Raw genomic sequence first — 57,671 nt, 5'->3', positions numbered from 1 at the left:
TGGATCGTTTCGATTGTGAAGGAAAGCGCGGTAAGTAGCGAGGTATTCGAATAAAAGCCTCACTAAGCGCCAGCAGAAAGTGAAGAGACGGTACATTTGAAGACATGTTTTGGTTGTTGTCTCTCGTCGGAGCATTCCTTGTAGGCGCGCTCTTGGTCTATTTGCTCGGCACGGTCTTTGGCCGTGGAGAGGCATTGCCTCCCGTGGCTGCAGGAGAAGCAAAGAAGCAACACTGGCGGGATCTCGAGAGCAAGCCCTTGACCGCCGAGGGCATTCGCGACACCGGCTTTTCGCTGGAAATTCGTGGCTACAATCAAGCTGAAGTCGACTTCTATATCGATCGCCTCGCCGGGCGTATCGAAGAGCTTGAGCAGCAGGTTGGTGCGCAGCATACAGATCAAGACGAAGCCACCGTCGATAACCCCGCAGAACCCCGCGAACAGGAGCGTTAAACAATGGCACCGATTCCGAATATCCCCCAAAGAGTGACCAATGTGACGATCGGCCCGCGCGCAGAGGGATCCGAAATTATCGAAGCGCAGGTGAAGGTGGCCGCCGGTTCCTCCGCGCCGGGTGAGGTCGAGCTTGATTCCACCGGCCAGTGGGTTGTAAGGGTGCCTGCCGACCCGACCCGTCCTCTCGACCTCAGCGATGGACGTGAGTTCCTGGAGGACGGATGGCGCGGAGCAGGCGCAAAGCTGGTGCGCCGTATTGGCAAGGTCGTAGATGGCCACCCTGTGCGGGCGAAGAAGCACATTGTGCAGGTACACCTTCCAGAGGAGTTCACTCCCGACAACGTCCGTTCCTTGGTGATCGGCCTAATTGTTGGCAACCACAGCTTTGTTACCACCAATAAGCGTAAGCCCGCCCGAGTGCGCGACGTACACCTAGTACTGCCGCAGGATTTTGAATCTTCCGGATTCGACACTGCGGATTATGTAGCTGCTGTGAAGGAAGGCAAGGCCCTGGGCAAGGCAACCTGCTTGTCGCGAGATCTGGCCAATGCCCCGGCCAACGTGAAGTCCCCGGAATGGCTCGCAACCCAGGCCAAGAAGGCGGTATCGGACATTGAAGGCGTCAAGGTTCGCCTGCGCGATGCCGCATGGCTGAAGGATAAGGGCTTTGGCGGAGTGCTGGCCGTCGGCAAGGGATCCTCCCGTCCGCCGATGTTAATCGAGTTGGTGTGGGATCCGGAGAAGGTCGACTTGCGCCGTCGTCGCCGCACCGTCGTGCTGGTTGGTAAGGGCGTGACCTTCGATACCGGTGGAATTAGCGTAAAGCCCGCTGCGGGAATGGATACCATGCGCACCGATATGACGGGCGGAGCCAGTGTCATTGCCGCGTTCCGCGCCCTGGCGGAGCAAAAGGTACCGCGAAAGATCGTGGCGCTGATTCCGACGGCGGAAAACATGATCGATGGAAATTCCTACCGCCCGGGCGATGTGGTGGAACACTATGGTGGCCTGACCTCCGAGGTGACGAACACCGACGCAGAGGGTCGCATGATTTTGGCCGATGCGATCAGTTATGGCGCGAAGAAATACAAGCCGGTAGCCGTGGTGACCGTCGCAACGCTGACGGGTGCAGCAAAGGTGGCCTTGGGGCTGCGCACCGGTGCGGTATTCGCCGACAACTGGGGTGCAGGCGTCAAACTTGCTCGTCGTGGTGCGACAGTAGGGGAGCACTGGTGGCCAATGCCGATGCAGGATTACTTGGAGGAGAACGTGAACTCCAAGATCGCAGATGTGCGTCAAACTCCCAAGGGGCCGGGTGCGACCACCGCGGCTATGTTCCTGCGTCGCTTTACCCGGGGTGTGCCGCTGATTCACCTGGACATTGCTGGACCCGGTCGCGCAGAATCTGCCTACGATGAGGTCACACCTGTAGGTACCGGTTTCGGCGCGCGCACTCTGGTGCAGTGGCTGATCCACTAACCCTTTGTTGAAATCGCTGCCCGATATATGTTTCGAGCTGTAGACGGTCTACCATAGGGTGGTCGTTTATTAGCTCCCCACAGCGTGCTTTGTAAGAGAAATCAGGAAGGAATCTGTTCGTGCTTGCAGATGTCATTGACCTCCTCGCCGATCCCGTAGACGGTTCCCGCTTGAGCGCTGGCGACGAAGAGTGGCGCACTCTAGTCTCTGAGTCCGGCCACAGCTACGACGTTGCAAGGCAGGGGTATGTGACCCTCGCGGGCGGCTCCGGACTGCGCTACTCCGGTGACGATGCGTCGATGATCGACGCCCGCGAAACCTTCCTGTCTGGCGGCCACTTCGCACCTTTCGTCGAGGCTGTGACCGCAAATGTTGAAAACGTTCTGGACGATGGCAATGTTGCCGCTGAGCACGCACCTTCCATCGTGGAGATCGGTGCCGGTACCGGCTACTACCTCGCCCACACGCTGGACACGGTCGAGCGTTCCCGCGGGGTGGGAATCGACGTTTCGACTGCTGCGGCTAAGCGGCTGGCCTCGTCGCATTCACGGGTAGGCGCCGTCGTCGCTGACGCCTGGTCGCGCCTGCCAATTCTTTCGGAAAGTGTTGACGCCATCATGGTTGTCTTCGCACCGCGTAATGCGGCAGAGTTCGCCCGTATCCTTACGCCGGAGGGACAGGTTGTAGTCCTCACCGCGGAGGTCGGCCACCTAGGTGAACTGCGTGAGCCGCTGGGCATTTTGGACGTTGAGGAGGGCAAGGTTGAGCGGATGATCAGCCAGGCTTCCGGTCACTTGGTTCCGGTAGGGGAGTCCGAGCATATCGAGTTCCCGATGGTTCTCGATCAGGCTTCCATCGCAGCACAGATCGGCATGAGCCCCTCGGCGCGTCACATCCACCCGGACGTTTTGAAGGAACGCATCGAAGCTCTGCCAGAGACCATGGAAGTTACCGCCCGTGCAGCGATTACACGCTTGGCAAAAGCCACCCGCTAGTCTTCTTCGTCGAAGATTCCTTCGGACACATCGCGATCTGCGATGAGAGCTTCTGCCATGTAGTGTTCCTGTTCTTCCGGGGTGGTCAGTCCTGCCTGCATGCGCATCAAATGGCGCCCCGCCGTTTGCATGGAGGAAATAACCTTCGCCCCGCCAGTGGCGCGTACGTCAATATCGGAAATCTGCGAGTGTGCCGGGATGGCGCTGGTCAAGGTGACAGCACCGCCGTCAGCGAATACTTCGCATACGGGGCCATCGAGAAATACCGTCAATGTATCCGAGTCCGCATCCTTTAGCGGAGCGGTGCGGGTGTCCACACCCAAGCGGGTAACGGAGACAGCGTCTTTGGTATAGCTGATAGTGGCAATCACCTGGCCGGAGTCATCAGTGACGTCGACGTCCACGCGACCTTCCTCGGCATCAAGCTGGGCCGACCAGATGAATGCGTAGTCCGAGAAAGTACGTACCGCCGTGGGCGCACCGACAACATCTTGGAAGAGCTCGCCGTTCACCAGCGTGAGATAACGCGGCGCGGAGAGACAATTTGCCCATTGTCCATCCAAGGACGGGTGAGCGCCGACCAGGCCAAACATCACCGGGGTGGTGTGGTCGATGACGCGCGGGCGGGTGAAGTCGTGTCCAAAGTCGATGACGGTATAGGGACTGATAACGCTAAACGAGGTGCCACTGAGGTTGCCAACCACGTAACCGGCAACCTCATCGGACTCTCCGGCACCGCCGGGGAAGGTGACGAAGAGGATATCGCGACGGGCGGAAGAGTCGGCGTCCACCATAGAAACAATGCGCGGGGCGAACGGGCGGCCGGGGCGCAAACCTGCCTCGCTCGGCAACTCGATTGGCCCCAGGACGCGCCAGTGCTGGCGGTCTGCGGAACGTAGAACAACAATCTGCGCGTCCTTGTCACCGGTCAACGAAAGAGCGACCATGAGCCAGCCTTCGTCGGGGAAAGCGGGATCCTCATGACGAATCACGCTGGGGGTCACCAGATTTTCTACAGGGAACGCCGAATCGTCGATGTCGATTGGGCCCAGGCGACGCACATGGGGATCCGGCAGGCTGGGATCGTCCGACACCTCAGTGGCCTCGAGCAGGTTCGGGATCTGCGCACGTTCAATGGTGAACGTACGTGGGCCGCGCTGGCCATGGGGAATCTCCGCGGCCAGAGCTTGCTCCACAGTGGCCTCGGAGGTGGCATGGGTGACGACGAAAAACAATTCGGCACCATGGTCGATAGGCACGGCGGCTCCGGCGAGCATATCGATTTCGGTGCCGTGGGAAGCAGCTTCCGCGCTGGCACTCTGTTCGCTTAGTCCCTGGTTCGGGACGATGACATCGTCACAGATGTCCCAGTCATAAGTTGCCTCAGAGGCTACCTGATGCGCCCAACGAGAGCCTTCGGAAGACCGCGGGCGGAACTGGTGGAACACATGCAGGGCGTTACCTGAGAACACGGCGCCTGCGGGTGCTTCCAGCACCCCCGTTTCTGCGGTGACGTGCAGTTCCGGGCGGTGCTTATGGGAGGAAGAATGCATGCCACCATTCATACCAGCGGATTGAATTTAAAGCAGGGACCTGTATACGTCGACGGTTTGCTCGGCGATGGTCGCCCAACTGAAGGTCGTAACGGCGCGCTGGCGCCCAGCCTCACCGAAGCTGCGTACCTTATCCCGATCTGCGACGAGAGCGTTTGTAGCATCGGCCAGGCCACGCTCAAAAGTCGCCGTATCGTTCTCGTCATAGTGGACTAGCGTTCCCGTCTCGCCGTCGACGACAACCTCCGGAATACCGCCAACGTCGGAGGCCACAACGGCGGTTCCACATGCCATGGCCTCTAGGTTCACAATGCCCAGTGGCTCGTAGATGGAAGGGCACAAAAATGCATCGGAGGCCGAGAGGATCTCCTGCAGATTCGGCTTTTCCATCATTTCCTTCACCCAGTACACGCCGTCGCGCTCAGCCTGCAGCTTTTCAACCAGTGCAGTGACCTCGGCTTCGATTTCCGGGGTATCAGGCGCGCCCGCGCACAGCACAACCTGGATCTCCGGATCGAGGTGCGCTACGGCCTTCAGCAGGTGAGGGACGCCCTTTTGACGCGTAATGCGTCCGACAAAGGAGACGATGGGGCGGTTGGGGTCGACGCCTAGTTCCGTGAGTACGGAACGGTTGCCAGCCTCCACTGCCGCTTCGAAGGTCGGGCGCGGCTGCCAAAGCTCGGAATCAATTCCATTCAGCACCACGTGGATGCGGTCTGGGTCGATAGCTGGGTAGGCGTCGAGGATGGATTCCTTCATCTTGGCAGACACGGCGATGACCGCATCTGCGTTTTCCATCGCATTCTTTTCCGACCAAGAGGAAACATCGTAACCGCCACCAAGCTGTTCGCGTTTCCACGGGCGATGTGGCTCCAGTGAGTGAGCCGTTGCCACGTGGGGAATACCGTGCAGAAGTCCACCAACGTGGCCGCCCAGTCCCGTGTACCAGGTGTGGGAGTGGACGACCTCGGCGTCGCCCAAAGAATCAGCCATACGCAAACCGGTGGAAAGAGTCTTGAGCGAACCATTGGCCTCAGCGAGCTCCGGGTCAACTCCGTGAACGTAGACATCCTGCTCTGTGCGTGGCCCACCCATGCAGTGCACATCGACGTGTTCGAGCTTCCGCATGTAACGAACCAACTCGGTGACGTGCACGCCGGCACCACCGTAAATCTCTGGGGGATATTCCTTTGTCAGCATGGCGATACGCATGCTTCCAGCCTAACCGGGCTAGGCGCTGTGTGTCCTGGTAAGAACGTCGACGATCATCCGGTTTAACGCATTAGGGGGGCACCGTTCCATATCAGATTGCCTGCTTGACAAGCAAAACTATTCCGAGGTCGCTAGGTTGGAAAGTGTGAAGAGCAGATCAAATGTCCTGTCCATTGTCCTTGCCGGTGGCGAGGGAAAGCGCTTGTATCCTTTCACCGCCGATCGCGCTAAGCCTGCCGTACCGTTCGGCGGCAACTATCGCCTGATCGACTTCGTGCTGTCTAACCTGGTCAACGCCGGTTACTACAAAATCTGTGTGCTGACCCAGTACAAGTCCCACTCCCTCGACCGCCACATCTCCCAGTCCTGGCAACTGTCCGGCCTGACAGGCCAGTACATCACTCCTGTTCCGGCTCAACAGCGCCTGGGCAAGCGTTGGTTCACCGGTTCTGCAGATGCCATTCTGCAGTCCCTAAACCTGGTGTACGACGAGCAGCCGGATTACATCATCGTTTTCGGTGCGGATCACGTCTACCGCATGGATCCGGAGCAGATGGTGCAGGAACACATCGCAAGTGGCGCCGGTGTGACGGTCGCTGGCCTACGGGTGCCACGCCACGAAGCTACCGCGTTCGGTGTGATCCAGGCGAGCGATGACAACAAGATCGAGCAGTTCCTCGAAAAGCCTGCCGAACCGCCGAGCGTTCCGGATGACCCAGAGGTTGCCTTTGCCTCCATGGGTAATTACGTGTTCACCGCACAGACCTTGATCGACGCGCTGAAGGAAGACTCCGAAGACGAGAACTCCAACCACGATATGGGCGGTGACATTATCCCGCGCCTGGTGGACCGTGGCGAGGCCTATGTATACGACTTCTCCAACAACTACGTTCCAGGAGAGACCGAGCGTGACAAGGGTTACTGGCGTGACGTCGGAACCGTTGATGCGTTCTACGAGGCGCACATGGATCTCATCAGCGTGCACCCGGTGTTTAACCTGTACAACCAGCAGTGGCCTATCCACACGGCTGAGACGGGCAACCTGCCGCCGGCGAAATTCGTCAAGGGCGGTATTGCTCAGTCTTCGATGGTCTCCGCGGGCTGCATCATCTCCGCGGGTACGGTGCGAAACTCCGTGCTGAGTGAGAACGTCGTCGTGGAGGAAGGTGCCTCTGTGGAAGGCTGCGTGATCATGCCAGGTGTGCGCATCGGTCGCGGTGCAGTGGTGCGTCACGCCATCCTGGACAAGAACGTGCAGGTCTCGGCAGGGGAGATTATCGGCGTGGATCGCGCCCGCGATCAGGATCGCTTTACGATCTCCAAGGGTGGCGTGGTCTGCATTGGCAAGAACGTAGTCGTCTAACAGACTTGCGTTCTTAGCCGAGCTTCTTTAGCTGATCTTCGTGATCAGCGTCGCACCCGCGCCCAAAGGAAGGCGAGAGACCTTGGCGTTTTCCAGCTCGCGGAAGAACTGATCTGCTTCGCGAGCCCGGGTGGTCTGGCGGTCGGTGCGGTTTTCATCACCCACCAGGCCGTCCATCAAAGAATCCAGAAGTACGAGGACACCACCAGTGCGAAGTGCCGGGAGCGTGGATTCCACAATCGCGGTGAACTCCTCTGTCGCGGCCTCTGCGACCGCCATGTCGTAACTATCGTTGGCTAGACGGCGGATTACATCCAGCGGAGCGCTGGGCAAGAAACGGAAGGTATTGGGGCGCTGACCGGCATTGGCGAAAGCTTGCTTGGCCAATTGTTGGTGTTGTACCTCCGGCTCGATGCACGTCAGGTGTCCTTCGGTCTGTGCGGCGTTAAGGCCCTTGAAAAGGTGCAGGCCAATTACGCCACTGGCTGGCGAAACGATAATGCCGGTGGGGGTGTGTCCCTGGGCAGCGGCGTTGGCGCCTGCGCGGGTGGCGATGAATTCCAAAAACTCAGCAGTCATCGCATCGGGGGTGAGCAGACCAAACTCCTGTGCCGCCTCGACAGCGGTGGTGGTCACCTCGTCCGGCTCGCTGGTCGCCCGAACGTACTCACGGATGGCCTCAATGGGGGAAGATGATGCAGCATTCACGCTTCACGACGATAGGTCAGGAAAGCGTCAATGTTGTGCTTGTTCTCGGCATGTCAGGCGCCGGCGTCAAAAATAGAAAAGCAAGTGAACAAGAGTGACCCGAGTGACGAACTTTCGTTCCACCCCCACAGGGGGTAAAATCCTCACAGGAAACTGCCAGGCGTGCAGCACAAGATTTTGAGGACAATCAGCCACAATATGGGCATGAACGCAGATCAAACCCCCGCCCCACGAACCACAGCAGTGTTCGATGCAGGTACCGGCGAACTTCCGGGCTGGGGGGAATTGGTCGCCGAGCACGCAGACAGCGTCTACCGGCTGGCTTATCACCTCGCAGGAAACCAACAGGACGCAGAAGACCTCACGCAGGATACGTTCATGCGAGTCTTTCGCAGCCTCAAGACCTACCAGCCGGGAACCTTTGAAGGATGGCTGCACCGCATCACCACTAACTTATTCCTGGATATGGTGCGCCGGCGTGCGAAGATTCGCATGGAAGCGCTGCCCGAGGATTATGACCGCATCGAGGGCGGCATTGACGACCCCGAAGCCACCTTTGAACTGAACAATCTGGATCCTGCGCTGGTAAAGGCGCTGGATCAGCTAGCGCCGGAGTACCGCGTAGCCGTCGTGCTCTGTGACGGGCTGGGGATGAGCTACGACGAAATCTCCCAGACCCTTGGCGTGAAGATGGGAACCGTGCGCTCCCGCATCCACCGCGCCCGCGCGCAACTTCGCGGTAACCTGGAACGTAACCATGGCGAACTGGTCTACACCGGCCAGGCCTAAAGGCTGAGAGACTAGTGTCGGTCTGAGACGTTTGGAACGGCGCTAAAGAAACAGACACCGTTGAAGTGGAAAGGCAGGTAAAGCACGTGACATCTTTCGTTGAAAACCTCACGGGGGAACTGTCCGTCGACCACCTGTCCACCGAGGCCATCGCTGCGCTTGTTGACGGGGAACTTTCCCGCCGTGCGGAACACCGAGCGAAAATCCACCTCGTCCACTGTGAAACGTGCAGGGCGGAGGTGCGTGCCCAGCGAAGTGCGTCCAACCGAATGCGCGAGCACACTTCGGACGTACACACCCCGGGCGGATTGATGGAAAAATTACAGCGCATTCCGGAAGAGTGCCGCGAGGATGATGCGCCGCATCGTTTCTCCGTGGATGGCTGTCGCCGCCCCGAAACGTTGGTTGATCGGCTGGATCTTTTGCTGCGTAAAATGCAGTTCCGCGGCAAGTAAAGTGAAATGCCCTGCAGTTTGAGTTAGGTTAGACAGGTGTTTTCCAATGTAGGTTGGGGCGAAGTCCTCGTACTTTTGATCGTCGCGTTGTTCCTCATTGGCCCGGAGCGATTGCCGGGTCTTATCAAGGAGGTTCGCGCGGTCTTGCTGGCGGTACGCAAGGCAGTATCGCAGGCAAAGGATCAACTAGACGGTGAGCTGGGGGAGGACTTTCGCGAGTTCTCCAAGCCTTTGCAGGAGCTGAACTCTGTACGCCAAATGGGTGCGAAGGGGTTCATAACCAAGACTTTGCTGGATGACGATGATAGCTTCCTGACCTCCTTCAACGAGACGAAGCAGGACGTCAAAGACACCGTCGATACGGTGCGCAAGCCAAATCTGCGTGAGACCCTGAAGTCTGGAAATAAGCCAGGTCAACCCGCCCCGGCTAGCGGCAGTGCTGATAACGATGGCGTGAGCGTGTCACAGCAGTCCGCGGCGGGGGAGTCCCGTTCTTCCCAATTGGACGATCCTGTGGCCAATGCTGCCCAGCAGCTGACTGGCAATGAAAAGCCCTCCGCACCCAGCAACGGGTGGGAGGACGTAACGTAGCCTGGCGCTCGGCCTATTTCTTTGTGACGCCGAGGTTCAGTGATTTACCGGCCAGCGAGCTACGACGCACAGCCAGCTGATCGGCGATTCCTCCGAATGCGATCGTGGCCGGAGAGTTCGGCTCCGAAAGCACAATGGGGTTACCGAGGTCGCCACCGATGCGCAGGTTAGGGTCCAGTGGAATTTGCCCCATCAGGGGTACCTTCGCCCCGGTGATCTGGGACAGGCGATCCGCAACGAACTGGCCGCCTCCGGAGCCAAAGACCTCCATGCGAGTGCCATCCGGCATATCCATCCAGCTCATGTTCTCGATCACGCCACCAATTCGCTGGCGAGTTTGCTGAGAGATGGAGCCCGCACGCTCTGCAACCTCGGCTGCTGCAGCCTGCGGGGTGGTGACGATCAACAATTCGGCGTTTGGCACAAGCTGCGCCACGGAGATCGCCACGTCGCCGGTTCCCGGCGGCAGGTCCAGCAGCAGAATGTCTAGGTCGCCCCAGAATACGTCTGCCAGGAACTGTTGGATAGCGCGGTGCAACATTGGGCCACGCCACACAACCGGCGAGTTGTCTCCAATAAAGTGACCAATGGAGATCAACTTCACGCCGTGTGCTTGCAGCGGCATGATCATCTCGTCCACCTGGTGCGGCTTGTCGGTGGAGCCCATCAAGCCGGGCACGGAGTGGCCATAAATATCGGCATCGATCACGCCGACCTTCAGCCCTCGCTTTTGCAGAGCAACGGCAAGGTTAACGGTGACGCTGGATTTGCCCACACCACCCTTGCCGGAGGCGATGGCGAACACGCGGGTGGTCGAGTCGGACTGGGCAAAAGGAATCACCGGATCTGCCGCGTCACCACGAACCATCTGGCGAATGTTGCGACGCTGTTCATCGCTCATAACGTCAGTGGTAACCGTGACGTTCTCCACACCGTCGACGGAAGCCACGGCCTCGCGGGTCTTTTCCGTCAGGTGGTTTTTCATCGGGCAGCCGGCGATCGTCAGGTAGATCTCCACCGCGACATCACTTCCGTTGATGTCGATGGACTTCACCATGCCGAGATCCGTGATCGTGCGGTTTAGTTCAGGGTCCTCTACGCGGGATAGCGCGCTGCGTACAGCGGATTCAGTGACTTGGGACATGATGGGATTAAGTCTATCGAACGACCGGCGAGACGCTAATTCCGGGCGGTTAATCGTCGCGCGCGTCGCCGCGAGCTTCCTCGTCTCGGCGGGTGTCGTCGATCTTGTCGTCAATGCGTTGCAGAATGTCGTGCAGCTCCTCGAGCTCACGGCGGAGATAATCACGGGTAACCGTCTCACCCACGGCAATGCGCACGCTGGCGACCTCACGGGCTAGGAATTCCGTATCGGCCTTGGTTTCAGCGGCACGGCGGCGATCCTCATCCAGGCTGACGCGGTCGCGGTCGTCCTGGCGGTTCTGTGCCAACAGGATCAGGGGCGCGGCGTAGGCGGCCTGGGTAGAGAAAGCGAGGTTGAGCAAGATGAATGGGTATGGATCCCAGTTCCACCACATGCCGCCCAGGTTCAGCAGGATCCAGGCGACAACGATGATCGTCTGATAAAAGAGGTACTTGCCGGTGCCCAGGAAGCGAGCAATCCTCTCAGCTACGCGACCGACACCGTCCCCGTCGAGATTGAACTTCTTTTTCTGGCGGGTGGCGTCGGTCGGAGTATCCAGATCCACGCGGGAGAAATTACGTGCCATATATGCCTAGACCTCCTTCAATTCCGAGGCTGCTTGGGATACCGGGGTAGACGGGGTTGCTGAAATGGCTGGAGATTCCACGCGCCAGTCTTCTTCGCGCCAATCCTCAGGCAACATGTGATCCAGCAGGTCATCCACGCTGACAGCGCCAAGGAGATGCTGATCGTGATCCAGCACCGGGCCACACACCAGGTTGTAGGTGGCAAAGTAGCGCGCCGCCGTTTCCTGGTTGTCATCTGCGAACAGCGCGGGTAACTCCAGATCTAAGATTCCACTGACAAGGGAGGACGGTGGTTCGCGGAGAAGCTTCTGTAGATGCACACAGCCTAGGTATTTGCCCGTCGGGGTCGCCTGGGGAGGTCGTACGACGAAGATCATGGAGGATAGGGACGTCGGCAGCTCTGGATTTCGCGCGTGGGCGAGAGCTTCTGCGACGGTGGCCTGGGGCGTCAAAATGATCGGTTCGGGCGTCATCAGTGCACCCACAGTTTCCGGCGAGAAATTCATGAGTCGCCGGACGGGCTCGGATTCCTCCGGATCCATCAGCTCCAGCAGCACGTCGGAAGTATCTCCCGGGAGTTCGGCCAGAATGTCGGCGGCATCGTCCGGATCCATTTCCTCCAGCACGTCGGCGGCACGCTCAATATTGAGATGCTCGAGGATTGCCGTTTGGTCGTCGTCGGGCATCTCCGCCAACACGTCCGCAAGGCGTTCGTCGTCGAGTTCTGCGGCGATTTTATTACGCCGAGCGTCATCCATGTCCACCAGGGCATTCGCCACGTCGGCGTTGCGCATCTGCTTGAAGGAGGCGATGAGCTCCGCATCCTGGTTGACCACACCCGTGCCAGAGGCGTGGAGTCCCTGGATGTGCTCGATCGGGATAATGTTAATGGACGTTTTACGCCCCAGACGGCTGCGCTGGGTGACCGCTAAGTTACGGATCTTCCATTCACGACGCCGACTACGGCTCAGCTCGACATCGGTAATCTCCACAACCTTCCCGTGAAGTTCCTCGTGCTCTGGATCGTCTGTGTGCACCTTTGAGCCGACGAGATCCTCGAAGATGGTGAGCTCGGCAGAGCGGGACTTAAAGGGGCGAAGGTTTACGGAACTGGAAGAAGTCGTGATGTCCGTCGCGGTGATCGCCGCAATGCGCAGCATGGGGAGGAAAATCTTGCGCTTATTCGCGATCTCCACCACGAGACCAAGTGCAGTCGCATTATCGCCGTGAATGGTGATGACAACATCGCGGACGCGGCCGACGGATTCGCCGTCTGGTCCCAGCACCACTAGGCCGGCCAATCGTCCTGCATACACGCGACTTGTACTCATGTTTACTTAGGGTACTTGATCGCCTCCACAAGGTAGAATGTGGCGAGTTGTATAGCTGCACGAAATGCAAAGGGACAAAATAAGATGCGAACGTTGGGGCGGCGAGACGTGGCGTCCATAATTGCGGCAATAACTTGCCTCGCTTCCTGTGGTGGCCTGACTGCTTGTGCTGAAGAAACCCCGGAGCCTTTTTTAGTGGGGATGCCCGAGCGAGCGGTGGGAAATTCGCCGATGCCCGAAAGGTACGCTGATGCTTTTGCTCGCTATCTGGTGCGGGAGCTCGATGATTTTGGGCGCAAGACCGAGCGCAAACCCATTCCCGCCGATCGTCGCATTCGACAGGTGAGATCTGGTGAAATCACCGTTTCCTACGGCTGTACGGGGGAGCTGCTGGAGCACTTAGATCGTAATCGAGCCATGGAGCTGCGACGCGAATACAAAAAGCAAAAGCAAAGCGCGCAGGCTGAGCTTTCGGAAGGCGCGACGGAAACTAAGAGTGCGGAAGAATGGAATAGCCTCGTCTACGATGAACTGCTCAGCGCATTGCCATCAGAGGTCGGGGCGACGCTGCCGGGACAGGCCACGCCGTGCCCAGGGGACTCATTGCCGCAAAATGCAGTCGTGATCTATTCGAAACACATTGCCGGTCGCAAAGTACGGGCGCAGCTCAATCACGTGGCAACAGCAACAACTATGGAGATGCTCGGAGGCTAAGCCGGAGGTTAAATAAGTAACAAAAAGCCCGCCGCTGTTGAACTGGCCCCCGAAAGTTGGACTGGTTTAATTCTAGGCGGTTAGGGCTTCAAGGGTCTGATTCCGATATTGCATCGGGGTCAGGCCCTTGAGTCGTTGTTGGACGCGTTCGGTGTTGTACCACCCGATGTACTCGTCAATCGCTTGGTTGAACTCTGCGACCGTGTCGAAGACTTCACCGTGGTACATCTCGGTTTTCAAGTGCCCGAAGAAGTTCTCCATGACCGCGTTGTCGTAACAGTTGGCTTTACGCGACATCGACTGAACACCACCGTTGTCACCGATCAGATCACGCCACGAGGCATGCTGGTACTGGAAGCCTTGGTCAGTGTGCATCATCCACCCGGGTTCAGGCGCACTCGCCGCGATCGCCTTGGACAAAGAATCGGTGGTCAACGCTGTCGACGGTGATGTAGCCACGGTGTGGGCGACGATTGAGCGGTCGAACAGGTCCATCACCGGCGACAAATACACTTTGCGGCCTTGGACCCTGAACTCGGTGACGTCGCTGACAAAGACGGTGTTTGGCTGATCCGGGGTGAACTTGCGGTCAAGTTTGTTGTCAGCGATGTGGCTGATCGTCCCGGTGTAGGAAACATAAGGTCTACGTTGGCGGATCTTGGCTCGAATGCCCATCTCACGCATGAGTTTGTAGACGAGTTTGTGGTTGACCACCCACCCCTGGTTACGCAGGTCAAGTAGCACTCGTCGATAGCCGTAGCGATGCTTGTTACGTTCAAAACTTGCCTGGATCGCGTCTTTGAGCTCGGCGTGCTTATCTGGCTGGCCGAGGCGTTTCTGGTGGTAGAAGAACGTCGACCGTGGGATACCTGCTGCCTCTAGGAGGTACTCCAAGCGGTGGTGCGACTTGAGGATGACAATCGCCTGGACTTTCAGGCGCGTCCCTGATTCCTCAAGTCCCGCAATTTTTTTAGATAAGCGTTTTCCGCTTCCAATCGCGCGATCCGGCGCCGCAGCTTCTCCTCTTCGGTCAGCGGCTTTGGCACAGCCGAGCCTTTGGGTCTGCCCTTCGGCTTCGGTTTTAACGCCTCATCGCCACCGTTACGCCATTGCCGCGACCAATAACTGACCAGCTGATCTGACGACAGGCCAAACTCACGCGCAAGATCCATCTTTGTCTCGCCGGCAAGATAGCGTTGGACAACTTCCTTCTTGACCTCGAACGAGTACTGCTGCTTAATCGGTTTCTCCACAAGACATAGCCTGCCATGCAGCTTAAACCGACGACAGAGCATACGGGCGGCATACTTGGAGACACCAAGGGCATTGGCAGCGGCTGTATAACCCATGCCTTGCTCAAATAGTTCAACCAACTGCTCGCGCTGATGCTCACTTAGCGAACTTCGTGCTCTCAATGAAAACTACTCCCCACTAGTCGGTAACTGATTTCTCAGTCCAACTAATGGGGAGCAGTTCATGTACTGCGGCGGGTTTTTCTAGCTAGCGCGGAAGTGCGGAAGAGAGCTTACTTGAAAGCCTCGTCCAGCAGCTGCTTCTGCTCCAGCTGGTGCACCTTCGCAACACCGGTAGCGGTGGAGGACTGTGCACGGCGGGAAACGCGCTTCATCTGCAGCCCCGGGATGTGCTCCGGCAGCTGCAGAGCCAGGAACGGCCACGGACCCTGGTTGGCCGGCTCATCCTGTACCCAACGCACCTCGGCGTTCGGGTAATTGGCCAGCGCATCCTTGATGCGATTGAACGGAATCGGGTGCAGCATCTCCACACGGACGATGGCGACATCGTCGCGACCATCAGCCTGGCGCTTCTTCTCCAGATCCCAGTAGATCTTGCCCGAGCACATCAGAACGGTCTTGATATTTTCGTTCTTTCCATTCTGGTTCGGGTCGTCGATGACGGACTGGAACTTCTTAACCTCAGTGAAGTCCTCCACGGCGGAGACTGCCATCTTGTTGCGCAGCATCGACTTCGGGCTGAAGACAACCAGCGGACGTTTCAGAGAGCCCAGTGCGTGGCGACGCAGCAGGTGGAAGTAGTTGGCCGGGGTGGAAGGCTGAGCAATGGTCCAGGAGCCCTCTGCGGACATCTGCAGGAAACGCTCGATACGGGCGGAGGAGTGGTCCGGGCCCTGACCCTCGTAGCCGTGCGGCAGCAGCAGAACCAGGGAGGAAATCTGGCCCCACTTAGCCTCACCGGAGGAAACGTACTCATCGAGAATGGTCTGGGCGCCGTTGGCGAAGTCGCCGAACTGTGCCTCCCAAGCCACCAGAGCATCCGGGTTGCCGACGGAGTAGCCGTACTCAAAGCCCATGCCCGCGTACTCGGTCAGGGCGGAGTTGTAGGCTTCGAAGCCACCGCCCTTGCCGGACTCGCGAGCCAGCTCTTCCAGCGGGCTGTAGCGGTCGTGGTCGGTGTGGTCGAACAGGATGGCGTGGCGCTGGGTGAAGGTACCGCGAAGGGTATCCTCACCGACCAGACGCACCAGCTTGCCGCCGTCAACCAGGGAGCCGAAAGCCAGCAGTTCGGCGAAGCCCCAGTCGATGTTGCCGTTGCGGGACATTTCCTTACGACGCTTGATCACCGGCTTCACACGCGGGTGCGGGGTGATGTGATCCGGCACGTCTGCAAATAGGTCTCCGATGTGCTCAATGAGCTCGCGATCCACGGAGGTATCTAGGCCATGCGGAAGATCCTGGGAACCAGTGATGCCACCCTGTTCCTTCGGCTTGGTGCCCTTCTCAGCTTCGCGTACCTGAGTGAATACGGTCTCTAGCTGATCGTGGAAGTCGCGCTGTACGCGCTCGATGTCCTCTTCGGTCAGGTCGCCGCGCCCCAGTAGGGTTTCGGTGTACTGATCGCGGGAAGACTTGGTCTCACCGATCAGCTTGTACATCAGCGGCTGGGTCATCGAAGGATCATCAGCCTCGTTGTGACCGCGACGGCGGTAGGTCACCAGATCGATAAAGACGTCCTTGCCGAAGCGGTTGCGGTAATCAACGGCCAGCTGTGCAACCCAAACGACAGCCTCAGGGTCGTCGCCATTGACGTGGAAGACCGGGCAGTCGAAGCCCTTGGCCAGGTCCGTGGCGTAGTGGGTGGAACGGCCAGCGTCCGGAGTGGTGGTAAAGCCGATCTGGTTGTTCACCACAATGTGAACGGTACCGCCAACCTCGTAGGCTTCGAGGCGAGCTAGGTTGATGGTTTCCTGCACGATGCCCAGGCCGGTAAATGCGGCGTCGCCGTGCAGCAGCAGCGGCATGACGGTGTGCTTCTCGTGCAGTTGATCCTGCTTAGCGCGGGCGATGCCCTCCATGACCGGGTTAACGGCTTCCAGGTGGGAGGGGTTAGCTGCCAGGTAGACGTCGATGTCGTTGTCGCCGAACATCTGGTGGTAGTGGCCCTGCTGACCCAGGTGGTACTTCACATCGCCGGAACCGCCGGCAGCAGCTGGGTCGATGTTGCCCTCGAACTCGGTGAAGATCTGGGCATAAGGCTTGCCCACGATGTTGGCCAGAACATTCAGGCGACCACGGTGCGGCATGCCGATGACGACCTCGTCCAGGGCTGCGTCTGCAGCACGGTCGATAGCGGCATCCATCATCGGGATCAGGGTCTCGGCGCCCTCCAGGGAGAAGCGCTTCTGGCCGACATACTTGGTTTGCAGGAAGTTCTCGAACGCCTCGGCGGAGTTCAGCTTCTGCAGAATGTACTTCTGCTGTGCTGGGGTGAACTCGGCCTGGCCAGCCTCGATACGATCCTGCAGCCAGTTGCGCTCTTCGGCGTCGAGAATGTGGGTGTACTCCGTGCCGACCTTCAGTGTGTAGGCCTTGCGCAGGGTGGAGAGCACCTCACGTAGGGTCATAGTCTCGCGACCGGCGAAGCCACCGACGTGGAAGGTGCGGTCGAAGTCCCACAGGGTCAGGCCGTGGGATTCGATGTTCAGGTCGGAGTGGTCCGGAATCGGCAGTCCCGGCTGGGTCCACTGCAGCGGGTTGATGTCTGCGATCAGGTGACCGCGGGAGCGGTAGGCCTCGATCAGCTGCATCACGCGGGTGGACTTGTCTACGCCGATGTTTGGCAGGTCCTGGCTCCAACGAGTAGGAGCGTAAGGCACGCGCATGGCGTGGAAGATCTCATCCCAGAACTCGTCGTTGATCAGCAGACGGCTCATGGTGCGCAGGAATTCGCCGGACTCTGCACCCTGGATGATGCGGTGGTCGTAGGTAGAGGTGATGGTCACCAGCTTGCCGATGCCCATTTCGCCCAGGCGATCCTCGGAGGCGCCGGCGAACTCGGCGGGGTAGTCCATGGAGCCTACGCCGATGATGGCGCCCTGTCCCTTGGTGAGGCGCGGTACGGAGTGGCGGGTGCCGATGCCACCGGGGTTGGTCAGGGAGATGGTCACACCAGTGAAGTCATCCATCGTCAGCTTGCCTTCGCGGCCACGGTGAACGACGTCTTCGTACTTTTCGACAAATTCGCCGAAGGTCATGTTCTCGGCTTCCTTGATGGCGGCGACCACCAGGGAGCGCTGGCCGTTCTTGCCAACCATGTCGATTGCGAGGCCGAGGTTGATGTGCTCCGGAGTGACGAGGGTCGGCTTGCCGTCGACCAGCTCGTAGGAGTTGTTCATGTCCGGGTGAGCCTTTACGGCCTGTACCAGGGCATAACCAATGATGTGAGTGAAGCTGATCTTGCCGCTACCGCGGGCTCGCAGGGTCTCGTTGACCATGGCGCGGTTTTCGAACATCAGCTTCGCCGGCATATCGCGTACGGACGTCGCGGTCGGAATCTCCAGGGAGATGTCCATGTTCTTAACTACGGCCTTGGCGGCACCCTTAATGGTGGTCTTGCCCGGCTCTGGAGCTTCCACCGGCTGCTTCGGAGCCGGCGGTGCAGTGCGCTTCGGGGTGGGCTTGACGTTGCTGTCCTGGTTCTGGGACGCAGATCCCTTCGGCTGCTTGCCACCTGCCGTCGTATCCCGAGTGGGGGTGACGGTGTTCTTGGTAGCGCCCTGGCTGCCCGTGGTCTTCTGTGCTCCGTTGCCCGCCGTAGCCTGGGTGTTGCCCGGCGCGTTTACGGGGGAGGAATTATTTTCAAAGTAATCGCGCCATTCAGCGTCGACAGACTTTGGGTCTTCCTTATACTGCTGGTACATCAAATCGACCAGCCATTCGTTTTGACCGAAATTTGCACTGCTCACAGCAGGTCCTCGCCTCTTTCCTTTATGGCTTTAAGTCTCGTCGTTCCACCCTACTACAAACCGGTTGTCGGCCTTGGCGCGGCATTCCACAAATCGGCATATGCTCCGCCTTTTTGTAGTAGCTTGTTATGCTCTCCAATTTCGACAATGCGGCCCTGATCCATCACCACGATGGTGTCGGCCCTTGCTGCGGTGCGGAGGCGGTGCGCGACGATAAGTGCGGTGCGGTCGCGGGTAACGCGGTTGATCGATTCGACAATCTGGGCTTCCTCGTCGTCATTGATGTTTGCCGTCGCTTCGTCGAGCAGCATAATCGACGGCCGGATGTACTCCGCCCGAGCAAGCGCGATCATATGTTTTTGTCCTGCCGAAAGGGTATTGGTGCCGGGTGAAATGGCAGCGTCGAGCCCACCGGGGATCGTTTGCAGGATCTTCTCTCCACCAATGCGTTCGACAGCGGTCCGTGCTCTTTGTTTGCGTAGTGCAGGATCGCAGTCATCATTTTTGTCGACATTCTTGTCGCCGTAGGCGATGTTTTCGGCCACTGTGCCCTCGAAGAGCTGTGGTTCCTGTGGCACGGTGCCAATGCAGCTCCGCCATCCACGCACGTTGAAGTCCCGAATGTCCGTATTATCCGCGCGGATCGTCCCCTCCGTCGGATCCATGAACCTATTGATGAGCCGCAGCAGCGTAGTTTTCCCCGCACCCGTCGCACCGACCACAGCTGTGGTGCCGCGGAAGGTGTGGGTGATGTCTAGGGTGGGCTCGCCCTCGCCGTACTTATATACGACGCCCTCACACTGAATTGCTGGCCCTTTCACAAACGCCGGATCTTTTGCGTCCGCGGAAACGGTAAGGGCTGGGCGTTCGTGGAGAAGTTCGCGGATGCGCGAGACGCTGACGCTTGCCTGTTGGAATTGGTCGAATACCTGGGAGAGCTGCTGAATCGGTCCAAAGAGCATCGTCAGGTAGAGGCTGAACGCCACCAGGGCGCCTTCTGTGGTCTGCTCGCTAGCGATCAGTGAGGTTCCTGCGCTGAGAACCGCGGCTTGGGCGAGTTGGGTGAGAAGGTTGATGCCAGGGAAATACAAACTCACAGCGGTCTGTGACTGGGTACGCAGTCGAAGGTACTTACGGGATTCTGCCTCGAGACGGCTTTGAAGGGCCGTCCCGTAGCTGAAGGCCTGGCCGGTGGGAAGGCCCATAAGGGTCTCCTGGAAGGTCGCGTTCACCTGACTGATCTGGCTTCTGGCTCGGGTATACAAGCGACGGGAGATCATCCGGAAGATGATTGTTGCCACCACAATGACAGGAAGGAAAAGCGCGACGATTCCGGCCAGGGTCAGATCGGTAGAAATCAGCATGCCGATGATGCCCAACGCCAACGTTGCCGACACGATCGTTTGGGAGAGGCCTGATTGTAGGAAATTCGAAAGGGAGTCGATATCGGTCGTGAGGCGCGTCATGATCCTGCCACTGGACTGGCGGTGGAACCACAGAAGATCCATCCCAGTGATGTGGCGGAAAAGTCGGTTGCGCAGGGCGAAGATCAGCCTTTCGCCCGTGAGAGTGGTGAGCAAAGTATTGGCAATGCTGGCTACCCATGACAGTGCAACCACCGCCAATGCACACAGGCAGGTGAGCAGCAGGGAATTCATGTCATTGTTCGCGACACCGTGATCGATGGCGTGGCGAATAAACGAAGGGAGCGCGATGTCAGCTGCCGAGGACAGCAGCAATGTGACAACCACTGCAGCGACGAGCCCCGGCACCATCGCAAACAGAGTGCGCAGCCGGAATCTCCCGGCCTCGTCCTGGATCTCAGCAATACGTGGGGTGTCCACTGTGTAGGTGGAGGGATCCGCACCTGCCTCGAGTGAAGAAAAAGCCACGTTCGCCGTAGAAGCAGTCGTCGACACAGCCTCGACGGGCTGCACAGTCTGATCTGGCTGTGCAGTGGGCAGGGTGATGATCTGTTCCGGATTCCGGAAACCACCATCGGCTCGGTGGCTTATGTAGATCACGGTAGGCCGGAAAATGCTGGCGCGCAGATTAGCCAAAATCTGCGCCTCGGTGGCCTGGTCTATGGCCGAGGTGGCATCGTCAAAGATGATGGAATGAGGTTCGCGAAGTAGCGCGCGGGCGATGGCGATGCGCTGTCTTTGCCCGCCGGATAGTGTGATTCCCCGTTCGCCGACGACGGTATCCAGACCACCAGCCTCGCGGATGAATGCATCGGCACAGGCTAGGCGAGCTGCATCCCAGACCTCCTCATCCGTGGCTGAGTAGCCGAGCAGAATATTCTCTCGGATCGTTCCCGAATAGAGGAATGCCTCGTCCATGATTAGCGCGGGGCGATCGGATTCCTGCACATCCAGCAACGGAACTGAACCTGTTCTCCCGGAGACTGTGACCTCAATATTCCCCGCATCGGCAGTACTCAAACCCGCCAAAGCGTGTGCCAGACGGGTCTTTCCTGAGGCCACAGGCCCCTCCACGATAACGGTGCTGGACGGTGAAATATTCAGGTGGATCGGGGGCTGCCCGGCGGTGACGGGGACACTGCCCACAAACCCCATTGGTTCCCGAATGGCAGTCGTGCCGATGGGACGCGGCGGGGCGTCAATAATTTCAAAAATACGATCGGCACACGGTTGGGTGACGTGAACGTTTACGAGCATCCCCGCCGCCATGCGAGCGAGTCGGGCAAGCATCGTGATGAAAGTTGATACCGCGAGGAAATCGCCTACGCTGATTGCTCCGCGCATGGCCAGCCAACCACCGAGCCCGATTGCCGCTACCAAAGCGACGTTCGGCAGAGCAGACAGCGCAGGCTGGAAAATAGCGCTGAGCCTGCCCACCCGCATATTAATGCCGTACTGCCGGGCAGATTCCCACCGATAGCGCGCGACCTCACGCGGCTCCTGGGCGAAACTCTTCACTACCTGCACACCCGACACAGTGCGATCAACCTGCTCCGCAATAACCGCAGCTTGTCGCTGCGACGCCAGAGAAGGCCCATACAGGCGCGTGCGTGAGGCATAAGCAACGGCGAAAAGGAGTGGGATCTGTACCGCCACGATGCCAGCAATTGACGGGGAAATCCACAGTATGATGGCGAAAATCAGCACCAACTCCAGCATGCTCGCCGCCATCATCGGCAGCATCGCTAGAGTGCCCTGCACCTTCGTGAGATCCGAAATCGTGCGCGAAATGACCTGCCCCGTGCCGAAAGAGCGCGCCGCGTGGGCATCTACGGACTGGATTGCCTCAAACATCCGGATACGCAGACTGTGCTGGGTGCGCACGCTAAAAGTCCCAGAGAGGAAACGGCGCAGAGCTTGCGCCACGAATCGCGCACAAGCGACAGCCACCAGCAGGCCAATCGCGCGAGTGTTGCCATCCACAGAAGCGCCTGCAAGTAGCGGCAGAAGCAGTTCTATGGCTGGCAACAACACCGAGAACACGACCACGGCAGTAAACAGCCCAGGGTGGTGACGGGCGGATTCTCGGATGACTCTGAACACGCCGATGATTTTAACGCGGGGCCGGGACAGCCCCATAGTGGAGAAGTGGCGAAGTCAGTGAAGAGTCAGCTAGAAAAACTCGTCTGCCTCGCGAATAAAAACATGAACGTTGTCGATCATCTGTTCTGCGATCTTGCGGTTAGCCTTCGCGCCCAGGTAGGCACCGACGCCGAACGGTAGAACCTTCTTAAACATCGCTCCGCCGAAGCGCTTGCGTACCTGGCGGAAGGCAAAGCGTCCTAGGACGTTGTTCGCTTGCTTCAACTCAACAGAGCTGCTGTTGCGGAGTTTGCGCGCACCGCGCAGATTATTGGCTGCCTTTAGGGATCCGAAGGTTCTGTCCTCGGCCAGTGCTTGCACCAGTTCCTTTGCCGTGGCACCGGAGATCGCCAGGTACACAACAGCGCGGCGAGTCTCCTCCTTGGAGATGTCGATGCCGTTTAGTTCTGCGGAGGCCAGGGCATATAGTGCACAAACTTCGACGAGCAGTGCGGATTCCGCAGCGATTCCTGCCAGTGAAAGCAACGTACCGACTCCCGGTACGGCCGCTACGCCACCGGTGCCCGCTCCCGAACCCGTGGCGAGGTTCTTAAAGTGCGCGTCGAGGACTTCCTGACGGTGTTGAAGCGTGGCGTCACCATGCTTCTTTTCGATCTTGGCCACATACGACCGAATGAGCGGCTCTTGTACCGCAACCGTGCGATCGATCGCACCGAAAAAACGGCGCGCGATAGGGCCGGAAGGGTAAGGCGCCTGCCGAGCCTGGTGAATGAGCTCTGACGTGGCGGTGGCTTCGTCGCGGTGACCGCTGGACTTGCCGAGATTGAAAATTCCCATGGCACCCAAGACTAGGGGAAAAATTCTTTGCTGGTTGAACTCCAATGGTTGAAAGGGAACCAGCATAGGAACCCGCATAGGATGGTGGGAAACCTTTTTTAAGGACAACAAAAGACAGCAGGGCAGACACATGGCAACGGAAGATGACGACTAGAGACGACGTGCGGGTAGAAACCACCGGTGGAACCGTCCACGGCGTAAAGGTCGATGGGGTGCGGACCTGGAGAGGCATTCCCTTTGGTGCCGCAGAACGCTGGGCAGCGCCACAACCCGTGCGCTGGCAGGGGGAATGGTCTGCACACGAGTATGGAAACGTTGCGCCGCAGACGGGCTACAACTGGAAAGACGAGGTTGTAGGCGACGAGGACTGCCTGAACATGGACATCGTTCGGCCAGACACGAGCGACACGCTGCCGGTCGTCGTGTTCCTACACGGCGGTGGGTTCTTCGCAGGGGCTTCCCACACCGCGGTGCTGCGCGGGCATAACTTCGCTAAGGAATTGGACGTCGTTTATGTGGCATTGAATTTCCGGCTCGGTGCGTTGGGGTACGTGGACATGAGCTCCCTGGACGTGCCGGATGCTGCGACCTGCGAGCCTAATCCGGCAACCCGCGACCAGATTCTGGCGCTGCAGTGGGTGCAGACAAACATCGCGGCTTTTGGTGGCGACCCCAACAACGTAGTGCTGATGGGAGAATCCGCCGGCGGTACGTCCGCAGCAGCTCTCATGGCAATTCCTGCTGCACGAGGGCTATTCCATCGGGTAATTTTGCAATCCGCTCCGGTGATGAGCGTGCACACCAACGCGCAGTCGAACCTATGGGCGCGCAAATTGGCGCAGTATTCCGGGTTGGTGCCACGCACTACCTCGATCGCTGAGCTACGCACATTGGCCTTTGCTGATGTGGTGCGCGCCGGGCAGCAGATGCTGTGGAAGGGGCGCGGGCTGCGAGAGCTCAACGCCGCATTCGGTATCGCCATTGATGGTGAGCTCTTGGTGCGGCACCCTTTGGACATTTTTGAGCAAGCTGAACAGCAACAGCTTCCGCTACTGGTTGGAACGAATAACGATGAGTTGTCTGCCGCCCAGATCCTGTTCTTTTCAAAATCCGCGCGGCTGCGAGCCGCTCGGACGATGCTACGTGCACACGACCCTGCTTTAGCTGCGGAAATTGAAGCGGCTTATGGCGACGTAGGGCGCCGCGGTGTTTTCGCGCAGATGCTTACTGACGCTGTGTTCTGGGCGCAATCCGTTCGCCTTGCGGAGCTACACCACAGCGCTGGTGCGCCGGTGTGGATGTACCGCTTTGACTATGCGCCGGCAATGCTGCGGCGTTTGGGGGTTGGGGCGATGCATTCGATGGAACTATCGGCTCTTTTTGGTGACGCAAAGTCTTCGAAAGCCAGTTTCGTGCTGGGCGATGAGATGGCCGTGGTTTCAGCGCATATGCAAAGGGCCTGGAAGAAGTTCATTTGGGATGCACATCCCGGGTGGGAACCTTATTCGTTGGAGTGCCGTGCAACCCAAGTATTTGAGCGGAAGATGCGGATGGAGGAGGACCCGCGGGCACAGTTCCGCCGAGTGTGGGAGAAATTCGATATGCGGGGGTGGGATGGCGACGAGAGTTCAGTGGCCATGCCGCGCCCGGGGCGCTAGGGGAGTGCGCACAGGTCACGCGGTGGAGCGGATCGGGTTACTATGGTGCCCAAGTCACGGAATGCACGTGTCGCTCTGGGCTAAAACACCTCTCAAACACCTCTAAAACACTAGGAGACGTTGGCTGTGGGTTTCTACGAGGATATTGCTAAAGCGCTGGATACTGAGGGCATTGAGTCGCGAGTAAATGACGGAATGTTGTTCGTGCCCATCGCCCCGGAACTGGAAATTCAGTTCCAGCAGATTGAGCAAACCGGCACGACGGCGGGGATTGACTCGGCGAATGTGTTTATGGCTAAGGGGGAGTTGGACGAGGAAGCGGGCATCGAGGAGTTCGAAGCCAGCCTTGTTGGCGTGGTGTTTTCTGTCGAGGCGGCGGTTGCGGTAGTCGCGCAGTATATTGCGACCGACCAGTGCATTACCGTGCTGCACGACCTTCTTGAGGGGACAGATGATCGGATCTCTGACCTGGAGTTTGAGCAGGATCTAATCGAACCAATGATGGTTCGTGCGGAAGTGGGCAATGGATCTCTGATCACGGTGCTATTGGGTTCCGGTACTGATGAGCCAGAGGCAACAGTCTCTTTTGTGACCTTCGGTGAGGATTACGACGAGCTGGTTGATCAGGCGGTTGCGGAGCTGGAAGGCGATGAAAGCCTGACTGATTTCGAGCGTGAAGTCATGTACCGAAACGTGTTGGAAGATGCCGCTGAGATGACCCAGGAAGTCCTTGAACTGGGAACGTTCAAGGACTTCGATCAGCTCTTCGATGCGTTGGCAGTGGCGCAGGTACAGGCAACTGAGTGGGAGGAACTGCTGGTTCCTTTCGACGACGAGATCGGAATGCGCCCCCTTTTCGAGGCGGACGACGAGGATTTCGCTGAGGACTTCCCTGAAGACCTCGAAGACGAGCTGGACGACGACTTCGATGATGACTACTTCGAAGACGACGAAGACACTGGCGCTGAAGAGGGCGACGCTGAAGAGGACGACGCTGAAGAAAAGCGTTAAAGGGTGAGTGCCGTTAGGCAGCTCGTGGGGTAGAGCCTTCCTTTGAAAGCAGATCTCGCTGAGTCATCAACCCATGCCACGTCAAGCTAACTTGCGCTTGATTGTGGCGATCACGGGTCTCCTGCGGATCTTCCCGCACGATCCATGCTCGGTCGAGCGTGAGCTCCAGTAGCCGAGTTGATTCGCTAGTCATCCACTTCGGACATTCCACGGAGACCGTGACCAGGAACAGATCCTCTCCTTCTGGCGGCTGCTGCTGACTTAGTCGGCGCCACATCAACGGCGATATTCTGCGCCGTGAAACATGGACCAGCGCAGTGGAGCCACCCGCTCGTAACGCAAAGCGGGGAGCGCGCCAACCAGGTGTAATGCGGATGAGACTGCGCGGATGCCGCAGCATTCCGCGAGCTTCGTTGGCGGCTCTATGAGGTTCGCTCAGGTTGAAGCGCCGAATATTGGAGGTGCTCATGGGGGCGCGCTGAGTGGTGATACGGGACTTCATGTTGACTCACTTCCTTGTAGTCGGGGACGGGTAGTGGGGGACATTCGTGATGGAGACCCGTCAGCGGTGGTCTTTGTTCATGGGTGCACTTTAGATAGCGAGGTGGACAGGGGGGCGTCACCTAGAACAAGAATAGAACACATGTACCAAACTAGGAAGGTGTGGCACGCGATAGTCCGCGACGTTTTGTGCGATAGCATGGGCGAAGAATTAGCTGGCAACAGCGATAAAGAAACGACGGTTTTCGGGAGCAGCGACATGGCGGAGGCGACACACAGCGCACCGGGTAGCGTGGCGATCGTAGGCGGTGGGCTGGCTGGGCTAGCGGCTGCACGAACCCTGCATAAGGGTGGCGTGAAATGCACTGTCTTCGAGGCCAGTGATCGGCTCGGTGGGCGTGTACGTTCCGAAAAGATTGACGGGGTAACCGTTGACCACGGCCTGCAAACCCTCAATTCTTGGTACCCCTCAATAAAAGAGATTCTGCAGCCGGGAGAGTACTCATCCTTGGGGATCCGCAATTTTCAACCGGCTATTCAAACTCTGACTGAGGATGGATTGGCCCTGATCTGCGATCCCATCCGCGCTCCCCACCTGATCCCCAGCCTGATGCGCTCCAATGTGCGTAGTGCGCTATCTTTCCGCGACCTTGTGGCGCTGCGTCGATGGCTGAAGTCTGAGCTTTCGCATCGCTCCAGTCTGGAACTTAGAAAGATCAAACAGCGCCACATCGATGAAGATGTAAAAGTTTGTGAGTCCCTTGACCAGCGAGGCGTGCACCGACGCACTCGGTGTGTGGCGATTGATCCGCTGCTGCGGGCATTCCTCTTTGACTCCGAGGGTGAGTCCTCTGCGATCTTCGCTAAATGGATGATCGGCACGATGCTGCGAGGCAACCGAGCCGTATTGGAAAATGGGATGGGGGATCTGGCGACAACGCTGGCCCGAGTGCCTAGTGCGGATTTCCGCCTTAACTCGCCGGTGACAAGCATCGAAGAAACTGGCGATGGGGTGCTGATCACGGTCGGGGAATCCGCAGAAGATGGCACAAATGGGGCAGGGGGTAACCACCCTGCGACCTCCCGTACAGTGACTGATCGAGAGGTAACCGAGCACTTTTCCCATGTGATCGTCGCCGTCGATCCACGGCACGAAACTGCATTGTTGGGGTCGCCGAAGGTGCCCACCACCAGCGTGTCTTCTTGGTGGTTTATTTCCGAAGAACCCGTGATCGCCGAAGGACTAATGACTGTCGACGGCACGCGTAAGACACCCATTACCTCCGCTACGGAAGTTACAGCAGTTGCACCCGGTTATGCGCCGGGACAGCACTTGGTGGCCTGCAATCATGTGCATCCACAGGGCGGAAATCCCTCGCAGGTGCCGTCGGTTGCAGAAGTGCAGCGCGGTTTGGGTTCGCTATTCGGCGTCGATTCCTCCAGTTGGGAGCTAGTTGCCGAACAATCGTTTATCGACGCCATCCCGCTGATCCGACCAAAAGGTTTGCAACGCATAGGTAAGAATCTGGGCGACCGCGAGCTCCAGGGAAGTCGCATTGCTTTGGCGGGCGCTCAGCATGCCACGCCGAGCATCGACGGCGTATTGCGCAGCGGCCAGCGAGCTGCAAATTTCGTACTTTCCAAGCTAACGGAATAAGTACCGCGGGAGTGCTACAGAACTGTGGGAAGACCTGCGATAAAGGCCAGGGGAGTGACTGTGCGCAGTGAATCGCTTTATCGCTCAAGTGGGCGTAGGCTTGGACAGCGATGAGTGATACTGAAAACGTCACCGGCGACGTAAACCAGCCGGTCAATGACGAGCGGGTATCTCAGAATGAACTGCAGGGTGGCATCTCGGAGAATCCTTCCCAGGATTCTGCCGTGGATAATCAAAAGCCACAAGAGCCACAAAGTGCGACTGATAAAGCAGTGGAGTCTGAGAACGCTGAAGTGAAAGTTCCAGAGGACAACCAAGAGCAGCAGCGCTCTTTCAACGGGCTGGGATTGCCCGATAACGTACTAGCTGCAGTCAAGAAGGTCGGCTTCGAAGTACCTTCCCCAATTCAGGCAGAAACGATTCCAGTGCTGATGGAAGGCCACGACGTGGTTGGCCTTGCGCAGACCGGCACCGGAAAGACCGCGGCATTCGCGCTGCCGATTCTGTCGCGCATTGACGTGTCGAAGCGTCATCCCCAGGCTCTAGTGCTGGCACCGACCCGCGAGCTTGCTCTGCAGGTCGCAGAGAGTTTCCAGTCTTTTGCTGAGCACCTGGGTGGTATTCACGTGCTGCCGATTTACGGTGGGCAAGCTTATGGAGTGCAGCTTTCTGGTCTGCGACGCGGTGCGCACATTGTGGTGGGCACCCCGGGTCGTGTGATTGATCACTTGGAGAAGGGCAGCTTGGATATTTCCGAGCTCCGCTTCATGGTGCTTGATGAGGCAGACGAGATGCTGAACATGGGCTTCCAGGAGGATGTTGAGCGCATCCTGGAAGATACCCCCAGCGAAAAGCAGGTGGCTTTGTTCTCCGCGACGATGCCCTCTGGCATCCGCCGACTGTCGAAGCAGTACCTGAATGATCCGCAGGAAATCACGGTGAAGGCCGCCCAGCGGACGAGTGAAAACATCGAGCAGGATTACCTGTTGGTTAGCCACCGGGACAAGCTGGACGCGCTGACCCGGATTCTCGAAGTCACTGAGTTCGAGGCCATGATCATGTTCGTGCGCACCAAGAACGAGACCGAGGAGCTGGCCGAGCGTTTGCGTGCTCGCGGCTTTAACGCTGCGGCAATTAATGGTGATATTCCGCAGAATCTGCGCGAGCGCACTGTGGATCAGCTGAAGGACGGTCGTCTGGATATTCTCGTAGCGACGGACGTTGCTGCTCGTGGCCTGGACGTCGACCGCATCACACACGTGTTCAACTACGACATTCCGCACGACACGGAATCCTACGTGCACCGCATTGGCCGTACGGGGCGTGCAGGCCGTAAAGGCCGCGCAATTTTGTTTGTGACGCCCCGTGAGCGTCGTTTGTTGAAGGCCATCGAACGGGCAACGAAGTCTCGGTTGAATGAGATTGAGCTGCCGACTGTGGACGCGGTGAATGAGGCTCGCAAGGAGAAGTTCCGCGATAGCCTGACTGAGTCGCTGGCCGACCCACAGATCAGTATTTTCCGTGATCTGGTGAAGGAATACTCGGAGTCTAACGAGGTGGAGTTGGCGGATATCGCCGCTGCCTTGGCTGCGCAGCTGCAGGCTGGTGAGGACTTCTTAATGAAGGAGAAGCCGAAGGAGGAGCGTCCGCGTCGCCGTCGCGACGATCGCTACGGTGACGATTCCCGTAGCGGAGGCGGAGCATATAAGCCTTTCGACGAGCGCTTCAATAAGGAAGCTCCGCGCATTAAGGATCGCAATGGTAAGGAGCTTGCTGTGTACCGCCTGTCGGTGGGGCACCGGCAGCGTGTGCGCCCCGGTGCCATCGTTGGTGCACTGGCAAATGAGGGCGGCATGAGCTCCCGCGACTTCGGTCGAATCAGTATTTTTGCCGAGCACTCCCTGGTGGAGTTGCCGGCGGATCTACCGATTGAAGTGTTCCACGCACTGGACCAAACCCGCGTCTCTGGCCAGCTGATCAATATTGAGCCGGATCCCGGTGCTCCGACTGGTCGTCCGGGGAGCCACAAGCGTCAGCATCGCAATGACTTCGGCGATCGCGGTGGACGTGGCGGCCACCGTGGTGACCGTGATGATCGCGGTGGACGTGGAGGCCGTAATCGCAGGAATGATTGGAACGACCGAAACGAGCGGAACGGCCGTGGTGACCACCGTGGCAATGGCGGTCGTGGACGTAATGACCGTGATGATCGCGGCGGACGCGGTTTCAAGGGAGAGCGCGGCCACCGCGGCGGACGCCGCTAAGGCGGAGGTTGTAGCGTCAGGGCATCGGGGGTGTCCGGGGTCCGGGGCAGAAATGTCGTTATATCGTGAATCTGCCGAGCCTCTCGCGAAGAAGAGAATTTTGGCGACGCTCTGACCTGGACGTTTTCAGTAATGGGAATTATTGCTTTTAACAGATTCCTGATCTAGCGACATCGACGCGCGATTCGTGTCTACGCAGTCTGTCTACAGCGCCGGATAGCTATACAAAAATCCCGCGCAGGTTGCCTGAAAAGCACCTGGGCGGGATTTTTTGAAACCCTTGGGGTTTAGAAGAACATCAGGATCGCCGTGATGAGCCACAGCAGGTTGAAGATGCCGGCGAACATAGCAGCCTGTCCTGGGATCTTAGAGGCGTCTGCCTTAGTTGCCTTGGCAGTCTCAGCCTCGGAGGCAGGAGCGTCACCAGCCTCCACAGCGTTCAAGACCACCAAACCCTGGCGCTGGCGGGGGATAACCAGGGTAATCAGCACACCCCAGGCGATAATGGCCAAAAGTAGGGCGAAGTGCAGTGCATGGTTCTTCATCGCACCATCGACAGTGAAGAATGCGACCAAGCCCAGCACCGGGACCAGCAAGGAAACAAAGCCATAAGAGCGGGTGATGCGGTGCACCAGGCGCAGCGCGCCGACGGCCGCGGGATCACCGGATTGTGCCTTGCGGAACTGGGGCGCGTACATGGAGGAAGCAATCGCTACGGGGCCGATCAGCAGGATCGCTGTCAGAACGTGAAGTGCAACAATAAGGGTAGACATGCCTCCTACTCTGGCAGATTGATTGGTGACTTGTCACTTTGACGGGCCTTTTGAAAGTGCCTTAGCCTAAAATCTTTGTTCGCTGATGTGGACTACAAGTCACAGGCATCTCGGGCGGCTTGCAAATCCGCCACAGTCATCGCAAGACCATATTCACCGATCACCCGAATAAAGCGTGCACAGTAGCCACATTGATTCACCGGAGGCAGCCATTCGCTCAAGGTCGAGTCTGACTTTTCCCGGTTGACCTCGGACGCTGTGAGTACCAGGTTGCGCAACGTATCGTTCGCAAATTCTCGGCGACGTGCGTCCGGCCATGCATAAGCGCCCAGATCCCATGCAGCAGCCAGCGGAACGATATGGTCGACATCGACGTTATGGCGGTTCATCGTGCGGTGCGTATAGGGATCGACGCCCCCTTGCTCCATTGCCCCGTCTCTTCCGCGAGTACTCGCACACCCTCCAGTAGAGCCCCCGAATGCTTGCACCAGCAACAGGTGCCGCGTATCGCAAGTGCCAAGTTCGGTGACCTGCATCCCCCAGCCATCGCCGAAGCGATCGCGAGAATATCCCAGTACCCGCGGTCGGGCGGGGATCTGGTGAATATGTTGTAGGTACTCTGCGACGGTGCGCTGATCCTGCGGGCGGGGAGAATGTGGCGTCACCACCCAATAAACCCCAAATAGCAGTACAACCAGAAATAAGCAGTAGGAGGTGAAAGGGGAAGGGCGGAGGGAGTAAAAGAAAAAGCGCCGCATGCAGCTTTATACTGCAGCGACGCTAGAAAGGTTCGCCCTTATTTTGGACGGTTAGCCTGCGAAGGCTACTTGGCGGCAACCTCTGCGGCTTCCTCGAAGTCGATATCCTTCTTGGCAGCAACCTTGGACAGCTTGATTGCTTGGTCGAAGGTATCGGTGATTTCCTTGGACGGAGCCTTGGTCATCAGGGTTACGGCGACCATGACAATCACGTTCAGGGCAACGCCCGGAATCATCTCGTATAGGTCGAATGGCTTGTCGATGACGCCGAACTGTGGCAGGCCACCCCAAAGGAAGGCGACGATTGCACCAGTGACCAGGCCAGCGGCTGCACCTGTGGCGTTCAGGCGACGCCAGAACAGTGCACCCAGGATGACCGGGCCGAAGGAAGCGCCGAAGCCAGCCCAGGCGAACTCGACGAGACCCAAAATTCCGGAGTCCGGGCTCAGTGCAATCAATGCAGCCAGCAGGGCAACAACCAGCACGGCGATGCGGGAGAGGTTCTTCAGGGACTGGTCGGAGGCGTTCTTGTTGATAAGGCCGTTGTAGATGTCCTCGATCAGAGCGGAGGACACAACCAGCAGCTGGGAGGAAATCGTGGACATGATCGCGGCCAGCACGGCGGTCAAGATCAGGCCTGCGAGCAGCGGGTGGAACAGGATGCGACCCATGTCCAGGAAGATCGTCTCGAAGTTCTCCTGGTCAGTGATTGCGATGGAAGGATCCATGCCGAAGAAAGCCGGGCCGATGATGGCAACCATGACGGTGCCGACCAGGCAGAGGAACATCCAGCCAACGCCGTAACGCATACCTGCGCGAGCATCGGACGGGCCACGCAGTGCCATGAAGCGCACGATGATGTGTGGCTGGCCGAAGTAGCCCAGGCCCCATGCCAGGTTGGAGATGATGGTGACGAAGGATACGCCGGTGAACAGGGAGAACCAGTCGGGGTTGGGTTCGATGGACTCGAGACCATATGCGTTCTCAAGCTGGTAAGTCCAGATAGCGCTCGGGTCATCCATGTGCAGCAGCGCCATAATGGGCACCAGCAGCAGAGAGACGAACATGATGCAGCCCTGGACGGTATCAGTGAAGGACACAGCCAGGAAGCCGCCGATGAAGGTGTAGCCAACGGTGACGGCGGCGATGATGATCATGCCGGTCAAGTAGTCGCCCTCAAAGGTGGACTCGAAGTAGCGGCCACCGGCAACCATGCCGGAGGACACGTAGAAGGTGAAGAACACCAGGATGATGATGCCCGCAGCGATACGCAGGAAGTGGCTGCGATCGTGGAAGCGGTTCTCCAAGAAGGAGGGGATAGTGATCGAGTTATTCGCCACTTCCGTGTAGGAGCGCAGGCGAGGTGCGGTAATGATCCAGTTGACCGCAGCGCCGACGAGGAGGCCGATGGCCATCCACATCTCGGAGAATCCGAGCATGTACAGCGCGCCAGGCAGGCCCATAAGGAGCCAGCCGGACATGTCGGAGGCGCCAGCGGACAAGGCGGCAACGAAGGGGTGTAGGTTTCGTCCGCCGAGCATGTAGTCCTCGTACTCGTCGGTCTGGTTGAAACTATAAAGTCCAATCAGCAGCATGACGATCAGATAGATCACCATGGCTATGACAAACCATGTTTGGTCAGCCACGAACAGTCATCTCCTCAAGTTGAATGTATAAGTTCTATACGTCAGCTTTCGGGCTCTCTGTGCTCCGAAGTGTAGAAGGCGCGCGCAAGTGTGACGCGCACAACTCGACATCCACGTTAGCGGACGTAGTCGCGCTTCGAGGGGTGTCCGGCGTACATGGTAAAACTTCCAGCATGGGATTCACGCATCAAATGCACGTAGTTGCACCAACTTCAGGCGGGCTGTGGTTGTGGGTGGAGCGTGTCGAGGGGCATGGGGTGGTAATGGATATTGACGAGCTGGAAATGGGGGATCTACCAGCGGTTTGTATGGATATTCTGGGGATGCACCCCTGGCGTAATCGGGGAGGAATCTGGCTTTCTACGCCACGGGGAAGGGTGAAGGAATTGCCGGTACCCGCGGTAGCTTTGACCCCCGAAGAATCGGTCGCTCTAATGGGGCAGTTATGTGAATATGTGCATAAAAATGCAATCGAAGAAACTGCCTCTAAGGTCGGACTGATTGATGGGTTTGCCCCGGAGCTTAAATTCCTTATGAAACTCTGTGCTTTCGTTGAAGAAGCAGTGCTTGCCGGGCGTGTGATGATGCGCATGGAGCGCGTAGGCGATCAGTGGTTCCCACGCTGGACTCTTTCGCCCGCCGGTGATCACATGCGTGTGTTGCAGCAGTTCCGCGAACGCGTGCCCGGGGTGTTGACGCGCAACGGGGGAGAAGATGTGGTGGAGCGCCTGGCCGATGAGTTCGCCCACTGGATTGCCGTGGCACATTTGCGCCGCGAGCCCATGGAGTTCACGTCGGATTTCGTGCGCGCCCTCGCTACGGGAACGGCAACTCGAAGAGGCGGAGCCAGCACCGTAGCCAGCCTGGGACAGTGGCGGCGGGAAGCGGAGGCGGAGGCTGGACAATTGCTGTTCTTGTTGTCGACCCCCTCCGAAGTGGAACAAACCGACGAGCAAAAGGGTGCGGGTGAGGACGATGTGACCGTAGCACCGTCGTGGTGGTTGCAAATAGCCCATTCGATGAATGGTGGCCCTGCTGAGCCAATCAACCCTGCCACTGTGGGCGAAGAGTTAAAAGTAAGGATCATCCGCGGTCTCAATCGTGCCGGAGATGTATGGCCGGATTTCGAACCGCATCTGCGCAGTCTCCTGGCATGGCTCAACATGGGCGCGAATCCGCAGGGGCGGAGATGGTGGCGTCCAGAAGAGCTGCCGAGCGAACAGCCGACCTTGGGGACGAGTCTGGAGATCTCCGAGCTGGCAAGCTTCCTGGAGCACGGGGCGGCGGCGCTGCGTAAGGCTGGGTTCGGGGTGATGATTCCACGCGGGTGGGGCAAAGTGCGACCGCGGGTCAAGGCTAAAGCCACGCCGGTTGGCCAGGGGCCGGGTGCTGGCAAGCTAGGCATGGATCAGCTGATGAACTTCTCGTGGGAGGTTAGCCTGGGTAACGCTGATGGCGCTGACGGTGCCGGCGAGGGGCTCGACGAGGCGACGCGCCGAGAGCTGCTGAACGCGGCTGAGGCGATTGTGCGCATCAACGGCGAGTACGTATTCCTAGATCAGGAATCCCTCTTGGCTGCGCGCAAGTGGTTTGCACAGGTTACGAAACAGCAGGATAAAAAGGAAAAAGCTGTTGGGGATGTCACTGTGAGCGTGCGTGACATCCTGGAAGCCGATCTGCTGAGCGCCGCTGAGATAGTGGATGCTGACCACGAGTTTCGCGTGGAAGCCGACGGATGGGTCGCAAGGCTGCTGGACGGTGAAGCGCAGTTGGATCCGCCTGAGCCCGTAGATGTGCCTGCCGCTGTACAGACAACACTGCGCGACCATCAACGACGGGGCTTGAACTGGTTGGCTTGGATGCACCGCCACCGCATCGGCGCGATTCTGGCCGATGATATGGGCTTGGGAAAGACTCTGCAGGTGCTGGCACTACTGGCATGGGAGCGCGAGGCTGGCGATTGTGAAGGCCCCACCTTAGTCGTGGCACCCACCACAGTTGTGGAAGCCTGGCGTGCGGAGGCTGCATTGCATGTGCCGGGTCTGGAGGTCTTAGTCGATCACGGTTCGGGGTTGTTGGACGATAAAGAATTTGGTGACGCCACAATCCAAGGGCTGGAAGGCGGAATGAAGCGACCGGATCTGGTGGTGACAACTTACGGTCGAGTGGCGCGCAATACCGCCCGATACCAGCAGGTTCAGTGGGGCAGGGTGGTAGCCGACGAGGCACAATCGATCAAGAACCCGGCGACAAAACAGTCCCGGGCAGTGCGCTCCCTGCCAGCGGCCACACATATTGCGCTAACGGGTACACCGGTGGAGAACCGGTTGAGTGATCTGTACGCGATCATGGATTTCGCAAATCCCGGAATCTTCGGATCCGCAGCGGCATTTCAAAATCGCCTGGCTATACCCATCGAGCGCTATGGAGATGACGAAGCGAAGCGCAGGCTACGAGGCTTGGTTCAGCCGTTTATCTTGCGTCGGTTGAAGGACGATGCGGCGATTGGGCTGGATTTGCCGGAGAAGCAAGACATTGTGGAGCGCGTTCCCCTTTCCAGGGAGCAGGCTGCGCTATACGAGTCGTTCATTAAGGATATGGAGATGCGCCTGCAGCTACCCGGTGGCAAACGGCGCGCGAATATCCTGGGGGCGCTGGTGAAGATCAAACAGATTTGTAACCATCCGGCACACTACGCAGGCGACGGGTCGGGGATCCTGGCCGAGGGGAAACATCGCTCGGCGAAGATCGAGCGCATCTTTGAAATCACCGAAAATGCCCTAGAAGAAGGCAAAAAGGTGCTGATGTTTACGCAGTTCCCGACGTTTGGAAAGATGCTTGCACCAGAGCTGGAGGCCACCTTTGGTGTGGAGGTACCCGTGCTGCACGGCGGGCTGTCGCGCGCACAGCGCACGCGGATGGTTCACGATTTCCAGAGTGCGGACGGACCGCCGATTATGATCCTTTCGGTGCGGGCGGGCGGCACCGGCATCACGCTGACTGAGGCGTCGGTGGTGATCCATATCGATCGCTGGTGGAACCCAGCCGTTGAGGATCAGGCCACCGACCGTGCCTACCGAATTGGACAGAACAAGTCCGTGGAGGTTTATAAGCTCGTGGTACAGGGCACCATCGACGAGAGAATCCACGACATTATTATGAGCAAACGCGAGCTGGCGGGCGATATCGTCGGCGCAGGCGAGGGCTGGATCGCCAATCTTGGCGATGCCGAGCTGAGCGAACTGCTTCAGCTGCGCGAGTCCACCCAGCTGGAGGAAAACGATGGTTAGCAAACCACCGAGAAGGCGCTCACGCACAGACGCGACATGGGGCGAAAATGTGGTGCTCGCCGATTTTGGGGCTAGACGACGACAGGAAATGGACCGGCTGCGGGATGCCCATGGCACGCATATACGTGGGGAAGATAGCTGGGCAAGCTCGCAGTTAATGGAGGCCGTATCGAAAGCTACGGACTCGGGGCGCTTGGCGCGTGGCCGGGAATACTTCCGGGGCGGCAAGGTACTGAGCGTGGAGTTTGCCGAGAACGTGGTTGCCGGCCTTGTTGACGGTTCTCAGCTGGAGCCTTTTGAAACTTCGATTCACCTGCGCAAACTCACGGATCGGCAGCGTGACTTTGTATACGATGAGATGCTTTCCGATAGCTCGCATATTCGTTCCATCCTGGGCGGTGGCGCGCCGGGTATGGATGTGGCTTCAGTGCTATTGCATCCCGGGCATGTCAATCGAGTGAGCTGTACGTGCCCGGATAAGTCCGCGATCTGCAAGCACGTGGTGGCATTGGCTTATTCTGCTGCGGAGCGACTGGAAAAGGACCCCAGTATTCTGCTGCGATGGCGGGGATTGAACGCGCAGGAGCTGCTGCGCCCAGTACAGGGCTGGAGCAACGGGGGTGTGGGGGCGTCGCCACGAAAGCAGCCTCAGGCGCGCAATGCCGGAACGGTGCGGGAACAACAGTCAGAACAGGTGGACTCGGCAGAGTTTTGGGGCACCGCGGCAGAGCCGGTCGATTGGGAGCCGTTGAGTTGGGAATCCGGGTTGGAACAGGGGGACCAGAAGGCGCTGAATGAGGCTATGCGTTCGGTCGCGTGGCATGCGGTGGATCAGCTCAAGGCTACGCATGAGCTGGAAGTTTGTTTTGAAACTCTCGAGAAATCCGAACCTATGTTCTATTATAAAACTAGGTTGTCCGACGGGGCTGATAAAACTACGGGCGAGGCAAGTGGCAGAGCGACGGATCACGCAGCGGAACGAGCAAACGGCGAAATAGATCGCGATAAAAGCGACGAGATCGGGAAGAACAGGTAGCGGAAGATATGGCACAACCAATGACGGCAATGTCCGCGCACCGGGCGCGGATTATGCACACGTCGGACTGGCAACTGGGGATGCAGAGGCATTACTTAAGTGCTGAGGCGCAGTCGCGTTTTGATGAATCGCGGCTATCTACGATTGAGAAGCTGCTAGAGCTCGCACGGGAAAAGGAATGTGACGCAGTAGTGGTAGCAGGCGATGTTTTTGACAATAACTTGCTGAAACCAGAAATCTACGGTCGAGCCATCGACGTGTTGAAAGGCTCAGCGGTACCCGTTTTTCTACTGCCAGGTAACCACGATCCGCTGGACGCGGCGAGCGTGTACCACAGGGAGGAATTCGACGAGTTGACGAACGTTTTCGTCCTCAAGGACACGCAGCCAATTGCGGTGCCGAACTCCGACGGAGCCCACGAGGGGAATGTGACCTTAGAAATCGTGGGAGCGCCGCTGCAGGGGAAAAGCGCAGAACAGGATCTGGTTGCAGCCGCTCTGAGCGGGCTAGAGCCGATAGAGGGGGCAGGTATTCGAGTATTGGTCGGGCATGGTGGGGTGAGCTCTTTTGGTGAAAAAGACGATCTCGACTGCATCGACGTGGACAATGCAGCCCAGGCCTGCCGTGATCGCAAAGTGGATTATGTGGCGCTAGGAGATACGCACTCGACGATGCCGCTAGATGCAGACGGCACCCAGGCACGAGTGTGGTACTCCGGTGCGCACGAGGCCACGGCTTTCGTTGATGAGGACGGCCGAGGTGAATCGAACTCTGGCAACGTGCTGGTGGTGGACATTGCAGTGGATCCGGCGCGCCCCGAGCAGCAGGCACAGGTGCAGGTTGAAGAGATTCCGGTGGGAGGGTGGACGTTGAGGGCTGTGGCCGCGACAGTGAACTCAACGGAGGATATTGATGAATTCCTGGGGCGGTTGGAAGCTATCGAGGCCAAGCGCACCACCGTTATCAAGTACTCGCTGGAGGGGATGCTGTCCGTTCACGATGCTGCTTACTTGGACGAACGAGTGGCCAAACTTAAGCCGACCTTCGCAGCTCTATATGAACGCGATCGGTTAATGGATGTGCACGTTATTCCCGATGAGGATGAGCTATCTGAAGGGCTGCTGGGTCAGGGCTTTATTGGTGAGGCAGCACATGAACTCAAGGCAATAGCCGAAATCAAGAGTAAGGATCCAGAGCAGGTGCGGAAATCCCAGTGTGCACAGGATGCACTGCGCTTGCTGGTGCGGCTGGCCAAGCACGCGGAGAAGGGCAACTAGGGGAGAGGAACGGTTTAGGAAGATGACAACTTCTAACCAGGCCAGCTTTGTCTTGGAAAGCCTGGAAGTCTACAACTTTGCAGGTATCAGCTCTGCCCATTTCACTCCTAAAGCGACGGGAGTGACCGTTGTTTACGGCAGTAACGAGGCCGGCAAATCCAGTTTGATGAATGCCTTTGGGTTGCTGCTTTCCGATTGGAAGGTTTCGACAGGTTCCAGGAAGGTTAGTGTCTTTTTCCCCGTAGGTGGAGGCTCAAAACCGAAAATCACCGCCCGCATGCGCCTTGGCGAGTACCAGGTGGAGTACACCAAGGACTTCGAGAAAAAGAAAACGAAGCTGGATGTGCTGCGTCCTTCCGTACGTAACTACGACGGTGTCGCTGCGATGGAAAAGTTCAACGCGCTACTAAACGAGAACATAGATTCTGCGCTGCGCGAGGCGCTGTTCGTCAGTCAGGGCGAACGCTTGGATGCCCTAGATTTCACTGCAATTCCCGCCCTTTCTTCAGCTCTTCGAACTGCCGGTGATCGCGCTGTGGGGGAAGGGAGTGAGGCTCATGACGCCACAGTAGGCGCCGTTGGTGGCATCCGTGAAGACGATCAGGGAGCAGCAGAGAGACTGGTTCGCCTGATCGACGAAGAGGACAGGAAGTTACGGGATCGGCGAAGCAACCGAAACTCCAGGGGAGAACTGGCGAAGGCCGAGGCGGAACTTGCTAGTGCGGAAGAAGCTCTGGCAACTGCGGAGAGTGATTACAACAACGCTCAAGGGACAATTCGCAACATTGAATCCCTGCAGACCCAGCGGGCGGAGGCGGAGGCCGACCTACCGGATGCACAGAAGGAGTACGACGAGTGCGTCCAGCGGCTGGAAGCCGCGAAGAAGGTTGCGGAGACTCTCCGCACCTTGGAAAACGAGTTGGATCTGAAACACGATCAGGTCGGGCGTTGGGACGACGCCTTCGAAGCTCGGGAAAATCTGAAGTCAGCGCTGGAGAAGCAGGAGCAGTCACTGAAGACGGCGACCGAGGAACTTGGCGGCGTCCAAAAGAAAGCCGACGAACAACAGGCTGAGCGCAATGAAGCCCAGAAGGCCTTCGATAGTGCCCATGTTGCCTATGCATTGGCGGATAAGCGTGCCAAGCTGGCTGCTGCGCTGAAGAAAGAAGCGGAGGTGCAGGAGCAGCTGGATGGCGCTGCAGAGGAACGCGATGATGCCATCGAGCTGGACTCCAAGGTCACGGAGCTGGCACAGAAGGTAGATCGCGACCCCGCAACGCCCAAGGCGGAGCAGAGGATTCGTGAAGCGATCTCGGATCTAGAAGCACAGATCAAGATTCGCGATGTCGGAGCGACTGCCGTGCACATTACCGGGCCGATCGGAGGCACGGTCGTGGATGATGGGGTGGAAAGGGTACTGGGGGACGGTGGTCTGGAAAAGAAAGTCACCACCGAATGGACGGTGGGGCTGGGTGAATACCAAGTATGTGTGACTCCAGCGCAGGATTCCAGCAACCTCGACTTGAAGGTCACCGAGGCGCTACAGAAGGTCAATGCGGAGCTTTCATCAGTTGGGCGCGAGCACATCGATCTGGAGGACTCCCGCGCTGAAGTTTTGGAGGAATTCGGACGCGCTGTGCGAGCACGTAACGAGGAGGAGGAGAACCTGCGTGACCTGCGAGCCAGTCTCAAGGCCACTCTTGGCAAGCGCTCGATGTCTGACCTCAACAGTCTGGTAAGTAGCCTTACTGCCGAACTGGAAGACCTACGGAAGAGCTGCGGTAGCTTGCGAAGTGACGCCAATGCGGAGCCTGATGGGACTATCGACGATGCGGAAGCCACCGCTGCCTTGGAGGTAGCGACCCGGGATCGCGATGCGGCCAGTGAGCGGCTACTTTCACTGCAAAACAGTGACGCAATCGAGCGGAAAATCCAACATGAGGCGAAGGTTGAGAGCCTGCAGCAGCAGTTGGATGCGACATCGAAGAATCTGGAGGCGGCTCGTCAACGTCACTCCGATGAAGACCTACGCACGAAACGAACGCAGGCAATTGCGGCCGTGGAAGTGGCGCGCTCGGAATTGGAATCAAAGCGCCGAGAAGTGGGAGAGCTTGGGGACGTTACGGATGCGCAGGCAAGCCTCGACGGGGCACAAAGCCGGCTGAATATGCTCAGTCAGCAAATGCAGGAATGCCGTGTGAATATCGCTGCAATGAATGCGAAGCTTGGACAGGCTCGGGGCTCTGCAGATACGAAGGAGCGAGCAGAAACGGAGGTGAAGCGCCTTAAGGGTGTGGTTACTAGATTGCGCAGGCAAGCGGATGCTGCGGAGCTGTTGCACGAGGTGGTTCAGGCATCGCGGAAGCGGATGCAGGAGAAGTACTCCGAGCCTTATCGAAAGGCTCTGAATAAGCTTTCTGGGATGGTCTTCGGCAGCGATGTGGATCTGGATGTGGACGAGAAGTTCCAAGTTTCAAGCCGCGCAATCGGCAGTGTGCGTCTGGACAAAGAACAGCTCTCTGGAGGTGCACAGGAGCAGGTGGAGATTCTGCAGCTCCTCGCGATTGCCCGGCTGGTGGGTCACGATGGCAGCGGTGTGCCGATCTTCCTGGACGACGTTCTGGGGTTCAGCGATACTGATCGGTCGAAGAGTATGAACAAGGTGCTCGGTGCGCTGGGTAGGGACAATCAGATCATCGTGCTGACTTGTGACGAGGATCGATTCTCGCGGATTCCAAACGTGAATTTTCAGAGTATCGAGAGCGTAAAGAACTCAGGATCGGGAGCTTCTGAAGCTTAATTCTCTCAGTAGCCTTCCTCGTACCCGTAGTCGTAGTCCTGTGCGTCGCTATAGCCATCGTTGTAGCCCTCGTAATAGGAATCGCCTGGGGCGGGAGCCGGCTCGGCGGGACGAGCGGCCATCATTTTGTTGGCACAGGTCTGAGTCCAACCTGACGTCCCATCGGTAAAGAATGTTGTGCCAGTTTCGTGAAGTGAGGGATCGCCACAGGATGCGATTGTCTTGTTCATTACTGAAGGGGCAGCCTGACCTGGAGCTTCAGTGTGCCCAATGACAGCCTCACCGTTCGTGGTCGTCTTTTGCTGTGGACCGCCCGGAGTGGGGGTGGGGGATTTAGCTTCTGAGCTCTTCGTTTTGGACGTACTTGTCGTGGTTTCTGGGGACGCAGTTACGGTAGTGGTCTGCACATCCCCTGAGTCATCCCCGCCGGAACCACAACCACACAGGGCAAGGACGGATGTTAAAACCAGAGCGAAAGTACTCGCGCGGCGCATGGTCGATCTCCTTGAGAAATAAAAAGAATTTTCTTAAGAATACCCAGCATGCGGATCATCGTGGCCATATCCTCGCCGGAGTTAAAGCCATGACGCTGCCCCCGGCTAAATCGGAAAAGTAACCTCCTCCACTAGGGCAATCCAAAAGCAAAAGCCTCGGGACAAAATCAATAGCGACGTCCCGAGGCTTGACAACGTGCCCTCGGCGAGATTCGAACTCACGACCCCTGGTACCGGAAACCAGTGCTCTATCCCCTGAGCTACGAAGGCGCCGTATTGGCGGTTCACTTCACGTTCACGTCAATACGGGTTGAAAGTCTAGCACTGCAATAGGGCAGTAGTTTAATCACCTCCACCACTGCGTGAGCGGCTCGACTCCACTGCTAGTGTTTAATGCTGTGACTCCTGCTGAATTGTCTGAACTGATTACCGAAACTGCCCGCACGACCCTGGATGCCCACGGCCTGGATTCCTCCGTGGTGCCGGAAGGCGCCACCGTGGAACGCCCACGCAACCCGGAGCACGGCGACTACGCAACGAACATCGCTATGCAGGTCGCCAAGAAGGCCGGTACGAACCCTCGTGAGCTCGGTACCTGGCTCGCGGAATCCCTCGCCGGCCACGACGGTATCGACGAGGCCACCGTTGCAGGTCCAGGCTTTATCAACATTCGCCTGGCGGCTGCTGCACAAGGCAAGATTGTCGAGCAGATCCTCGCTAGCGGTGCAGATTTCGGCCACGGCGATGAGTTCGCCGGAACCGCCATCAACCTTGAATTCGTCTCTGCAAACCCAACTGGCCCCATCCACCTGGGTGGCACACGTTGGGCCGCCGTGGGCGATGCGCTGGGACGAGTGCTGACCGCCCGCGGCGCGAAAGTTACCCGCGAGTACTACTTCAACGACCACGGCGCACAGATCGACCGCTTTGCCCGCTCCCTGCTGGCCGCTGCGAAGGGCGAACCTACCCCGGAAGACGGCTACGGCGGCGACTACATTCAGGACATTGCCTCGCAGATCGTGGAGAAAAACCCCGGCTGGCAGCAGCTCAGCGCAGAGGACGCACAGGAGCTATTCCGCTCCCAAGGTGTGGATCTGATGTTTGCCCATATCAAGCGCACCCTGGCGGAGTTCGGTACGGAGTTCGACGTGTACTTCCACGAAAACTCCCTGTTCGAGTCCGGTGCCGTCGAAGCGGCGATCCAGAAGATCAAGGACAACGGCAACCTTTATGAAGCCGACGGTGCCTGGTGGCTGCGCTCCACTAACTTCGGCGACGACAAGGACCGCGTGGTCATCAAGTCCGACGGCAACGCGGCCTACATCGCCGGTGATATCGCTTACGTGGCCGACAAGTTCGACCGTGGCCATAATCTATGCATCTACATGCTCGGCGCCGACCACCACGGATACATCGCCCGTCTCCGCGCAGCAGCTGCAGCCATGGGCTACGACCCGGAGCAGGTCGAGGTGCTCATCGGTCAGCTGGTAAAACTCGTCAAGGATGGAAAGGCAGTGCGTATGTCGAAGCGTGCTGGCACTGTCATCACCTTGGACGACCTTGTGGAGGCCATCGGCGTGGATGCCGCCCGCTATGCGCTGATCCGCAGCTCCGTCGATTCTTCTTTGGATATCGATATGGATCTGTGGGCTTCGCAGTCCAACGACAACCCGGTGTTCTATGTCCAGTACGCACACGCTCGCTTGTGCTCCCTGGGACGCAAGGCAGCGGATCTCGGTGTCACCCGTGAAGGCGCCGATCTAGCTCTGCTGACGCACGACCGCGAGGGCGACCTCATCCGTACCTTGGGTGAGTTCCCAGCCGTCGTGAAGACCGCTGCGGAGCTGCGCGAACCCCACCGTGTGGCCCGCTACGCGGAGGCACTGGCCGGAGCATTCCACCGCTTCTACGACGCTTGCCAGATCTTGCCGAAGCCCAGCGACGACGAGCAGACCGTTGTAGAGAACAAGGCGTTGTTCGCCGCTCGTCTCTCCCTGGCCTCTGCGGCTCGCCAGACTCTCGCCAACGCGCTGGAGCTGCTCGGTGTGTCTGCCCCGGAGCGCATGTAGACCAGAGAGCACTGAGGACCGCTGCCTCCTTTTTGACGCCCTCACGTCAGCACCCAACACACACTCAACTCACCTAGGAGAATCCTTTGGATCCGGAGACTCACCTGAACTCCACACGACTGCGCCGTCGCATCGCCAACACCGCGGAGTTCAACGCGATCCCAGCGCACGTCTACCCGCAGACCCTTCGCCGCGAGACGGCGGGGGAGCGGGCAGGCGAGGTCACCATCGGTGGCGTACCGATTACCGATATCGCGGAAACCTTCGGTACTCCGGCTTTCGTGATGGACGAGGAAGACTTCCGCACCCGCTGCCGCCGCTTGGCCAAGGCATTCGGTGGAGGGCGCTTTGTCCACTACGCGTCCAAGGCGTTCCTGTCGAAGACGGTCGCCCGCTGGGTGATGGATGAGGGGCTGTCCCTCGACGTCGCCTCTTTAGGCGAGCTCCAGGTGGCACTGGCTGCGGGCTTCCCAGCTGAACGCATCACTGTCCACGGCAACAACAAGTCCCCGGAGTTTCTGCGACTGGCGGTTTCCGAAGGTGCGGAGCTGATCGTCGTAGACTCGCTACAAGAAATTGAGTCTTTGTCCGCCGTTGCAGGCGAACTGGGCAAGGCCCAGGACGTACTAGTACGCGTAACTCCGGGTGTGCACGTCGATACCCACGAGTTCATCGCCACTAGTCACGAGGATCAGAAGTTCGGGTTCTCTCTTGCCTCCGGCGCGGCTCACCATGCGGCCATGGCCTGCCATACCGCCGACGGCGTGCGCCTGCGCGGCCTGCACTGCCATGTAGGCTCTCAGGTTTTTGAAGCCGCTGGTTTCGCTCTGGCCGCCGAGCGCCTTTTGGGGCTGTGGAAGCAGCTTTTGGATTCCATTAAGACCTTGCACGACGATCATGCTGTCGACCCGTCGCGCGGTGTGGGGGTCGTGGGGTCGGACGCCCCTACGGTGCTGGATACCCTCGATCTCGGTGGTGGCTACGGTATCGCCTATATGCCGGATCATGAGGCTCTCGACGTTGAAGAGGTGGCGTCCGAGCTTAAGAGCAAGGTGTGCGAAGCGGCGAAGTCGGCCGGTGTGCCCGAACCGACCCTTAACGTGGAGCCGGGACGCGCGATCGCCGGACCGTCGATGATTACCCTTTACCGCGTGGGTACGGTGAAGGATGTTGAGGTGGCGGACGGGATTTCCCGTCGTTATATCTCCGTCGACGGTGGCATGAGCGATAACATCCGTCCGGCCCTGTACCAGGCCGAATATGATTGCCGCGTGGCGAACCGGGAGGTCGCGGGGGAGTTGTTGCCGACGCGTATCGTGGGCTCTCACTGTGAATCCGGTGATGTGTTGGTCAATGACGCTTTGGTGCCAGAGGACGTGCGCCCCGGTGACCTGCTGATGATTGGTGCAACGGGAGCCTATTGTTATGCGATGGCCTCCCGCTACAACATGATGACCCGGCCTCCGGTGGTACGGGTTGCAGACGGTGAAGCGCGTTTGATGATTCGTCGCGAAACCATTGATGACGTGCTGTCTTTGGAGGAGTAGACCCCCTCTAAGAGAGGTAAAATAGGGGTAATGGACAGCTTTGTCTAGTCGCGCGGTAGATTGGTGCGATAACCTAAGGAAAATTACCGACAGAACTCGATTGAGACCCCACAAAGGAGCGACATGACCGAGCAGAAATTCAAGCCAGGCAAGGGAATTGGCGAGACCGTTGGTGTGGCTCTGCTGGGCATGGGCACCGTCGGCGCCGAGGTACTACGTCTCTTGGAGGAGCGCGCTGATGAGTTCGCCGAACGCATTGGTGGAAAGCTGGAAGTACGTGGCATCGCTGTCAGCGACCTAGCCAAGCCGCGCCCGGGTGTAGATCCGGAAAAGCTAACCGATGATGCACTCTCCCTCGTTGACCGTGAGGACATCGATCTCGTCATCGAGGTAATTGGCGGCATTGAATATCCGCGCAAGGTAGTGCTAGCAGCGCTGCGCGCTGGTAAGTCCGTGGTCACCGCAAACAAAGCTCTCATCGCCGCTCACGCCGATGAGCTCTCTGCCGCCGCAGACGAGTCCGGTGTGGATCTGTTCTTTGAAGCTGCCGTCGCCGCGGCCATCCCGGTGGTCGGCCCGCTGCGCCGCTCCCTGGCTGGCGACAAGGTTAACCAGGTCATGGGCATCGTCAACGGCACCACCAACTTCATCTTGGACGCAATGTACAGCCGCGGTGCCAGCTACGACGAGATGCTGGCGGAAGCCACGGAGCTGGGATATGCAGAAGCCGACCCGACTGCAGATGTCGACGGCTTCGATGCCGCCAGCAAGGCCGCTATCCTGGCTTCCCTGGCGTTCCACACCCGCGTCTCCGGTGAGGACGTGCATACGGAAGGTATTCGCAACATCACCGTTGCCGACATCGAAGCCGCAAAGGCTGCGAACTCCACCATCAAACTACTCGCCATCTGTGAGCGCCTCGTGGACGATCAAAACCAGGAATCTGTTTCCGCGCGCGTGTACCCCGCGCTTATCCCCATTTCGCACCCACTGTCCAGCGTTGCTGAGTCCTACAACGCAGTCTTCGTCGAGGCCGAGTCCGCTGGACGACTGATGTTCTACGGCAACGGTGCCGGCGGTGGTCCGACTGCCTCGGCTGTATTGGGTGATGTTGTGGCCGTGGCCCGCAACATCGTGCTCGGCGGTCGCGGCCCAGGGGAGTCCACCTATGCCTCCCTGCCCATCGCTGATTTCGGTGAAGTTCGCACCCGTTACCACGTTGATATGCAGGTCGATGATCGTCTGGGTGTGCTGGCTGAGGTGGCCTCCGTGTTCTCGGACAAGGGCGTATCGCTGAAGACGGTGCGTCAAGAAGGGCTCAACGATGGTGCGCGCCTCGTTGTGATCACCCACAGCGCAAAGGAGCGCGACCTGGAGGAGACCGTTACCAAGCTGAAGAAACTGGAGGCGGTCAAGGCCATCGATTCTGTTATTCGCATGGAAGGCTAACCACAAGTCTGAAGCGCTAGCCCCTAGCGCTAACCCCAAACGCAGTGTCAAAAACCAAAGGTGTGCTTGCGCACGCCTTTGTGGCACTACAGTGGCAATAAAGTAGAGCTTCTAAAATTAGCAACAACTGGGAAGAGACGACAGGGAACTCATGACTAACAAGGTTCTGAACCATTGGACCGGCCTGATCAACATGTATCGCGATCGGATGCCTTTCGCGAAGGACTGGGAGCCGGTGACCCTCAACGAAGGCGGCACCCCGCTACTGCGGGCGAACCACCTGTCGGAACTGACCGGCTGTGAAGTGTACCTGAAGATCGAAGGTGCCAACCCAACGGGTTCTTTCAAGGATCGTGGCATGACCGTTGCCGTGACCGATGCTTATCACAAGGGGCAGAAGGTCTTGATGTGCGCCTCGACAGGCAACACTTCCGCCTCCGCAGCCGCATACGCTGCCCGCGCTGGCCTCAAGTCCGCCGTGTTGATCCCCGAGGGCAAGATTGCCCAGGGCAAGCTGGCACAGGCCGTGATGCACGGCGCGCAGATCATCCAGATCCGCGGCAACTTCGATGATTGCCTGGAGCTAGTTCGCAAGACGACCACCGAGTTCCCAGAGATCGCTCTGGTCAACTCTGTGAACCCGATGCGCATCGAGGGACAGAAGACCGCCTCGTTTGAAATCGTCGATTGCCTTGGTGACGCCCCCGATGTCCACTTCCTGCCGGTCGGCAACGCGGGCAACATCACCGCATATTGGAAGGGCTACACCGAGTATGCCGAGGACGGCGTTTCCACCCAACGCCCCGTGATGAAGGGCGTGCAGGCCGCAGGAGCCGCCCCGCTGGTGAAGGGCGAGCCAGTGCTGGAGCCGGAGACGGTCGCAACCGCGATCCGCATCGGTAACCCGGCTTCCTGGCAGCAAGCAGTGGCAGCCAAGGAAGAATCGGGCGGCGATTTCCGCGCTCAGACCGATGAGCAGATTCTCGAGGCATATCGCCTGATCGCAGGCCGTGAGGGCATTTTCGTTGAGCCGGCTTCCGCTTCGTCCGTAGCGGGACTGTTGGACGCACATGCCAATGGTGAATTGACTGCTGGCCAGCGCATCGTGTGTACCGTCACCGGCCATGGCCTGAAGGATCCGACGACTGCTCTGTCCCAGATGCCGGATCCCACCGTCACCGACGTAGATCCGCATGCTGTTGCAGATGCGCTGGGGCTGAAGTAATGGGCGTCGAAATCCCGGTTGGCCGCAAGGCCACCGTTAAGGTTCCCGCCTCTACCGCGAATCTGGGGCCAGGCTTTGACACGCTGGGCTTAGCTCTTGGGCTATACGACTATGTGACCGCCGAGGTTATTGAGTCTGGCCTGGTCGTTGAGGTTACCGGCGAAGGCGAAGGCGAGGTGCCTTTAGATGAGCGCCACCTGGTCGTTCGTGCGCTCAGGGCGGCATTGAAGGAAGCGGACGTGACGGTTCCGGGGCTACGTGTGAGCTGCACTAACTCCATCCCACAGTCTCGCGGCTTGGGCTCCTCGGCCGCTGCCGCGACTGCTGGTGTGGCCGCAGCCAACGGTTTGGCTGGCTTTACCCTGGACGACAAAGCACAGGTGCAGATCGCTTCGACTTTTGAAGGGCACCCCGATAACGCGGGTGCTTCCGTGCTGGGTGCCGGTGTCGTCTCGTGGACGAATACTCCCATCGACGGGGTTTCTGCGCCGGAGTATCACGCCCGCCGAATCGACGTACACCCGGATATCAAGGCCACTGCGTTCATCCCGGATTTCCATGCGTCGACGGAGGCGATTCGTCGCGTCCTGCCGTCCGATATCAGCCACGTGGATGCTCGCTTCAATGTTTCTCGCACTGCAGTTATGACGGTCGCGCTGCGCGACGATCCGGAATTGCTGTGGGAGGGCACCCGTGACCGTATGCATCAGACGTACCGCGCCGAAGTGCTACCAGTGACCGCAGAGTGGGTGAACCGCCTGCGAAACCTGGGGTACCCGGCATTTCTTTCCGGTGCAGGCCCGACGATTCTGGTGCTCAGTACCGAGCGGGTGGATAACGCACTTGTGGAGGAAGCCCGGGGGCGTGGAATGAAGGTTCTAGAGCTAGATGTCGCTGGCCCAGTTGAGGTGGACGTTACCGGCTAGTCATTAGCCGGCGCCGGGGCGAGGGCAGCCTGCTTCTTGTCGCTACGGCTCTTTTGCACGACGCCGAACAGCGCCGGAACTATGGAGAACGCAACGAGACCGAGGAAGATGGCCTCAATGTTGTTCCGCACGAACTCCACGCCGCCAAGCAGGGATCCCAGGTAGACGATGCCGCTGGCCCACAGCACACCGCCGATGATGTTGAAGACAATGAACGTCCGGTAGCGCATACCCGACATTCCGGCCACCAACGGGGCATAGGTTCGCACAAAGGGGACAAAACGGCACAGGATGATTGTGATCGAACCGTACTTGGCGAAGAACTCCTCGGAGCGGTGTAGGTGCTCCTGCTTAAAGAAACGTCCATCCTTGCGCTTGCGCAGTGCGGGGTGGAAGCGGTGGCCGATCCAATAGCCCACCTGATCACCCAAAATTGCTGCAATTGGGGTGATAAGCAGCACCTGCCAAAGTGGTGCAAAACCATCGGGCTGGCTGGCCAGCAACCCAGCGGTGAAAAGCAGAGAATCGCCCGGCAGGAATGGGAAAAACAAGCCAGATTCGATGAAGATAATCACAAAAATAGCGGGCAGGATTGCCGCGCCGAAGGGGCCGGAACCCGATAGCAAGTGCATCGGGTCGAGCCACTGTGGCCCTAGAGCCATCACAGTTACATCGGTCATGCAAAAAGACGCTACTCTATTTTTATCTGCAATAGTTAAAGGCGAGCTGTGAGGTTTATGCTCCGCCTAAATCGTGATGACGTCGAACTTCCCTTCGCGGAAGTGGCGGCGCAAATCTTTTTTGTCGAACTTATCCACGCTGGTTTTATCGATGTGCTCAACAAAGGTCCAGTTCTCCGGCACCATCCAACCTGGAACACGTTGTCGCAGTTCGTCGGCTAGCTCTTGAGCAGTGTCAACGCTCCAGGGGGTGCCGTCGGCCAGTACCACCACCGCCAGCGGACGCTGCCCCCACTTTTCGGAGGGGATGCCAATGATCGCCGCCTCGATAACAGCGGCCGGTTCCATGAGGTAGGTTTCGAGTGCCGCAGAGTAGATCCACTCACCGCCGGAACGGATGATGTCGGTTTTGCGGTCGTGGATCGTCAGGTAACCATCCTTGTTTACCGTGGCGATGTCTCCGGTGCGGAGCCAGCCATCGGGAGTGAAACGCGGGCTATCGTCCTCATAGTAGGATCCCGTCACGGTGTTGCCACGCACCTGTAGCTCGCCGGAGTTACGGTCATGGGCTTCGAGCTCGTTGCCGTCATCGTCGACGATGCGGTAGCGCATACCTGCATGGAAGCGACCCTGGCTTTCGCGATATTTGGCACGTGCGGCGCCGGCTACGCCTGCCGGAGGGTGGGCGACCGTGCCCACAGGGCCTGTTTCGGTCATGCCCCAGGCGTGGACGATGTCCACACCGAAGCGTTCCTCCCATGCGTCGATGAGAGCCGGGGGAACCTGCGACCCACCGACGTAGATCTCCTGCAGACTCATCTTCTTCGGCTGGTGTTTGGTGTAGTGCACCAGCAGGCCAGTCCAAACGGCGGGGGAACCGTGTGCCTGGCGTGGCATCGCGTCTTCAACAACGTGCGCGATGTGCTCCGGGTCGGCACGATGGCCGGTAAACACAATGGGGGCGCCTGCCATAAACGCAGCCAGCGGCACACCCCAGCTGAGCACATGGTAGATCGGTACGCCGCACAGGAAACTGGTGCCGTTGCGGATACTGAAGCTATCGGCGGCGCGCAGTTGCATCGAGTGTAACCACAGTGCTCGGTGGGAGTACACCACACCTTTCGGCGGACCTTCAGTGCCGGTGGAGAAGCAGATCGCCGCGGGGTCGGTCTCTTCGATAGCTGGCCAGTCGAAGTCGGCGCTGCGTCCGTCCAAGGTGGCTTCCAGATTGAGGACGCGCAGATGGCGTTCGTTGCGCAGACCCAGTTCCTCTATGAGTTGTTGCACCGTAGTAGTAGGGGCTTGGTCGGCGCCGATGACAAGTACAGCTTCCACACAAGGGCAGTCTGCGAGGAGGGGCACGATCTGTTCGCTGCAAGTGACGTCGATCACCAGGACGCGTGGAGCGGATTTATTGATGATGCTCGTGATCTGGCTGCCCATAAGGTGCCGGTTAATGGGGCTAAAAACCGCTCCCATAGACGCGACCGACAGCATGATCTCAAGATGTTCGGTGCAATTGGGCAGGACGGTTCCCACACGCTCGCCTTGCTGGATGCCAAATTCGTCACGGAACATGTTGGCCATGGCAGCGGCGCGGATGCCGATATGCAGGAAGCTGGTTTGTTCCGCAGTTTCATCAAAATACGTGGTCACAGTCGTATTTCGGTGAACACTGGCGCCGTACTCCAGAATCCTGGCTACGGAAAGCGGGATCTCCTGCATTGTCGACTTCATGCGTTTCAGCCTAGCCGTTAGGTGCAGGGCGTGGGGGAGGTGCTATTGTAAGCAACGGAAGCCGGATGCGAGGCTCGTTTTCTCCACTTTTCTTTCTTTACGACGCCACCCCGCGCTACACCCGCCGCCAGTCACATCTTGGGACTTTGAGGCGGCAATCTTTCTAGAAGATTCCCGCAATCTTTGGGTTAAATTTAAAACTGTTGTCGAACACGCATGTCTGGCCGATCCTGGGGCTTCGCAGGCTTTTGAAGGGTCATGGAAGGCATCAGACGTGAAAGGACTTTTGTGAGCCTGTCCGATATTTTGGCTCGTGGCCAAGCCAATGGCCTCGCCTCGTTGAAGTTGCCGGAGCTGCGCCAGGTCGCGGCGGCACAGGGGCTGAAGGGTACCTCTGGTCTCCGCAAGGGCGATCTCATTGCCGCTATTGAATCCGCTGGCAGCGGTGGGGGAGCTGCGTCAGCATCTCGACCGACGAAGGTGCGCGAGCCCAAGGAAGAGCCGGTTGTGGAGGCGTCGGAAGGGCGTCACAAAGAAGACAACCAGGCCAACGAGAACGCCGAAGAGAAAACTAAGCAGAACGATCAGCAGGGTTCGGAGCAGCGCGAAGCTCGTTCCCGCGACCGTGACGGTGGGCGCGACGGAGGCCGTGAGGACAATCGCGGAAACCGCCGTAATCGCCGTAATCGCCGTAATCGCCGTAACCGTGGGCGGGATAACAACCGCAACGGTGATAACCGAGTTAACCGGGATAACCGTGATAATGGTGGCGATGGTAACGCCAATAACAATGGGAACGGCGGCAACAACCGTGAGCAGAAGCCGGAAGAGCTGACGCCGGTCGCCGGCATCCTCGATTTCGTTGATGCTAATACCGCCTTTATCCGCACCACCGGCTACCACGCAGGCTCGACCGACGTGTACGTGCCGATTAACACGGTGCGTAAGTACGGAATGCGCCACGGTGATGCGATTACCGGCACTATTCGTCCGAAGAACAACAACAATAACGGTGGCGGCCGCGGTCGAAACCGTCAGAAGTACACGCCGATCTACCAGGTGGAGACCGTTAACGGACTCACCCCGGAGCAGGCGACGGCACGCCCGCACTTCGCGAAGCTCACCCCGCTGTATCCAAACCAGCGATTGCGTTTGGAGACCGACCCGAAGATCCTGACGACTCGCGTGATTGACCTGATCATGCCGATCGGTAAGGGCCAGCGTGCATTGATCGTGTCCCCACCGAAGGCTGGTAAGACGACGATCCTGCAGGACATCGCGAACGCGATCTCTACAAACAACCCCGAGTGCTACCTGATGGTTGTGCTGGTCGATGAACGTCCCGAGGAAGTCACGGACATGCAGCGATCCGTCAAGGGCGAGGTCATCGCCTCGACGTTCGACCGCCCGCCGGGAGAGCACACCAACGTTGCGGAGCTAGCTGTTGAGCGCGCAAAGCGTCTCGTCGAGCAGGGCAAGGACGTTGTTCTTTTGCTGGATTCCATCACCCGTTTGGGTCGTGCGTACAACAACTCTTCGCCAGCTTCCGGACGCATCCTGTCCGGTGGTGTGGATTCCAATGCACTGTACCCACCGAAGCGCTTCCTGGGAGCGGCTCGAAACATCGAAAACGGCGGTTCCCTGACCATCATTGCCACGGCAATGGTGGAGACCGGCTCTGCTGGCGACACGGTGATCTTCGAGGAATTCAAGGGCACCGGCAATGCCGAGCTAAAGCTGGACCGCAAGATCGCCGAGCGTCGAGTTTTCCCGGCTGTGGACGTCAACCCGTCGGGTACCCGCAAGGACCAGTTGCTGCTCAGCCCGGAGGAGGCGCGCATTATGCACAAGCTGCGCCGCATTCTTTCGGCGCTGGACCCGCAAGCAGCCATCGACCTGCTGATCAAGCAGCTGCGTAAGAACAAGACCAACCGGGAGTTCATGCTGCAGGTTGCTAGCTCCGCGCCTCTGGCGGGCGAGGACGAGGAGGATTAAACCATGAGCCAATCACCATCAGTCATCGATGACATCCTGGCTGAGTACCAGGGGCTAGAGATGCAGCTGGGCGACCCCGAGCTGCACAACGATCCGGCGGCAGCTCGCAAGGTAGGCAAGCGTTTCTCCGAGCTGCAGCCGATCATCCAGACGCACCAAAAGCTCGAACAGGCACGAGAAGATCATGAAGCAGCCTCCGAGATGGCGTCCGAGGATAAGGAATTCGCGGAGGAAGCTAAGCGCCTGGAACAGGAAATCGGACAGCTGGAGGAACAGCTGACTGACCTGCTGGCGCCGCGTGACCCGCACGATGGCGACGACATCGTCATGGAAATCAAGTCCGGTGCCGGCGGCGAAGAGGCCGCACTATTCGCCGGTGAGCTTGCGCGTATGTACCAGCGCTACGCAGAGCGCCATGGCTTTAGCGCCGAGATTCTTGGACTCAATGAGACCGACCTGGGTGGTGTGAAGGATATGACCTTGTCGATCCGCTCCAAGCAGCCGTCCCGCGACGGTGCCTGGTCCGAGTTCAAGTTCGAAGGCGGCGTGCACCGCGTGCAGCGTATCCCCGTCACAGAGTCGCAGGGTCGCATTCAGACCTCCGCTGCGGGCGTGCTGGTATACCCGGAACCCGACGAGGTGGAGGACGTGGAGATCGACGAGAAGGACATCCGCGTAGACGTCTACCGCTCCTCCGGTAAGGGCGGCCAGGGTGTGAACACCACGGACTCCGCCGTGCGTATCACCCACCTGCCGACCAATATTGTGGTGACCTGTCAGAAGGAACGCTCTCAGATCCAGAACCGCGCTCGTGCGATGCAGGTGCTTGCTGCGCGTCTGCAGCAGATGAGGGAAGAAGAAGCTGAGGCAGAGGCAGCTGAGGGTCGCGCTGCACAGATCCGCACTATGGATCGTTCCGAGCGCATCCGCACCTATAACTTCCCAGAGTCGCGCGTGTCCGATCACCGGATTGGCTACAAAGCCAACAACCTGGACGCCGTTTTGGGCGGAGACCTGGAAGCACTGTTTGCGGCTTTGAAGGAAGCCGACCGCGCACGCCGCCTCGAGGCGGAAGACTAGCTTCCGTCCTCAGCGCAGGTAGCTTGTGAATATCAACCTTGTGAATATCAACGAGGCAATCCGCGAGGCCACCGCGCAGCTCCACGCCGCGGGGATCGATTCTGCCGTGGTCGACGCGCGCCTGTTGATGCGCTATCTGCTGGCCGAGCCCGCTACGGACAATAGCCCCCGCACCGCAGTGGATCCGGGCACCCTCTTCCTCCGCTCCGATGAACCAGCACCCGCCGCCTATGCGGGGTGGGTTGCTCGTCGCGCCTCCCGCGAGCCCTTGCAACACATCGTCGGCTCTGCTCCCTTTTGCGGGGTGGATCTTTTTGCCGAGCCGGGCTGCTTTATCCCCCGCCCCGAAACCGAGCTGCTGGCCGAATGGGCCGCGCGCTCCCTTGCGAACCACCCCGCGCCGCGCGTGGTTGATCTTTGCTGCGGGCCTGGCACGCTGGGGCTTGGGGCTTCTTTTCTTTATGACGCCCCCATCTCCCTATTGGGCGTAGATATCTCGGATCGCGCTCTGCGCTTGGCTGAAAAGAATGCACGGTTGATCCCGCAGGTAAACGCTACTTTTGTTAAAGCAGATCTGGCAGCCGACGATCCCGAGGCGTTTGCAAAAGCCTGTGAGCTCGGGCGGGGTGCCAACGCACCTGCCGATGTTGTGGTGTGCAATCCGCCCTATGTGCCGGAATCTACACATGTCACTCCAGAAGTCGCTGCCGATCCGCACGCAGCCGTGTTCTCCGGACCAGACGGGCTGGATCTCATGCCCCAGGTGCTGTTGTGGGCTGAGGCGCTGGGACGGCGGGGTGGTGGCGTCGGCATCGAACACGATGACTCCAACGGCGAACAAGTAGCAGAGATGATGCAGCGCCGTGGGTGGCAAGAAGTTACTCAACACCGCGACTTGGCAGGTCGGCCACGCTTCGTAACCGCCCTGCTGCCGCAATAGTTCGGACGATGGGGCTAAGGTAGAGCACGTAATTCATAAGCAAGAAAGGGCTGCAATGTCGAGAACCGTAGACGCAACCGATCCGCAGAACCGAGAGGCCGCGATCGAAACCGCGGCGAATGCGGTCAAGGGCGGGCGCCTGGTCGTATTGCCGACCGACACTGTGTACGGAATTGGCTGCGACGCTTTCGACAACGAGGCTGTATCCGCACTCCTGCGAGCCAAAGGACGCGGCCCCGACATGCCAGTTCCCGTGCTGGTGCCCAGCTGGACCACCATCGAGGGGCTCGTGCGCGAATACACCTATAACATGCGCAAGCTCGTGGAGGCCTTCTGGCCGGGCGGGCTATCCATGGTTGTGCACCAGGCTCCGAGCCTGCCGTGGAACCTGGGAGACACACGCGGCACAGTCATGTTGCGCATGCCCAACCAGCCGATCGCACTTGAACTATTGGAGCGAACTGGCCCCATGGCCGTCTCCAGTGCCAATATTTCGGGTCAGCCGCCGGCTACGAATGTGCAGATGGCGGAAGACCAGCTGGGTGCGGACGTGACCACCTACATCGACGGTGGGGAAGCGCACCACGGTGTGGCATCCACTATTGTGGATCTTTCCTCTGGCCGACCGCGTATTCTGCGCGAAGGAGCTGCCACCACCGAGCGCGTAGCAGAGGTGCTGGGGATGAGCAGTATGGAGCTGCGGGGAGAGATTTAATGCAATTGCTCGCCCAGCCGGCCATCGGCGCAGGAATTCCCCTGCGCGAGTTGGTGCTGGTGCTTCTCGTTGCCTGCACAGTTACTTACTTAGTAACCGGTGCAGTGCGGTCGTTGATCTTGCGATATGGACGCATGGCCGCCCCGCGCCAGCGTGATGTGCACACAGTCCCCATGCCCCGGTTAGGTGGTGTGGCGATGTTTACGGGCCTGGTTGTGGCAGTGATTGTGGCCAATCAGCTACCTGCGTTGACGCGCGGATTTCCACCCGTGACACCCGATATGACAGCGGTGTTGATGGCCGCATTTGTGATCGTTGTGGTTGGTGTGGTCGATGACCTCTATGACATCTCTTGGGTCTTGAAGCTGGGCGGACAAATCGTGGGTGCCGTGGTGATGAGCTTGATGGGGCTCAGTTGGTACCTGTTCTACGTGCCCTTTGGCGACGGCACCACGCTGATTCTGGATCAAGTGCAGTCTACGATTCTGACGGCACTGTTGACCGTGACAATTGTGAACGCGATGAACTTCGTCGATGGGCTGGACGGATTAGCCGCCGGACTGGGAGCAATTGCAGCGGGTACTATTCTGATTTACTCGTTGACCATTCTGCATGACCAGAGTGGCACAGTGGCGGCATACCCACCGGCGATTATTTCTGCGGCGTTAGTCGGTATCTGCATGGGCTTTTTGCCACACAATTTCTCACCCGCTCGCATTTTTATGGGAGATAGCGGTGCAATGTTGATTGGTTTGTTGCTGTCCGCGGCCTGCACTTCCGCATCTGGGCGGATCAACGCTGCGCTCTATGGACCCGCGGATATGATGGCGCTACTGTCGCCCATGATTGTGGTGCTGGCAGCACTATCCATTCCATTGCTGGACTTGGTAATGGCGGTGGTGCGCCGCGTGTCGAAGGGCAAGAGTCCTTTCTCCCCGGACAAGAAGCACCTACACCATCGACTTCTTAGTATTGGCCACACTCAAAAGCGTGTGGTGTTGGTTTTGTACACCTGGGTTGGGGTAGTGGCATTCGGTGCCGTGGGGTTGACCGTTCTACCTCTGCCTGTCATGGCGATTTCTTTTAGCATGCTGGTGATTATCGCCATTTCGGCAACGGTCGTTCCACTGCGGCGAGCAAATCGGAAGTCAAACACTGCTCAGGTAAGCTAATCGCCATGAG

Annotated in this window: 45 protein-coding genes and 1 tRNA gene (2 of these 46 cut by a window edge); 28 read left to right on the top strand and 18 right to left on the bottom strand. The window is 58.7% G+C overall.

Annotated features, from left to right (window positions below; genetic code table 11):
* From AC06DS_RS09840 to AC06DS_RS09825, 4 genes are all read left to right on the top strand, one after another.
* On the top strand, positions 1-38 hold the end of the coding sequence (locus tag AC06DS_RS09840) for an LOG family protein (RefSeq protein WP_293789679.1). The gene continues 817 nt to the left of window position 1, outside the view; only the last 38 of its 855 coding nucleotides appear in the window; its start codon lies beyond the left edge, outside the window; its stop codon occupies positions 36-38.
* A 66-nt stretch (positions 39-104) separates the two neighbouring features.
* The gene (locus tag AC06DS_RS09835) at positions 105-452 is read left to right on the top strand and encodes a DivIVA domain-containing protein (protein ID WP_293789681.1); all 348 of its coding nucleotides are present in this window, start codon (positions 105-107) and stop codon (positions 450-452) included.
* Between the two features lie 3 nt (positions 453-455).
* Entirely contained in the window at positions 456-1,934 is a 1,479-nt protein-coding gene (locus AC06DS_RS09830) for a leucyl aminopeptidase family protein (RefSeq protein ID WP_477100648.1), read from the top strand.
* Positions 1,935-2,053: 119 nt separating this feature from the next.
* Positions 2,054-2,929 (top strand): methyltransferase domain-containing protein, encoded by an 876-nt coding sequence (locus AC06DS_RS09825; protein ID WP_293789686.1) that lies wholly within the window; start codon positions 2,054-2,056, stop codon positions 2,927-2,929.
* Here AC06DS_RS09825 and AC06DS_RS09820 read toward each other — a convergent pair.
* Positions 2,926-4,482, bottom strand: a complete 1,557-nt coding sequence (locus AC06DS_RS09820; RefSeq protein ID WP_476727464.1) for a GH32 C-terminal domain-containing protein — start codon at positions 4,480-4,482, stop codon at positions 2,926-2,928. The genes AC06DS_RS09825 and AC06DS_RS09820 overlap by 4 nt on opposite strands.
* A 27-nt stretch (positions 4,483-4,509) precedes the next feature.
* Positions 4,510-5,694: a glycogen synthase gene (gene glgA, locus AC06DS_RS09815; protein ID WP_293789690.1), complete on the bottom strand. Its 1,185-nt coding sequence runs from the start codon at positions 5,692-5,694 to the stop codon at positions 4,510-4,512.
* 145 nt (positions 5,695-5,839) lie between these two features.
* Between glgA and glgC the strand changes: the two genes are divergently transcribed.
* Entirely contained in the window at positions 5,840-7,057 is a 1,218-nt protein-coding gene (glgC, locus tag AC06DS_RS09810) for a glucose-1-phosphate adenylyltransferase (RefSeq protein WP_293789692.1), read from the top strand.
* 27 nt (positions 7,058-7,084) lie between these two features.
* On the opposite strand, the gene AC06DS_RS09805 is transcribed toward glgC, so the two are convergent.
* Positions 7,085-7,765 (bottom strand): O-methyltransferase, encoded by a 681-nt coding sequence (locus AC06DS_RS09805; protein ID WP_293789694.1) that lies wholly within the window; start codon positions 7,763-7,765, stop codon positions 7,085-7,087.
* Positions 7,766-7,963: 198 nt separating this feature from the next.
* On the opposite strand from AC06DS_RS09805, the gene sigE reads away from it, so the two are divergent.
* The 3 genes from sigE to tatB all read left to right on the top strand — a co-directional run bounded on the left by sigE (position 7,964) and on the right by tatB (position 9,600).
* The gene (gene sigE / locus AC06DS_RS09800; protein ID WP_293790324.1) at positions 7,964-8,554 is read left to right on the top strand and encodes an RNA polymerase sigma factor SigE; all 591 of its coding nucleotides are present in this window, start codon (positions 7,964-7,966) and stop codon (positions 8,552-8,554) included.
* A gap of 86 nt (positions 8,555-8,640) precedes the next feature.
* On the top strand, positions 8,641-9,009 hold the full coding sequence (locus tag AC06DS_RS09795) for an anti-sigma factor family protein (protein ID WP_293789696.1): 369 nt from the start codon (positions 8,641-8,643) through the stop codon (positions 9,007-9,009).
* A gap of 36 nt (positions 9,010-9,045) precedes the next feature.
* Entirely contained in the window at positions 9,046-9,600 is a 555-nt protein-coding gene (tatB, locus tag AC06DS_RS09790) for a Sec-independent protein translocase subunit TatB (protein WP_293789698.1), read from the top strand.
* Positions 9,601-9,613: 13 nt separating this feature from the next.
* Here the strand turns inward: tatB and AC06DS_RS09785 are convergent, their stop codons facing one another.
* Genes AC06DS_RS09785 through AC06DS_RS09775 form a run of 3 tightly spaced genes read right to left on the bottom strand, consistent with a single transcriptional unit; the run spans position 9,614 to position 12,662 of the window.
* Entirely contained in the window at positions 9,614-10,744 is a 1,131-nt protein-coding gene (locus tag AC06DS_RS09785) for an Mrp/NBP35 family ATP-binding protein (RefSeq protein ID WP_293789700.1), read from the bottom strand.
* Between the two features lie 49 nt (positions 10,745-10,793).
* Complete coding sequence (locus tag AC06DS_RS09780) at positions 10,794-11,330, bottom strand: DUF1003 domain-containing protein (protein ID WP_448308206.1); 537 nt, start codon at positions 11,328-11,330, stop codon at positions 10,794-10,796.
* A 6-nt stretch (positions 11,331-11,336) separates the two neighbouring features.
* Positions 11,337-12,662, bottom strand: coding sequence for a magnesium transporter MgtE N-terminal domain-containing protein (locus tag AC06DS_RS09775; protein ID WP_293789705.1), 1,326 nt, complete (start codon positions 12,660-12,662; stop codon positions 11,337-11,339).
* Between the two features lie 231 nt (positions 12,663-12,893).
* On the opposite strand from AC06DS_RS09775, the gene AC06DS_RS09770 reads away from it, so the two are divergent.
* Complete coding sequence (locus AC06DS_RS09770) at positions 12,894-13,376, top strand: hypothetical protein (RefSeq protein ID WP_293789707.1); 483 nt, start codon at positions 12,894-12,896, stop codon at positions 13,374-13,376.
* A 72-nt stretch (positions 13,377-13,448) separates the two neighbouring features.
* Here AC06DS_RS09770 and AC06DS_RS09765 read toward each other — a convergent pair.
* The 4 genes from AC06DS_RS09765 to AC06DS_RS09750 all read right to left on the bottom strand — a co-directional run bounded on the left by AC06DS_RS09765 (position 13,449) and on the right by AC06DS_RS09750 (position 22,961).
* A protein-coding gene (locus tag AC06DS_RS09765) for an IS3 family transposase (protein WP_477100647.1) occupies positions 13,449-14,791 on the bottom strand; the annotation gives its coding sequence in 2 pieces (ribosomal slippage) (positions 13,449-14,350 and positions 14,350-14,791; 1,344 coding nt in all).
* A gap of 110 nt (positions 14,792-14,901) precedes the next feature.
* Complete coding sequence (locus AC06DS_RS09760) at positions 14,902-18,597, bottom strand: multifunctional oxoglutarate decarboxylase/oxoglutarate dehydrogenase thiamine pyrophosphate-binding subunit/dihydrolipoyllysine-residue succinyltransferase subunit (RefSeq protein WP_448307483.1); 3,696 nt, start codon at positions 18,595-18,597, stop codon at positions 14,902-14,904.
* A gap of 53 nt (positions 18,598-18,650) precedes the next feature.
* Entirely contained in the window at positions 18,651-22,124 is a 3,474-nt protein-coding gene (locus tag AC06DS_RS09755; RefSeq protein ID WP_477100646.1) for an ABC transporter transmembrane domain-containing protein, read from the bottom strand.
* A 69-nt stretch (positions 22,125-22,193) separates the two neighbouring features.
* On the bottom strand, positions 22,194-22,961 hold the full coding sequence (locus tag AC06DS_RS09750; RefSeq protein WP_477100645.1) for a hypothetical protein: 768 nt from the start codon (positions 22,959-22,961) through the stop codon (positions 22,194-22,196).
* Positions 22,962-23,104: 143 nt separating this feature from the next.
* Between AC06DS_RS09750 and AC06DS_RS09745 the strand changes: the two genes are divergently transcribed.
* Together AC06DS_RS09745 and AC06DS_RS09740 are read left to right on the top strand one after the other, a co-directional pair.
* The gene (locus AC06DS_RS09745) at positions 23,105-24,619 is read left to right on the top strand and encodes a carboxylesterase/lipase family protein (RefSeq protein ID WP_477100644.1); all 1,515 of its coding nucleotides are present in this window, start codon (positions 23,105-23,107) and stop codon (positions 24,617-24,619) included.
* 126 nt (positions 24,620-24,745) lie between these two features.
* On the top strand, positions 24,746-25,630 hold the full coding sequence (locus AC06DS_RS09740; protein ID WP_477100643.1) for a hypothetical protein: 885 nt from the start codon (positions 24,746-24,748) through the stop codon (positions 25,628-25,630).
* Positions 25,631-25,643: 13 nt separating this feature from the next.
* Here the strand turns inward: AC06DS_RS09740 and AC06DS_RS09735 are convergent, their stop codons facing one another.
* Positions 25,644-26,132 carry a hypothetical protein gene (locus AC06DS_RS09735; RefSeq protein WP_477100642.1) on the bottom strand — a complete coding sequence of 163 codons (489 nt, stop codon included), beginning with the start codon at positions 26,130-26,132 and terminating at the stop codon, positions 25,644-25,646.
* A 141-nt stretch (positions 26,133-26,273) separates the two neighbouring features.
* Between AC06DS_RS09735 and AC06DS_RS09730 the strand changes: the two genes are divergently transcribed.
* Complete coding sequence (locus tag AC06DS_RS09730) at positions 26,274-27,788, top strand: FAD-dependent oxidoreductase (protein ID WP_477100641.1); 1,515 nt, start codon at positions 26,274-26,276, stop codon at positions 27,786-27,788.
* Positions 27,789-27,898: 110 nt separating this feature from the next.
* Positions 27,899-30,052, top strand: a complete 2,154-nt coding sequence (locus AC06DS_RS09725; RefSeq protein WP_477100640.1) for a DEAD/DEAH box helicase — start codon at positions 27,899-27,901, stop codon at positions 30,050-30,052.
* 287 nt (positions 30,053-30,339) lie between these two features.
* Here the strand turns inward: AC06DS_RS09725 and AC06DS_RS09720 are convergent, their stop codons facing one another.
* From AC06DS_RS09720 to putP, 3 genes are all read right to left on the bottom strand, one after another.
* Complete coding sequence (locus tag AC06DS_RS09720) at positions 30,340-30,825, bottom strand: hypothetical protein (protein ID WP_473963688.1); 486 nt, start codon at positions 30,823-30,825, stop codon at positions 30,340-30,342.
* Between the two features lie 92 nt (positions 30,826-30,917).
* The gene (locus AC06DS_RS09715; RefSeq protein WP_477100639.1) at positions 30,918-31,490 is read right to left on the bottom strand and encodes an HNH endonuclease family protein; all 573 of its coding nucleotides are present in this window, start codon (positions 31,488-31,490) and stop codon (positions 30,918-30,920) included.
* Between the two features lie 158 nt (positions 31,491-31,648).
* Entirely contained in the window at positions 31,649-33,229 is a 1,581-nt protein-coding gene (gene putP / locus AC06DS_RS09710; protein ID WP_477100638.1) for a sodium/proline symporter PutP, read from the bottom strand.
* A 173-nt stretch (positions 33,230-33,402) separates the two neighbouring features.
* Here putP and AC06DS_RS09705 point away from each other — a divergent pair, with 173 nt between their 5' ends.
* The 4 genes from AC06DS_RS09705 to AC06DS_RS09690 all read left to right on the top strand — a co-directional run bounded on the left by AC06DS_RS09705 (position 33,403) and on the right by AC06DS_RS09690 (position 41,632).
* Entirely contained in the window at positions 33,403-36,519 is a 3,117-nt protein-coding gene (locus AC06DS_RS09705) for a DEAD/DEAH box helicase (RefSeq protein ID WP_477100637.1), read from the top strand.
* Positions 36,520-36,676: 157 nt separating this feature from the next.
* On the top strand, positions 36,677-37,555 hold the full coding sequence (locus AC06DS_RS09700) for an SWIM zinc finger family protein (protein WP_477100636.1): 879 nt from the start codon (positions 36,677-36,679) through the stop codon (positions 37,553-37,555).
* Between the two features lie 8 nt (positions 37,556-37,563).
* Complete coding sequence (locus tag AC06DS_RS09695) at positions 37,564-38,832, top strand: metallophosphoesterase family protein (RefSeq protein WP_477100635.1); 1,269 nt, start codon at positions 37,564-37,566, stop codon at positions 38,830-38,832.
* Between the two features lie 22 nt (positions 38,833-38,854).
* Entirely contained in the window at positions 38,855-41,632 is a 2,778-nt protein-coding gene (locus AC06DS_RS09690; protein ID WP_473963683.1) for an ATP-binding protein, read from the top strand.
* A 5-nt stretch (positions 41,633-41,637) separates the two neighbouring features.
* Here AC06DS_RS09690 and AC06DS_RS09685 read toward each other — a convergent pair whose 3' ends face one another.
* On the bottom strand, positions 41,638-41,862 hold the full coding sequence (locus tag AC06DS_RS09685) for a hypothetical protein (protein WP_476727481.1): 225 nt from the start codon (positions 41,860-41,862) through the stop codon (positions 41,638-41,640).
* A 461-nt stretch (positions 41,863-42,323) separates the two neighbouring features.
* A tRNA-Arg gene (locus AC06DS_RS09680) sits at positions 42,324-42,396 on the bottom strand.
* Between the two features lie 128 nt (positions 42,397-42,524).
* Here AC06DS_RS09680 and argS point away from each other — a divergent pair.
* From argS to thrB, 5 genes are all read left to right on the top strand, one after another.
* A complete protein-coding gene (gene argS / locus AC06DS_RS09675; protein WP_477100634.1) occupies positions 42,525-44,195 on the top strand; it encodes an arginine--tRNA ligase in 1,671 nt (556 codons plus the stop codon).
* Positions 44,196-44,326: 131 nt separating this feature from the next.
* Positions 44,327-45,742, top strand: coding sequence for a diaminopimelate decarboxylase (gene lysA / locus AC06DS_RS09670; RefSeq protein ID WP_477101202.1), 1,416 nt, complete (start codon positions 44,327-44,329; stop codon positions 45,740-45,742).
* 123 nt (positions 45,743-45,865) lie between these two features.
* Positions 45,866-47,191 carry a homoserine dehydrogenase gene (locus AC06DS_RS09665; protein WP_293789749.1) on the top strand — a complete coding sequence of 442 codons (1,326 nt, stop codon included), beginning with the start codon at positions 45,866-45,868 and terminating at the stop codon, positions 47,189-47,191.
* Between the two features lie 151 nt (positions 47,192-47,342).
* Positions 47,343-48,416: a threonine synthase gene (gene thrC / locus AC06DS_RS09660; protein ID WP_293789751.1), complete on the top strand. Its 1,074-nt coding sequence runs from the start codon at positions 47,343-47,345 to the stop codon at positions 48,414-48,416.
* Positions 48,416-49,342, top strand: a complete 927-nt coding sequence (gene thrB / locus AC06DS_RS09655; protein WP_293789754.1) for a homoserine kinase — start codon at positions 48,416-48,418, stop codon at positions 49,340-49,342. Before thrC ends, thrB begins: the two co-directional genes overlap by 1 nt.
* Here thrB and AC06DS_RS09650 read toward each other — a convergent pair.
* Positions 49,339-50,022, bottom strand: a complete 684-nt coding sequence (locus AC06DS_RS09650) for a DedA family protein (RefSeq protein WP_477100633.1) — start codon at positions 50,020-50,022, stop codon at positions 49,339-49,341. The genes thrB and AC06DS_RS09650 overlap by 4 nt on opposite strands.
* A gap of 66 nt (positions 50,023-50,088) precedes the next feature.
* Positions 50,089-51,759, bottom strand: a complete 1,671-nt coding sequence (locus AC06DS_RS09645) for a long-chain fatty-acid--CoA ligase (protein WP_293789760.1) — start codon at positions 51,757-51,759, stop codon at positions 50,089-50,091.
* Positions 51,760-52,047: 288 nt separating this feature from the next.
* Here AC06DS_RS09645 and rho point away from each other — a divergent pair, with 288 nt between their 5' ends.
* The 6 genes in view from rho to AC06DS_RS09615 are tightly spaced (at most 55 nt apart) and all read left to right on the top strand, a layout consistent with a single transcriptional unit that may run on beyond the window.
* On the top strand, positions 52,048-53,754 hold the full coding sequence (gene rho / locus AC06DS_RS09640) for a transcription termination factor Rho (protein ID WP_477100632.1): 1,707 nt from the start codon (positions 52,048-52,050) through the stop codon (positions 53,752-53,754).
* Positions 53,755-53,757: 3 nt separating this feature from the next.
* A complete protein-coding gene (gene prfA, locus AC06DS_RS09635; RefSeq protein ID WP_477100631.1) occupies positions 53,758-54,834 on the top strand; it encodes a peptide chain release factor 1 in 1,077 nt (358 codons plus the stop codon).
* A gap of 25 nt (positions 54,835-54,859) precedes the next feature.
* Complete coding sequence (locus AC06DS_RS09630) at positions 54,860-55,774, top strand: N5-glutamine methyltransferase family protein (protein ID WP_477100630.1); 915 nt, start codon at positions 54,860-54,862, stop codon at positions 55,772-55,774.
* A gap of 55 nt (positions 55,775-55,829) precedes the next feature.
* A complete protein-coding gene (locus AC06DS_RS09625; RefSeq protein WP_293789771.1) occupies positions 55,830-56,489 on the top strand; it encodes an L-threonylcarbamoyladenylate synthase in 660 nt (219 codons plus the stop codon).
* Positions 56,489-57,661: an MraY family glycosyltransferase gene (locus AC06DS_RS09620; RefSeq protein WP_293789774.1), complete on the top strand. Its 1,173-nt coding sequence runs from the start codon at positions 56,489-56,491 to the stop codon at positions 57,659-57,661. The genes AC06DS_RS09625 and AC06DS_RS09620 overlap by 1 nt, the downstream gene beginning before the upstream one ends.
* Before the next feature lie 5 nt (positions 57,662-57,666).
* Positions 57,667-57,671, top strand: the 5' end (the start) of a protein-coding gene (locus tag AC06DS_RS09615; protein ID WP_293789777.1) for a Cg1360 family ATP-synthase-associated protein. The gene runs 502 nt beyond the window's last position; 5 of the gene's 507 nt are visible here — the first part of the coding sequence; it begins with the start codon at positions 57,667-57,669; its stop codon lies beyond the right edge, outside the window.

Source organism: Corynebacterium sp. TUM25015 (assembly GCF_056393505.1).
Note: the sequence above shows the minus strand (reverse complement) of the source record. Positions and strands in the feature narration are given on the sequence as shown.

Coding starts and splice junctions, on each gene's coding strand:
- AC06DS_RS09835 (WP_293789681.1), top strand. CDS start 105: ATGTTTTGGTTGTTGTCTCTCGTCGGAGCATTCCTTGTAGGCGCGCTC.
- AC06DS_RS09830 (WP_477100648.1), top strand. CDS start 456: ATGGCACCGATTCCGAATATCCCCCAAAGAGTGACCAATGTGACGATC.
- AC06DS_RS09820 (WP_476727464.1), bottom strand. CDS start 4,482: ATGCATTCTTCCTCCCATAAGCACCGCCCGGAACTGCACGTCACCGCA.
- glgA (WP_293789690.1), bottom strand. CDS start 5,694: ATGCGTATCGCCATGCTGACAAAGGAATATCCCCCAGAGATTTACGGT.
- sigE (WP_293790324.1), top strand. CDS start 7,964: ATGGGCATGAACGCAGATCAAACCCCCGCCCCACGAACCACAGCAGTG.
- AC06DS_RS09785 (WP_293789700.1), bottom strand. CDS start 10,744: ATGTCCCAAGTCACTGAATCCGCTGTACGCAGCGCGCTATCCCGCGTA.
- AC06DS_RS09780 (WP_448308206.1), bottom strand. CDS start 11,330: ATGGCACGTAATTTCTCCCGCGTGGATCTGGATACTCCGACCGACGCC.
- AC06DS_RS09775 (WP_293789705.1), bottom strand. CDS start 12,662: ATGAGTACAAGTCGCGTGTATGCAGGACGATTGGCCGGCCTAGTGGTG.
- AC06DS_RS09770 (WP_293789707.1), top strand. CDS start 12,894: ATGCCCGAAAGGTACGCTGATGCTTTTGCTCGCTATCTGGTGCGGGAG.
- AC06DS_RS09750 (WP_477100645.1), bottom strand. CDS start 22,961: ATGGGAATTTTCAATCTCGGCAAGTCCAGCGGTCACCGCGACGAAGCC.
- AC06DS_RS09745 (WP_477100644.1), top strand. CDS start 23,105: ATGACGACTAGAGACGACGTGCGGGTAGAAACCACCGGTGGAACCGTC.
- AC06DS_RS09735 (WP_477100642.1), bottom strand. CDS start 26,132: ATGAAGTCCCGTATCACCACTCAGCGCGCCCCCATGAGCACCTCCAAT.
- AC06DS_RS09730 (WP_477100641.1), top strand. CDS start 26,274: ATGTACCAAACTAGGAAGGTGTGGCACGCGATAGTCCGCGACGTTTTG.
- AC06DS_RS09725 (WP_477100640.1), top strand. CDS start 27,899: ATGAGTGATACTGAAAACGTCACCGGCGACGTAAACCAGCCGGTCAAT.
- AC06DS_RS09720 (WP_473963688.1), bottom strand. CDS start 30,825: ATGTCTACCCTTATTGTTGCACTTCACGTTCTGACAGCGATCCTGCTG.
- AC06DS_RS09705 (WP_477100637.1), top strand. CDS start 33,403: ATGGGATTCACGCATCAAATGCACGTAGTTGCACCAACTTCAGGCGGG.
- AC06DS_RS09700 (WP_477100636.1), top strand. CDS start 36,677: ATGGAGGCCGTATCGAAAGCTACGGACTCGGGGCGCTTGGCGCGTGGC.
- AC06DS_RS09695 (WP_477100635.1), top strand. CDS start 37,564: ATGGCACAACCAATGACGGCAATGTCCGCGCACCGGGCGCGGATTATG.
- AC06DS_RS09690 (WP_473963683.1), top strand. CDS start 38,855: ATGACAACTTCTAACCAGGCCAGCTTTGTCTTGGAAAGCCTGGAAGTC.
- AC06DS_RS09685 (WP_476727481.1), bottom strand. CDS start 41,862: ATGAACAAGACAATCGCATCCTGTGGCGATCCCTCACTTCACGAAACT.
- AC06DS_RS09665 (WP_293789749.1), top strand. CDS start 45,866: ATGACCGAGCAGAAATTCAAGCCAGGCAAGGGAATTGGCGAGACCGTT.
- thrC (WP_293789751.1), top strand. CDS start 47,343: ATGACTAACAAGGTTCTGAACCATTGGACCGGCCTGATCAACATGTAT.
- thrB (WP_293789754.1), top strand. CDS start 48,416: ATGGGCGTCGAAATCCCGGTTGGCCGCAAGGCCACCGTTAAGGTTCCC.
- AC06DS_RS09650 (WP_477100633.1), bottom strand. CDS start 50,022: ATGACCGATGTAACTGTGATGGCTCTAGGGCCACAGTGGCTCGACCCG.
- AC06DS_RS09645 (WP_293789760.1), bottom strand. CDS start 51,759: ATGAAGTCGACAATGCAGGAGATCCCGCTTTCCGTAGCCAGGATTCTG.
- prfA (WP_477100631.1), top strand. CDS start 53,758: ATGAGCCAATCACCATCAGTCATCGATGACATCCTGGCTGAGTACCAG.
- AC06DS_RS09625 (WP_293789771.1), top strand. CDS start 55,830: ATGTCGAGAACCGTAGACGCAACCGATCCGCAGAACCGAGAGGCCGCG.
- AC06DS_RS09620 (WP_293789774.1), top strand. CDS start 56,489: ATGCAATTGCTCGCCCAGCCGGCCATCGGCGCAGGAATTCCCCTGCGC.